Source organism: Streptacidiphilus melanogenes (genome assembly GCF_000787835.1).
Classification (GTDB): Bacteria; Actinomycetota; Actinomycetes; order Streptomycetales; family Streptomycetaceae; genus Streptacidiphilus; species Streptacidiphilus melanogenes.
The window spans coordinates 1-40,820 of the sequence record NZ_BBPP01000001.1 but is presented as its reverse complement, the minus strand read 5'-3'; the positions used below and the strand labels follow the sequence as shown (position 1 = coordinate 40,820).

32 protein-coding genes and 1 pseudogene are annotated in these 40,820 nt (G+C 72.6%); 13 read left to right on the top strand and 20 right to left on the bottom strand.

Annotated elements, in window-relative coordinates; translation table 11 throughout:
- A partial coding sequence (locus TR49_RS00165; protein WP_052433805.1) for a GNAT family N-acetyltransferase occupies positions 1–1,929 on the bottom strand: 1,929 nt, incomplete at its 3' end.
- A 219-nt stretch (positions 1,930–2,148) separates the two neighbouring features.
- Here TR49_RS00165 and TR49_RS00160 point away from each other — a divergent pair.
- Entirely contained in the window at positions 2,149–2,427 is a 279-nt protein-coding gene (locus TR49_RS00160) for an HPr family phosphocarrier protein (protein ID WP_042375841.1), read from the top strand.
- A 181-nt stretch (positions 2,428–2,608) separates the two neighbouring features.
- Complete coding sequence (locus TR49_RS00155) at positions 2,609–4,372, top strand: AMP-binding protein (RefSeq protein WP_042375840.1); 1,764 nt, start codon at positions 2,609–2,611, stop codon at positions 4,370–4,372.
- A 38-nt stretch (positions 4,373–4,410) separates the two neighbouring features.
- Here the strand turns inward: TR49_RS00155 and TR49_RS00150 are convergent, their stop codons facing one another.
- Positions 4,411–4,776: a YrdB family protein gene (locus TR49_RS00150; protein ID WP_042375839.1), complete on the bottom strand. Its 366-nt coding sequence runs from the start codon at positions 4,774–4,776 to the stop codon at positions 4,411–4,413.
- 157 nt (positions 4,777–4,933) lie between these two features.
- Between TR49_RS00150 and TR49_RS00145 the strand changes: the two genes are divergently transcribed.
- Positions 4,934–5,401: a MarR family winged helix-turn-helix transcriptional regulator gene (locus TR49_RS00145; RefSeq protein ID WP_042375838.1), complete on the top strand. Its 468-nt coding sequence runs from the start codon at positions 4,934–4,936 to the stop codon at positions 5,399–5,401.
- 283 nt (positions 5,402–5,684) lie between these two features.
- On the opposite strand, the gene TR49_RS00140 is transcribed toward TR49_RS00145, so the two are convergent.
- Positions 5,685–6,545, bottom strand: coding sequence for an aquaporin (locus TR49_RS00140; RefSeq protein ID WP_084724416.1), 861 nt, complete (start codon positions 6,543–6,545; stop codon positions 5,685–5,687).
- A 255-nt stretch (positions 6,546–6,800) separates the two neighbouring features.
- Between TR49_RS00140 and asnB the strand changes: the two genes are divergently transcribed.
- The 5 genes from asnB to TR49_RS00115 are packed head-to-tail and all read left to right on the top strand — an operon-like array spanning position 6,801 to position 14,271.
- Positions 6,801–8,630 (top strand): asparagine synthase (glutamine-hydrolyzing), encoded by a 1,830-nt coding sequence (asnB, locus tag TR49_RS00135; protein WP_042375836.1) that lies wholly within the window; start codon positions 6,801–6,803, stop codon positions 8,628–8,630.
- The gene (locus TR49_RS00130; RefSeq protein WP_042375835.1) at positions 8,627–9,661 is read left to right on the top strand and encodes a PrpF domain-containing protein; all 1,035 of its coding nucleotides are present in this window, start codon (positions 8,627–8,629) and stop codon (positions 9,659–9,661) included. Before asnB ends, TR49_RS00130 begins: the two co-directional genes overlap by 4 nt.
- Positions 9,654–11,087, top strand: a complete 1,434-nt coding sequence (locus TR49_RS00125; RefSeq protein WP_042375833.1) for a dihydroorotase — start codon at positions 9,654–9,656, stop codon at positions 11,085–11,087. The genes TR49_RS00130 and TR49_RS00125 overlap by 8 nt, the downstream gene beginning before the upstream one ends.
- A complete protein-coding gene (locus TR49_RS00120) occupies positions 11,084–12,457 on the top strand; it encodes an MFS transporter (RefSeq protein WP_052433804.1) in 1,374 nt (457 codons plus the stop codon). Before TR49_RS00125 ends, TR49_RS00120 begins: the two co-directional genes overlap by 4 nt.
- The gene (locus TR49_RS00115) at positions 12,454–14,271 is read left to right on the top strand and encodes a multicopper oxidase family protein (protein WP_042375830.1); all 1,818 of its coding nucleotides are present in this window, start codon (positions 12,454–12,456) and stop codon (positions 14,269–14,271) included. The genes TR49_RS00120 and TR49_RS00115 overlap by 4 nt, the downstream gene beginning before the upstream one ends.
- Before the next feature lie 93 nt (positions 14,272–14,364).
- On the opposite strand, the gene TR49_RS00110 is transcribed toward TR49_RS00115, so the two are convergent.
- The 4 genes from TR49_RS00110 to TR49_RS00095 all read right to left on the bottom strand — a co-directional run bounded on the left by TR49_RS00110 (position 14,365) and on the right by TR49_RS00095 (position 19,243).
- Positions 14,365–14,592, bottom strand: coding sequence for a hypothetical protein (locus TR49_RS00110; protein ID WP_042375828.1), 228 nt, complete (start codon positions 14,590–14,592; stop codon positions 14,365–14,367).
- Between the two features lie 179 nt (positions 14,593–14,771).
- Positions 14,772–16,970 carry a sensor histidine kinase gene (locus TR49_RS00105; RefSeq protein WP_042376232.1) on the bottom strand — a complete coding sequence of 733 codons (2,199 nt, stop codon included), beginning with the start codon at positions 16,968–16,970 and terminating at the stop codon, positions 14,772–14,774.
- A gap of 103 nt (positions 16,971–17,073) precedes the next feature.
- Positions 17,074–17,793, bottom strand: coding sequence for a response regulator transcription factor (locus TR49_RS00100; protein ID WP_236653147.1), 720 nt, complete (start codon positions 17,791–17,793; stop codon positions 17,074–17,076).
- Between the two features lie 103 nt (positions 17,794–17,896).
- Positions 17,897–19,243, bottom strand: a complete 1,347-nt coding sequence (locus TR49_RS00095) for a cytochrome P450 (protein ID WP_042375826.1) — start codon at positions 19,241–19,243, stop codon at positions 17,897–17,899.
- Between the two features lie 604 nt (positions 19,244–19,847).
- On the opposite strand from TR49_RS00095, the gene TR49_RS00090 reads away from it, so the two are divergent.
- The 3 genes from TR49_RS00090 to TR49_RS00080 are packed head-to-tail and all read left to right on the top strand — an operon-like array spanning position 19,848 to position 22,476.
- Positions 19,848–21,011 carry a tryptophan dimethylallyltransferase family protein gene (locus TR49_RS00090; protein WP_052433803.1) on the top strand — a complete coding sequence of 388 codons (1,164 nt, stop codon included), beginning with the start codon at positions 19,848–19,850 and terminating at the stop codon, positions 21,009–21,011.
- Positions 21,008–21,649 (top strand): hypothetical protein, encoded by a 642-nt coding sequence (locus tag TR49_RS00085; protein WP_042375825.1) that lies wholly within the window; start codon positions 21,008–21,010, stop codon positions 21,647–21,649. The genes TR49_RS00090 and TR49_RS00085 overlap by 4 nt, the downstream gene beginning before the upstream one ends.
- Positions 21,646–22,476, top strand: coding sequence for a hypothetical protein (locus TR49_RS00080; RefSeq protein ID WP_042375823.1), 831 nt, complete (start codon positions 21,646–21,648; stop codon positions 22,474–22,476). The genes TR49_RS00085 and TR49_RS00080 overlap by 4 nt, the downstream gene beginning before the upstream one ends.
- Before the next feature lie 65 nt (positions 22,477–22,541).
- Here the strand turns inward: TR49_RS00080 and TR49_RS00075 are convergent, their stop codons facing one another.
- The 9 genes from TR49_RS00075 to TR49_RS00035 form a co-directional block, all read right to left on the bottom strand.
- Positions 22,542–23,135: a GTP-binding protein gene (locus TR49_RS00075; protein WP_042375820.1), complete on the bottom strand. Its 594-nt coding sequence runs from the start codon at positions 23,133–23,135 to the stop codon at positions 22,542–22,544.
- Positions 23,128–23,505 carry a DUF742 domain-containing protein gene (locus TR49_RS00070; protein ID WP_152626991.1) on the bottom strand — a complete coding sequence of 126 codons (378 nt, stop codon included), beginning with the start codon at positions 23,503–23,505 and terminating at the stop codon, positions 23,128–23,130. The genes TR49_RS00075 and TR49_RS00070 overlap by 8 nt, the downstream gene beginning before the upstream one ends.
- Positions 23,502–23,903 (bottom strand): roadblock/LC7 domain-containing protein, encoded by a 402-nt coding sequence (locus TR49_RS00065; RefSeq protein WP_042375819.1) that lies wholly within the window; start codon positions 23,901–23,903, stop codon positions 23,502–23,504. The genes TR49_RS00070 and TR49_RS00065 overlap by 4 nt, the downstream gene beginning before the upstream one ends.
- Entirely contained in the window at positions 23,900–25,075 is a 1,176-nt protein-coding gene (locus TR49_RS00060) for a sensor histidine kinase (RefSeq protein WP_042375817.1), read from the bottom strand. The genes TR49_RS00065 and TR49_RS00060 overlap by 4 nt, the downstream gene beginning before the upstream one ends.
- Positions 25,076–25,376: 301 nt before the next feature.
- A complete protein-coding gene (locus tag TR49_RS00055) occupies positions 25,377–26,570 on the bottom strand; it encodes an RtcB family protein (protein WP_042375816.1) in 1,194 nt (397 codons plus the stop codon).
- Between the two features lie 354 nt (positions 26,571–26,924).
- Positions 26,925–28,436, bottom strand: a complete 1,512-nt coding sequence (locus TR49_RS00050) for an MFS transporter (protein WP_042375814.1) — start codon at positions 28,434–28,436, stop codon at positions 26,925–26,927.
- Positions 28,437–28,637: 201 nt separating this feature from the next.
- A complete protein-coding gene (locus TR49_RS00045) occupies positions 28,638–29,321 on the bottom strand; it encodes a TetR/AcrR family transcriptional regulator (RefSeq protein ID WP_084724415.1) in 684 nt (227 codons plus the stop codon).
- Positions 29,322–29,539: 218 nt separating this feature from the next.
- Positions 29,540–30,925 (bottom strand): M16 family metallopeptidase, encoded by a 1,386-nt coding sequence (locus TR49_RS00040; protein WP_042375812.1) that lies wholly within the window; start codon positions 30,923–30,925, stop codon positions 29,540–29,542.
- Positions 30,922–32,262 carry a M16 family metallopeptidase gene (locus TR49_RS00035; protein WP_042375811.1) on the bottom strand — a complete coding sequence of 447 codons (1,341 nt, stop codon included), beginning with the start codon at positions 32,260–32,262 and terminating at the stop codon, positions 30,922–30,924. Before TR49_RS00035 ends, TR49_RS00040 begins: the two co-directional genes overlap by 4 nt.
- 210 nt (positions 32,263–32,472) lie before the next feature.
- On the opposite strand from TR49_RS00035, the gene TR49_RS00030 reads away from it, so the two are divergent.
- Positions 32,473–34,947 (top strand): DNA gyrase/topoisomerase IV subunit A, encoded by a 2,475-nt coding sequence (locus tag TR49_RS00030; RefSeq protein WP_042375809.1) that lies wholly within the window; start codon positions 32,473–32,475, stop codon positions 34,945–34,947.
- Between the two features lie 78 nt (positions 34,948–35,025).
- Here TR49_RS00030 and TR49_RS00025 read toward each other — a convergent pair whose 3' ends face one another.
- From TR49_RS00025 to TR49_RS00010, 4 genes are all read right to left on the bottom strand, one after another.
- The gene (locus TR49_RS00025; protein WP_042375807.1) at positions 35,026–35,700 is read right to left on the bottom strand and encodes a response regulator transcription factor; all 675 of its coding nucleotides are present in this window, start codon (positions 35,698–35,700) and stop codon (positions 35,026–35,028) included.
- On the bottom strand, positions 35,691–37,325 hold the full coding sequence (locus TR49_RS45120; RefSeq protein ID WP_236653169.1) for a sensor histidine kinase: 1,635 nt from the start codon (positions 37,323–37,325) through the stop codon (positions 35,691–35,693). Before TR49_RS45120 ends, TR49_RS00025 begins: the two co-directional genes overlap by 10 nt.
- A 125-nt stretch (positions 37,326–37,450) precedes the next feature.
- Positions 37,451–38,242: a GNAT family N-acetyltransferase gene (locus TR49_RS00015; protein ID WP_042375805.1), complete on the bottom strand. Its 792-nt coding sequence runs from the start codon at positions 38,240–38,242 to the stop codon at positions 37,451–37,453.
- Between the two features lie 229 nt (positions 38,243–38,471).
- Entirely contained in the window at positions 38,472–40,019 is a 1,548-nt protein-coding gene (locus TR49_RS00010; protein ID WP_042375803.1) for an IucA/IucC family protein, read from the bottom strand.
- A gap of 351 nt (positions 40,020–40,370) precedes the next feature.
- On the opposite strand from TR49_RS00010, the pseudogene TR49_RS00005 reads away from it, so the two are divergent.
- A pseudogene (locus TR49_RS00005) lies at positions 40,371–40,820 on the top strand (hypothetical protein); the annotation flags it as partial.

Sequence of the window (40,820 nt, the reverse complement as noted above, 5' to 3'; positions counted from 1 at the left end):
GTCCGCCACTGCTGCGGGGGCGGGGACGATGACCTGGTCCACCAGGTCGGGCATGGCCAGGTGGACGATGATCAGCGGCTTGCCCGCTCGGCGGGCGCGGTGGGCGCTGTCGCGGAGGGCGGCCGCGAGCGGGGCCAGGTCGAGGGGTGGGGTTGCCGTCGGCGGGGGTGGGGTGGTGCGGCTGATGAGGCCGGAGCCGGGAAAGATGGGGAAGCCGCCCGCGCCGATCGGCGGGATGACGACGGCGACCACCGCGTCGCTGTCCGGGCGGTCGATCGCGGCCCGCAGCCCGTTGCGGAAGTCGTCCGGGGTCGCGCTGGTGGTGAGGTCGTGCGGCAGCAAGGGCTGGAGGCCGGAGCCCAGCGCAACGTCGTGGGTGAGCAGGCCGAGGGAGTCGGAGTTGCCGACGATCGCGATGCGCGGGCCCGACGGGAGCGGCTGGTGGGCGAGCAGGTCGGCGGCGTCGTACAGCTCGGTGATGGTGTCGACGCGGATCACGCCGGCCTGCTCGAAGAGCGTGTCGACCGTCGAGTCGGCGATCCGCGTGATCGCCGCCGCGTGTCCGGCGGGGATGCTGCGGGTGTCGCGGCCGCCCTTCACCACCACCAGCGGCTTGCGCGCGGCCACCCGCCGCGCCAGGCGGCTGAACTTGCGCGGGTTGCCGAAGGACTCCAGGTAGAGCAGCGCGACGCCGGTGGCCTCGTCCTCCTCGAAGAACTGCAGCAGGTCGTTGCCGGAGACGTCCGCGCGGTTGCCCACCGAGGCGAAGGCCGAGATGCCGAGGCCGCGCCGGTACGCGGCCTCGAGCAGCGCCGCGCCGATCGCGCCCGACTGCGTGAAGATCCCGAGCGGTCCGCGCCGGGGCAGCTGTGGCGAGAGGGAGGCGTCGAGCCGGACCGCCGGATCGGTGTTGATCAGGCCGAAGGCGTTGGGCCCGAGCACGCGCATGCCCGCCGCACGCGCCTGCCGGACCAGTTCGCGCTGGCGGGCACGACCGTCGAGACCGGTTTCCGCGTAGCCGGCGGTGATCACGACGAGCCCGTGCACGCCCGCCGCGCCGCAGTCGGCCACCACGTCGGGCACCTGCTCGGCGGGGACGGCGATCACGGCGAGGTCGACCGGGTCCACCACGTCGGCGATGGAGGCGTGGACCGGCACGCCGTCCAGTTCGGTGAGGCCCGCCGCGGGATCCGCGGCCGCCGGGTTGATCGCGTAGAGGGGGCCGGTGAACCCGCCGGAGAGGAGGTTGCGCAGCACGGTGCGGCCGACGCCGACGGGGTTGCGTCCCGCGCCGATCACCGCGACGGAGCGCGGCGCGAGCAGCCGCTGCATCGAACGCGCCTCGGCGCGGTGCTCGCGGGCACGCATGACCGCGAGGGACTCCTCGGTCGGCGCGAGGTCGAACTCGAAGTGCAGCACCCCGTCGGCGAAGCTGCGCTGCTGGGTGTAGCCGGCCTCGGTGAAGACCTTGGCCATCTTGCGGTTCTCGGGCAGCACCTCGGCCACGAAGCGGCGGATGCCGCGCTCGCGCGCGGTCGCGGCGATGTGCTCCAGCAGCGCGGAGGCCACACCCCGCCCCTGGTGGGCGTCCTGCACGAGGAAGGCGACCTCGGCCTCGGTGCCGGAGCCGGAGGGGCGGCCGGTGGCGTCGATCCGGTCGTAGCGGACGGTCGCGATGAACTGGTCGTTGACCAGCGCGGCCAGGCCCACCCGGTCGACGAAGTCGTGGTGGGTGAAGTGCCGGATGTCCTTGGCGGACAGCCGCGGGTACGGAGCGAAGAAGCGGTAGTACTTCGACTGGTCGGAGACGCGCTGGTAGAAGGCGACGAGACGGTCCGCGTCGTCGGGGACGATCGGGCGGATCCGGGCCGTGCCGCCGTCTCGCAGCACGATGTCGGCCTCCCAGTGGGCCGGGTAGGTCTCGCTCACTCGCTCAGGTTAACCGCGGAACCGGCGTGGGTAGCGTGCGACGCAGAAGGCGTCGTGGAGGGGGCCGCGCCCGGTGTGCGCGGAGCCGTGGCAGAATGGTCTAGACAACATGGGAGCTGCAGGGTCCGGAGCGGAGCCGAATGCTACGAATATCCTGAGTTGTCCGCATCATCGAGTCACCCGCACCATGCACCACGCACCACGCGAAAGGCACGCACCATGGCTGAGCGCCGCGTCACCATCGGCTGGCCCGAGGGCCTGCACGCCCGTCCCGCCTCCATCTTCGTCCGCGCCGCCGGCGCGGTGGGCGTGCCCGTGACGATCTCCAAGAACGGCGGCGCCCCCGTCAACGCCGCGTCCATGCTCGCCCTGCTGGGCCTCGGCGCCCAGGGCGGCGAGGAGGTCGTCCTCGCCTCCGACGCGGACGGCGCGGACGCCGCGCTCGACCGCCTGGCAAAGCTGGTCGGCGAGGGCCTGGACGAGCTGCCCGCCGCCTGAACCGTCACGGGCGCCCGACGCACCGCCTCAGCGGCGCGAGTCGGCCTGGAGCCGCGCCGACTCGCGCCCCTCGGACCGGGCCCGCCCGACCGCTGGGCCTCCTTGACCCGCTCCTGGGTGGCTGAAACGGTGTGATCCGTTCGGCGCACGCCGCTGTGCGCCCCCGCGGGAGGAGATCGCGATGGCACCGGACAGCACGCCGCCGAGGGAGGCGACAGCCGAATTCCGCGCCGCACGCGACCATCTGCTGCGGCACCGCGGCGACATCGAGGCCGCCCGGCGGCTCCCGCGCCCGCAGGGCGACCACTTCAACTGGGCCCTGGACTGGTTCGACCCCGAGGCGCACGGCAACGACGACATCGCCCTTCGCGTCGTCGACCTCACCGCCGACGGCCAGGTCCGGACCGAGACCGCACTGAGCTTCGCCGCGCTGAGCGCCCGCTCGGGCCAGGTCGCGAACTGGCTGCGCGGCCTCGGCGTGACCCGCGGCGACCGGGTGCTCCTGCTGCTCGGCAACCAGGTCGCGCTGTGGGAGGTGATGCTGGCCGCGATCAAGCTCGGCGCAGTCGTCATCCCCGCCAGCACCCTGCTCTCCCCCGAGGACCTCGCCGACCGGGTGACCCGCGGCGCCGTGCGCCACGTGATCGCCGAGTCCGGCCTGACCGGCGGATTCGCCGACATCGGCGGGGAGTGGACGAGGATCGCCGTGGGCGAGCCGGTTCCCGGGTGGCTCCCCTACGCGCAGTCCGCCTCCGCCCCCGAGGGGTTCGTCCCCGACGGGCCGACCCGCGCCGACGACCCGATGCTGCTCTACTTCACCTCCGGCACCACCAGCCGCCCCAAGCTCGTGGAGCACACCCACCGCTCCTACCCCGTAGGCCACCTGTCGACGATGTACTGGATCGGCCTGCGGCCGGGCGACGTGCACCTGAACGTCTCCTCTCCCGGGTGGGCCAAGCACGCGTGGAGCAACTTCTTCGCGCCGTGGAACGCCGGGGCGGAGATCCTGATCGTCAATCAGCCGCGCTTCGCCGCACGTCCGCTGCTGGACGCCATGGTGCGGCACCGGGTCACCTCCTTCTGCGCGCCGCCGACGGTGTGGCGGATGCTGGTGCTGGAGGACCTGACCCAGTGGCGTCCCCCGCTGCGTGAACTCGTGGGCGCGGGAGAGCCGTTGAACCCGGAGATCATCCAGCGGGTGCAGACCGCCTGGGGCGTGACGCTGCGCGACGGCTTCGGGCAGACCGAGACCACCGCCCAGGTCGGCAACCCGCCTGGCCTCGTGGTCAAGCCGGGCTCGATGGGCGTGCCGCTGCCGGGCTACGAGGTCGCGCTGGTCGACGCCGTGAGCGGCGAGGTGGTCACCGAGCCCGGCGCGGAGGGGGAGCTCTGCCTGCCGCTGGGCACCGCCCCCCTGGGCCTGATGACGGGCTACCAGCAGGACCCGGAGCGCCAGGCCGAGGCGACGGCGGGCGGTTTCTACCACACCGGGGACGTGGCGTTCCGCGACGCCGACGGCTACCTGACCTACGTCGGGCGCACCGACGACGTCTTCAAGTCCTCGGACTACCGGATCTCGCCGTTCGAGCTGGAGAGCGTCCTGATCGAGCACCCGCAGGTGGCGGAGGCGGCCGTGGTCCCCTCGCCGGACCCGGTCCGCCTGTCGGTACCGAAGGCCTATGTGGTGCTGGTGCCCGGTGCCTCGCCCGACGCGGAGACGGCGCGGTCGGTCCTGGAGTTCGCGCGGGGCCGGCTGGCGCCGTACAAGCGGGTGCGGCGGCTGGAGTTCGCGGAGCTTCCGAAGACCGTCTCCGGCAAGATCCGGCGCGTGGAACTGCGGGGCCGGGAACAGGAGTTGCACGGCGGCAGCGGGCTGACGGGCGGTGGCGAGACGCCCGTACGCGGGAAGCTGGAGTTCTGGGAGGAGGACTTCCCGCGCGACTGAGGCGGCCGGCCCGAGGACGGCCGGGGCCCCGACGGTCCTCAGTGGGTTCGGCGGGCGAGCGACTCGCGGTCGGCGGTGGCCAGCACGGTGTTGGCCACCGCGACGACGGCGAAGACGACGCCGAAGGTGTGGGCGCCGGCCGCGTACAGCGCGGCGGCGGCCAGGCCGAAGACCACCAGCTTGAAGACGAGCAGCGCCGGGACCGGCAGCGGGTGGCGGGCGCGGGGCGCGGCGAACAGGCCCCAGAGGACGGCCATGGCCAGCGGCGCACCGACACCCAGGAGCACGTGGACGGCGACGTTGTGGCCGGTGCGGAATCCCCACCAGGCGAGGCCGCCGAGGGCGACGAGTTCGAGGAGGAACGCGAGCAGCTCGTTGGCATGGTGCAGCGGCTTGGGGATCATGACGCGCTCCTCATTGAGGGGAACCCTTTCGAGAGCACCGCTCTCGCTTGAGAACAGTGTGCGCGAGAGCGACAGTCACAGTCAAGAGCAGTGCTCTCATTTATGAGCAGCGCTTCGTTTGAACCTTGAACGATATTGCCGGAGTATCGTTCCCTGCATGAGCGATGGCATCGACACGACGCCCCGACGGCTCCCCGGCCTCAGCACGACCCTGGTCTTCAAGCTCGGCACCCTGGGGACCGTGGCCACCGACCGGTTCACCCGAGCACTGGAGACGTTCGACCTCGGCCTCAAGCCCAAGCACGTCGGGTTGCTGGTCGCACTCGGCGCGGGCGCGGCGGCGTCCCAGCAGGAACTGGCCGCGCGGATGGGCGTCGCCCCGAGCCTGGTCGTCTCGCTCGCCGACCACCTGGAGCAGTTGAACGCCGTGCAGCGGGTCCGGGACCCGCAGGACCGCCGCCGTCAGGTGCTGACACTGACCGACGACGGACGCCGCCTCCTCGACCGTTGCGAGGTCGCGAGCCGCGAGCTTGACGCCGATCTCGCCGCCGAGCTGACCGACGCCCAGCGGGCGGCGCTGGCCGAGGCCCTGCAGCTGCTGGCCGACCGAGTGGGCCTGCCGTAGGCGGCGTGGTCGCCCACCCGCTTTCCGGCCACACCGACGAGCGCGAAAGCCGGTGTGGACGGCCGTCGGCAGCAGCAACCGGATCGTCCGCTGCCGGATCCACGGCCGCGCGCGTCCCTGCGCCCGCGTCCAGGACCCGGCCGCGGCGCAGCAGCCGCGAGGAAGAACAGCGGCATGGTCGGGAAGAGCAGCGTCAGCCACTGTGTCCGCGGGAGGGCGGCCAGCAGCTCGGGCGCAGCCAACGCGCCGTCACGGTGCGTCAGGGCCGTGATGAGCCAACGGCTCACGACCATGCAGCAGATGGCGAGGGCGCGGAGGGGGCCCGGGTGACGGTCGCGGTTCGCACCGCCTGACTGTCCGCAGCCGGACGCGGCCCCGGACAGCACGGCCCGGCATCGATGCCGACGCGGCTTCGTCCTCTCCCGCCCTCGACTCCGAGGTCGGCTGCGCCGCCGCCCCCGCCGTCGCCCGCGCCGTCGAACAGCACAGCCGTCAGCGCCAGGCCGACCACCGCGCCGAGGAGTTGCGCGAGAACGAAGGCCGGCACGGAGCGTGGCGCGATGCCGGTGAAGCTGTCGGTGAAGGCACGTCCGACCGTCGCGGCCGGATTGGCGAAGCTGCCCGAGGAGGTGAACCAGATCGCCGCGCCGATGTAGGCGGCGACGATCACGGGCGCGTACGCCTCCCGCCCGATCCGACCCAACCCGACGACCAGCAGCACCAGCCCGGCGGTGGCGACGACCTCACCGAGCCAGAGGTGGACGCCGTCGTGGCCCTGCCGCGACAACCGAAGCACCGGTCCGCCGAACATCCCGTCCGCGAGCAGCGCGCCGCCGATCGCCCCGGCGACCTGGGCGACCACGTACCCGGCGACCTCCCCGAACCGGGGCCGAGCGCCGTCGTGACGCCTCGTCCACCACGCCGTCAGCGTGACGACGGGGTTCAGGTGCGCCCCGGACACCGGCCCGAGCAGCGCGATCAGCACTCCCAGCCCAAGCGCGCTGACCAGCGCGTTCGCCAGCAGTTGCTCTCCGACGTCCGGCGTGAGCCGCTGCGCCTGGATGCCGGAGCCCACCACCACGGCCACGAGCGCGAGCGTCCCGACGAACTCCGCACCCAGCCGCCGCGCCAACGGTCGGCTCATCCCGTGCCCCCCGGACGAGCCTGCTTCAACAAAATGTCAACCTCGACCACGCGGCACATGGTGGCACAGCCCAGGCCGCCCGCGCACCACCCGCCCGCACTCCGGTCCGGCCGGGACGGGGCGGGGTCGGGTCGAGTCGGGGTCGGGGCGTGGGACCGGGGAGGGCCTGGGGCGGGACAGCGGGCTCAGGCGGGCGGGACAGCGGGCCGCCGAACGTGGAGGCATCGAGACCCCGAGCAGAAGGCACGAGCGATCATGTGCAGAATCCACGGCCACTTCGACGCCGATCTCTCACCGCACGACATGCGCGCGGCCGGGGCGCTCCAACGGCACGGCGGGCCCGACGAGGCCCGGCTCGCCCACGGGGCCGGGTGGGCGCTGGGCAGCAACCGGCTCGCGATCACCGACCCGGCCGGCGGGCGGCAGCCCTACGAGGGCGACGCCGGACGCGTCAGGGTCGTCTTCAACGGCGAGATCTACAACCACGGCGAGCTGCGCACGCAGCTCCGGTCGCGCGGCCACCGGTTCGCGGACCGCTGCGACGGCGCGGTGCTGCCCGCGCTCTACCAGGAGCACGGGACGGCGTTCGCCCAGCGGCTCGACGGCATGTTCGCCGTCGCGCTGGTCGACCTGCGCGCCGAGCCGATGCTCGTCCTGGCAACCGACGACGCCGGGATGAAGCCGATCTACTACCGCTGGGACGGTCGCAGGCTGCACTTCGCCTCCGAGCTGCCCGCGCTGCTCGCCATGGGGCGGGAGCGGCCGACGCTGTGGGAGCCGGGGCTGGACAGCTACCTGGCGACCAAGACGCCGTTCGGCGAGCACACCCTGGTCGAGGGCGTGCAGGTGCTGCCGCCCGGCACCACCGCCGTCTGCTCGCGCTCGCGCGGACTGCGGCTGTACCGCCGCCCCGCGCCGGAGCCCCCGGCCGTCACCGGAGGGGAGCCGGGCGAGCAGGTGCGGGAGGCGCTGGCCGAGGAGGTGCGGCGGCTGACGGTCGCGGACGCGAGGGTGTGCGCGATCACCAGCGGCGGCCTGGACTCCAGCCTGGTCACCGCGCTGATGGCGGACGGCGCGCCGGTGCAGGACGTGCACTCGTTCAACATCGCCTACCGCGGTGATTGGCCGCACGACGAGCGGCACTTCGCCCGCGAGGTGGCGCAGCGGGCCGGAACCGTGCACCACCAGGTCGAGCTGGACGCGGCCCGCTTCCCGGAGCTGCTGCCGGCCGTGGCCTGGCACCTGGGCCAGCCCAACGCGGACCCGATCACGCTCAGCACCTACGGCCTGTTCGAGGCCGTGCACCAGGCCGGGTTCAAGGTGGCGCTGACCGGCGACGCGGCGGACGAGGTGTTCGCCGGGTACGCCCGGATCCACGCCGCCGTCACCACGCACGGCACCTGGCTGCCCGAGTACGTGGACGCGCTCGCGGCGATCCCGGCCGAGGCCCGGACGCGCCTCTACAGCGCCGACTACCGGGCGTTCGTCGCCGACCGGGGCAGCGCCTCGGACGCGATCACGGAGCGGCTGCGGCAGGAGGCCGCGCACCGGTCACGGCTCGACGTCCTCACCGACTTCGAGACCGAGGTCCGGCTGCCCGCCTACCACCTGCGGCGCGTGGACCACCTGAGCATGGCGCACGCCGTCGAGGTCCGACTGCCGTTCTGCCAGCGGTCGGTGCGCGAGCTCGCCCGCGCCCTGCCGCAGCACCACCGGCTGTCGCCGGAGGGCGGACGCGGCAAGGTCGCCCTGTACGCGGCCGCGCGCGGGCTGCTGCCGCGCAGCGTGCTGGAGCGGCCCAAGCAGCCCTTCACCCTGCCGATCACGGCGATGCTCGCGCCGGGGACGCCGCTGTGGGCGTACACGCGCGAGGTGCTCTCCCCCGCCCGGCTGCACACCGGTGGACAGCTGGACCCGACGGCCGTCGAGCGGCTGCTGCGCGCTCAGCAGACCCGGCCGGCCGACTGCCTGGCCCTGGCGACCTGGTCGCTGCTGATGTTCGAGCTGTGGCGCGAGGAGTTCGCGGTGCGCCGCGCCGCCTCCCGCCCGGCCGAGGAACGAGAACTGCTGGAGGTGGCGTCATGACCGCCACGACCCTGACCGCTCCCACCGCTGACCTGGGCTTCGCCGCCCTCGCCCGGGCGATCGGCGCCCCGGGTCCGACCCTGGTCCTGGACGCCGACGCCCTCCCCCGCGACCGCGAGGGCCTGGTGACCGCGCTGACCCGCATCCGCCGCCGTCTGCCGGACCTGCCGGACCTGCCGGGCACCGGCGGCAAGGGCGGCAAGGGCGAGGTGCTCAAGTGGGCGCTGATCGCGCCCTCCACGCACCCCCTGTTCGACGTGGACTACCGCTTCGTCCAGGCGATGCCGGACGCGCCGGACCACTTCGATCTGAACGGCAACTGCGGCCACTCCCTGCTCGCCGCCGTCACCGCCGCGGCCCAGGCCGGTCGGCTGCCCGCGCTGCGCGCCGGGGACCGGATCCGCGCCCGGGTGCTCAACAACGGCGACCAGGTGGTCTGCCAGGTCGACCACGCCTCGCCCCGGCACACCGTCTTCACCGCGCACTTCATCGTCCCGCCCGGCACCCGGCTCGGCACGCTGCTGCGCGACGGCGGCCGGGTGGTGCGGATGGCCAACCCCTACCTGTTCGTCGACGGCGCGCGGCTGGGCGTGCGCGACCGGGAGACCCTGTTCCGGGGCGAGCAGCCCGAGTTGTACGCGACGCTGGAGCGGATGCGCCGACGGCAGGCCGCCCGGCTGGGCTGGCCGTTGGACGGAGCGTTCCCGAAGGTCGCGGCCGTGGTCCCGGTCGCCCCCGGTCACCTGGCCGTCCGCGCGCTGACCGTCGGCGGCTGGCATCCCGAGCTGGCGCTGACGGGCGCGGTCTGCCTCGCGGCGGCCTCGGCCCTGCGCGGCACGATCCCGAACCGTCTGCTGGCCGGGGAGTCGGCCGCCCCCGGAAGGCTCGTCATCGACACCCCCGCACGCCAGGTCGTGGCCTCCTACGCCGTGACCGGCGACACGCAGGACGACGAGCTGCTGTGGGTGAGCGTCGGCGGCAAGGAGACGCGGGCGCTGGGCGCGGTCGCGATGGGGGTCGGCGATGAGTGAGACGACGAACGAACCGACGGGCGAGAAGCCCTACGACCTGGTCGTCACCGGCGTGCGACTGGTGAGCGGGGAGGGGGTGGTGACGGGCGGGCTGGCCGTGTCGGGCGGCCGGATCGCCGCACTGCTGGGGCCGGACGAGCGTCCGCCCGCGCGGCGGACCCTCGACGGCGGCGGCCGCCATCTGCTCCCCGGCCTGATCGACTCCCATGTGCACTTCCGCACCCCGGGGTTGACGCACAAGGAGGACTGGGCGCACGCAAGCCGGGCCGCCGTCGCGGGCGGGATCACCACGGTGATCGACATGCCCAACACGGTCCCGCCTCTGCGCACCGGCGAGGAGGCCCATCGCAAGGCCGAACTGATCGACGGCACCTCGCTGGTGGACTACCGCCTCCACCTCGGCGTCGCGGGCGAGGACCCCTCCCCGCTGCGCGAGGTGGGCCCGCGCGAGGCGACCAGCGTCAAGGTCTTCCTCGCCGGACACCACACGGCCCCCCACGTCGTGCGGGACCCGGTGCAGCTGGAGAAGATCTTCCGCACCGCCGCCGAGTCCGGGCTGCGCCTGCTGCTGCACGCCGAGGACGAGGGCGTGTTCGGACTGCTGGACGAGTGGCGCGGTGAGCCGTCCGGCTACGCCGAGTACGAGCGGCACCGTCCGCGCAGCGGCGCGATCGTCGCGGTGGCACGGGTGGTGGAGCTGGTTCGCCGCCACGGCACCTCCGTGCACGTGCTGCACGCCTCCACCGCCGAGGAGGCCGACCTGCTGACGGCCGCCGCCCACGCGGGCCTTCCGGTGACCTTCGAGGTGACGCCGCATCATCTGTCCTTCACGGCAACGGAAACGTGCCGGGTCGGCGCGCGGGCGCGGCTCAGCCCCGCGCTGCGGCAGGCAGCGGACCAGGACCGACTCTGGCAGGCCGTCCTGGGCGGTCACGCCGCGACGCTCGGCAGCGACCACGCCCCGCACACGCGGGCCGAGAAGCTCCGCGTCCCTGCGGAGGCCCCGCCCGGCCTGCCGGGCGTGCAGGAGATGCTCCCGGCCGTGCACACCGGCCTGCGCCGGCGCGCGCCGCACGATGCGCCGGACGCCCAACTCTCCAGCCTGGTACGCATGCTCGCCGAACGCCCGGCCGAACTGTTCGGGCTCGACGAGCGCAAGGGCCGCCTGCGGGTCGGACTCGACGCGGACTTCGTGCTGTTCGACGCGGACGAGCGGTGGATGCTCGACCCGGGCGCGATCCGCTCCAAATGCGGCTGGTCCGCGTACGAGGGCTGGACGATGACCGGCCGCGTGCGGCACACCGTCCGACGCGGCGAGACCGTCTACCGGCTGCCGGACGACAGCGCCGACGCGGACGCCGCGTTCGGTGCAGCGGACGGCCGGTGGCTGGCCGCACGCCGCCCTCCGGACGTGGAACCCCGGTGAACACGCCCCTGCGGCGCGGGGAGCTGGTGGTGACGGCGTTCGCCTGCGGCGTCGCCGTGGCCGGGATCTACTACGCCCAGCCGCTGCTGCCGGCGCTCGCCGCGAGCTTTCGGGCTCACCGCACGAGCGCGGCGATCGTGGTGTCTGCGGGTCAGCTCGGCTACGCGGCAGGCCTGTTGCTCATCGTCCCGTTGGGCGACCGAGTTCCACGCGAACGTCTGGCCACGGCGCTGCTCTGGCTGGCCGTCCCTGTGGCGGCCCTGGCTGCGACGGCGTCGGCCCTGCCGGTTCTGGCCGTCGCGGTCGTCCTGCTGGGCCTCACCGGCAGCGCGGCCCAGGTCCTCGTCGCCCGCACGGCCTCGGCGGCGGGCCCCGAACGGCGCGGGCGCGCCGTGGGCACGGTGATGGGCGGCCTGACGGCCGGCATCCTGCTCGCCCGCGTGGTCTCCGGCCAGCTCGCCGCGCTCTGGGGCTGGCGCGCGGTGTACGCAGCGGCGGCAGTCCTGTTGGCGGCTGCCGCCACGCTGGTGCGAGCGCTCTTGCATCGCGAGCCGGTTGCACCTCCTCGGGGGCGCGGGGCTCTGCCGACTTGGGGCTCCGCTGCGGGACGCGAGAACCCCCTGGGGAGGATGGCCCTGCTCGTTCGGCGTTCCGCGTCGCAGGGACGGGGTCACCCCCAACCGAAGGCTGGCGGTTTGTCGCCCAGTTCCCCGCGCCCCTGGAGGGTGCGACCACCTGCGGGAGCGAGCCGGCCGGCTGCGCAACAGCACGCGCCGCGCCCGCGGATGGTGCGACTGGCCGTCTGCTGCATGAGCGGCTTCGCCGTGTTCGCGTCGTTCTCCGCGTTCTGGACGCCCACGGCGTTCCTGCTCGCGGGGCCGCCGTTCCGGCTCGGCGAGGCCGCCATCGGGCTGTTCGGGCTGACCGGCATCGCCGGCGTGCTGCTCGCGCAGCCCGCCGGGCGGTGGTGCGACCACGGACATGTGCGCCCCGCGCGCTTCGGTTTCAACGCCCTGATGGTCGTGGCGTTCCTGCCGCTCGCGCTCGGCCGCGGGAACCTGGTGCTGCTGGGTGTCGGAGCCGTCCTGCTGGATCTGGGGCTGCGCGGGGTGCAGACCGCCAACCAGCAGCAGATCTACGCCCTGCTGCCCGCAGGCGCGCACAGCCGGGTGACCACCGTCTACATGACCTGCTACTTCGCCGGCGGCGCGACGGGCTCCGCGCTGTCCGCCGCCGTCTGGGCCCGCGCCGGATGGTCCGGCGTGTGCCTGCTCGGCGCGGCGTTCGCCGCGCTGCCCCTGCTCCCCCAGGCCGCCACTGTGCTGCGGCCGCGGACGACCACCGTCGCCGGTTCCGAGGAGGCGTCATGACCACCGTCGAGACACCCACCAGCACCACCGTTCTCACCAAGTTCGCCGACCCGCTGCGGATCCCACCGCGGCTGCGCGCGGACCGCGCCGAGCCACACGCGCGGTTCACCCTCCGCACCGAAGGCGTGAGCCTGCAGCTGCACTCGCAGCTGCCGCCGACCCCGCTGTGGACCTACGGCGGGCACTTCCCCGGCCCGGTCCTGGACCTGCACCGCAGCCAGCGTGTCCGGGTGACCTGGGAGAACGGCACAACCACGCCCTACCCTGCCGTGTCCGCCTTCCTCGCGGACGCGCCCGGCAACCCCTCCCTCGCCATGAACGCTCCCGGCATCGGGCTCGCCCAGCCCGTCAAGGGCGTGGCCGCATTGCCCGCCTGGCAGGTGACGCACCTGCACGGCGCGGTGACCGGGGGCAACAACGACGGGTGGATGGAGAACGCCGTCCTGCACGGCGACGCGCAGCTGTCCGAGTACCCGAACGACCAGCCCGCGATGACGCTCTGGTACCACGACCACGCGATGAACGTCACCCGGCTGAACGTCTTCGCCGGGCTGGTCGGGATGTACCTGCTGCGCGACGACGAGGAGGAGGCCCTCGGGCTGCCGGGCGGCGACCGCGAGGTCCCGCTGATCGTCTGCGACCGCAACCTGGAGACCGACGCTTCGGGGCGGTTCACCGGGCGGCTGCTGCACAAGACCACCGGGACGCTGCCGTTCGTCGGCCCCTACACGCTGGTCAACGGCACGATCTGGCCGCATCTGGAGGTGCGGCCGGGGTGGTACCGGTTCCGGGTGCTGAACGCGTCCAACTCGCGCACCTACCGGTTGCACCTGCTGGACGAGGGCGGGACGGTGGTCACCGGCTCCGCCTGGCTGATCGGCACCGACAGCGGGCTGCTCGGCGCGCCGCTGCCGGTGCCCGCCGCCGGGCTGACCCTGGCCCCGGCCGAACGGGCGGACGTGCTCGTGGACTTCGGCGCTTTCGGGGGCCGGTCGCTGCGGCTGGTCAACTCCGCACAGGCGCCCTTCCGCGGCGATCCGCTGCCGGCCGGGGTGAAGCCCGGCGATCCCCTGCCCGCCGCCCGGCTGCCGGAACCGGACGTGATGCAGTTCCGCGTCGCGGACGTCCCGCCGACGGACGCGTTCCGGCTGCCGCAGACGCTCTCCCCCTCGTACTACCGCCTCACCCACGACCGGCTCCCGCCCGACCACATGCACCGGATGCTGGCGCTCGCCGCCGACGCCGACGGCACGCTCGGGCTGTGGGAGCTGGGCGAGGTCCCGGCCTCGGAGGCGCCGACCGGCGGGGTCAGGGACGGCATCATCCAGGTCACCGACCAGGACGGGGTGACCACCACCTACCAGCGCCTCGCGCGCCACTTCGACGACCAGCTCAACTGGCGGGCCCGGCAGGACGGGTGGGAGGTATGGAAGATCCTCAACCTGAGCGGGATCCTGCACCCGATCCACATCCACCTGACCCGGTTCCAGCCGCTGTCCTTCGACGGCTACGACACCGCCAGGTTCGTCCAGGCTCAAGGCGGCACCGCGCCCGGCGCCCCGGTCGCCCACCTGGACTCGCTGCCGATCGACCCGTCCCTGACGGGCTGGAAGGACGTGATGCGGGTGCCGCCGGGCACGATGGTCACGGTGGCGGGCCAGTTCCGCGGCGCGTCCGGGCGGTACATGTACCACTGCCACATCCTGGAGCACGAGGACGCCGGGATGATGCGGGAGTTCGCGGTGATGCCCGGCGCCGTCATGGACGTCGGCGGGATGGGCGGCATGGGCGGTGGCGGCATGGGCGGCATGTGACGCAGGCCGCCCGGGTGCTCGCGCAGGAAGAGCCTCGCCGGTGGATCCCTGCGGATCCACCGGCGAGGCTCCTTGACGAGGCGTCCTGCCGGTTCAGTCGTCCGGCTCCTGCGGCGGGTGCGGCATCGGCGGGCACTGCCCGGGGTGCAGGCAGGTGTCCGGGTCGTGCGCGGCAGGCGACTCCTGCGGCGCGGACTGCTCCTCCAGTGCGGTCGGCGTCGCGGCCGCCGGTGGCTGCTCCGCCTCCGGCTGGCACCAACCCGGGTGCTTGCACTCGGTCGCGAGACCGCCGCGAGGGGTGGGTGTGGGGTTCGCGGTCATCGTGTGCTCCTGTCGTTCGTGCCCCTGCTCGGGAGGCAGGCGCGGCTTCCGCTATCGAATGTGCGTCGCCGGGGGTCCCGGGCACATGAGTCCAGAGTCCCGGGCCGGTCCCGGTCGGGCACCCGGACGTGAAGCCGTCACACCTTCAACAACCAGTGAGAGCGGCCTGGCCGCGGCTGCTACCCACCCGGGCGGACCGGGATCTCGGCGCGGACGGCCACACCCGCCCACCCCTCGACGCCGTCCGAACCGCCCTGCACCCGCAGCGTGCCGCCCAGCTCCTGCGCCCGCTCGCACATCGACCGCAGCCCGACCCCGCGGGCGTGGACCCCGCCCGCCTGAGCACCCCCGGCCGGAACACCGCCCGCCTGGACGCCGCCGACCCCGGCCTGGCGCGGCGGAGCATCCATGCCGCGGCCGTCGTCGCTGACCTCCAGCAGCACCACGCCGTCGGCGACGCCCAGGCAGAGCCGCGCCCGGCGGGCACCCGAGTGCCGGACCACGTTGTGCAGGGCCTCGGAGGCGATGCGGTACAGCGCCACCTCGACGGCGGCCGGGAGCGCGGGCAGCGGGTCCGGGCGCAGCTCGACGTCGATCAGCAGGTTCCGGCCCCCGAGGCCGGTCGCGAGCCCGTGCAGACTCGGCCCCAGTCCGTCCCGGTCCAGCACCGCCGGGGTCAGTCCGGCGGTGATCCGGCGCAGCTCGGTGATCGCGTCCGCGATCCCCTCGGAGACGCCGCCGAGCCGCCCGCCGGCCGGGTCGTCCCCGGCGAGGCCCGCGCGGGCCGTGTCGACCTGGAGCCGCAGGCCGGACAGCGCCGGTGCGAGGCCGTCGTGCAGGTCGTGCCGGAGCCGCCGCCGCGCCTCCTCGCGGGCGAGCACGATCCGCTCCCGGCTCGCCTGGAGCTCCTGGTACAGGCCCAGCGAGGCGATCGCGGGCGCGGCCTGGTCGGCGAGCAGCCGCAGCACGTCGTGGTCCTGCTGGTCCAGCTCCGGCTCGCCCGTGCGCGCCGCGACGTCCAGCGCGCCCACGTCCTCGCCTTCGAAGACGAGCTCGAAGCGGTGCCAGGAGCGGTCAGGCGTCGTCTCGCCCAGCGCCGCCGTCTCCCGACTCCCTCCGCTGGTGTGCACCAGGACCCGCGCGGCGGGGAACCGCAGCGTGGTGACGACGCTCTCGCACAGCAGCCGGGGCGCCTCCCCCGGCGTGACCGTCCGGCTGAGCCGTCCCGCCAGCTCCCGCACCACGTGGTAGGGCCGCGCCCGGTCGCCGTAGTACGAGCGGTCGACGACGCGCACCGCCCAGCCGCCGGTGGCCCGCAGCAGCAGGCCGATCGCCAGCGATCCCACGGCCAGCACCAGGGCGCCGGGAGTGCGGGTGCCCGGCAGCACGTCGGACAGTCCGATCGCGAGCGCGAAGTACCCCACCACCAGGACCGCGAGGGTGACGAGCACGGCCAGCACCCGGCGGGTGGCCCGGTCGAGGTGCGCGGAGCGGTCCCGGGTGAAGAAGAAGACCAGGCCCAACGGCAGCAGCACCAGCGGGCTGTAGAACAGCACCAGGGTCGCGGCGCTCGGCAGGGGGAAGAAGTAGTCCACGTAACTCCCCACGGTCAGCAGCAGGAACGGGACCACCACCAGCAGCAGGGCGCCGGGCAGCAGCGACGGTCGGCCCGGTCGGCGCCTCGACCCGCGACGCCGCCGCCCCCGCCAGCGCCACGCCCGGACGGCGATCACCAGGAAGCCCAGGGCGGAGAGGCTGACCGGCATGTAGACCAGCACCGCGCCGACGACGGACGACAGCGCGCTCTTGACGGTGACCCAGGGTTCCCCGGTGGCCAGCGGGTTGGCCATCCCGTACCAGTCGTCCTGCGTCCCGGTGTCGAGGTAGACCTCGCAGACCGTCCACGCGGCGAGCCCGGCGACGAGCGCCCGGCCCCAGCGTCGTCCGGGCAGCCTTCCGTCGGGGAGCCAGAACGGAAGGCTGTAGAGGAGGAAGATGGAGAGGCAGTCACCGGCGTAGCCCACCAGCACGACGCCGGTGCGCACCGCGACGCCGCACCCCAGCGCCGCCGCCGTGATGCCGATGGCCTGGCCGACCAGCTCTCCCGTACTGGTCAGCAGGAGCAGTCGGCCGACCGCTCCGCCCGAGGGGTGGGCGAGGCTGAACGTGCCCGCGAGGGCGCAGGCCAGCATGAAGAGGATGTGCGAACCGAAGATGCCGAAGTCCACCGAGGCCAACCGCGAGCCGCCCAGGCCCGTGTAGGCCAGGGCCAGCCAGACGAAGCACGCGCCGAGCGCGACGCCGCAGGCCGCGTAGGCGGCCCCCATCCGTCGGCTGCCGCTCCACGCGGTGCGCGGCGTCGTGCTCAGCTCCGCCATCACACTCCCTGGCCCCTCTTGCGACCTCCCCCGTCCACCGTGGCGAGCGTCCATCGTGGCGCGCCGTCCGTCCCGGGCGCATGGGGCAGCAGTCCTGCATCCGTCACCCCGCGGTACCGGGCGCGCCCGAGGCTCCCGCCGGACGCGGCGGCTCGCCGAGCCCGGCGTCGCGGGCGCGCGCGGCGGCCTCGGTGCGGGTGGCGACGTGCAACTTGTCGAAGATGTGCGAGATGTGATTGCGCACCGTCTTCTCCGCGAGGAAGAGCTCGCGGGCGATGCGGCGGTTGTCCAGGCCCCGGGCCACCAGGTCCAGCACCTCCACCTCGCGCGAGGTCAGCGCCGGGAAGAGCTGTTCCGCCTCGCGGCGGACGCCGCCGGTGAGCAGGGCTGAGATCCGCGTGGCGACGTCCGCGCTGAACACCGCGCCGCCGTGTGCCACCGTCCGGACCGCGTGCAGCACCTCGTCGCGGCCCGCGCCCTTGACCAGGTAGCCGCGCGCCCCTGCCTGGAGCGAGCCGAGCAGGCTGCCGTCGTCGTCCGAGGTGGTCAGCATCAGCACCGGGACAGAGGGGTGCAGTTGGCCCAGGCGTTTGGTGGCCTCGATCCCCGAGGCGTCCGGCAGCGACAGGTCCATCACGACCACGTCGGGCTGCTGCGCCGCCACCGCCTCCAGTGCGGCCGCCACCGTCTCGGCCTCGGCGACCACCCGCACGTCGTCCGTGCTCTCCAAGGCGGCGCGCAGCCCTTCCCGGAACAGCGGGTGGTCGTCGACGACCACCACCCGCACGCCCGAGGTCCCGCTCAGGTCCCCGTCGGTCTCCACCCGGGACATGCTACTAAAAGTCAGTACACGGTCACGTTCGGCCACGGGGCGGTGCTGCCACCAGCCGGACGGCAGGGCCGGTGGAGCGCGGCCGATCGCCCTGCTACCCCTTGAGCCAGTTGAGGAACTGGCTCCAGCGCCCTCCGCGGTCGGCCTTGCCGTCGGGCTGGGGAGCAACCGGCCCGGTCGGCTGCGGAGCATGCGCCGAGGCGGTGCGGTGCTGGGCGATCTCGACGGGCGTGAACCGGGCCGGCAGGGAGGCCAGCCCTCGGCTGAACGGCCCCGGACGCCACGTCAGGCTCTGCTCGGGGACGGCGAGTACGACGTCGGGGAGCTGGTTCAACAGGTTCTCGATCGCGGTGACCGCGATCTGGCGGGCCGGCTCCTTGGACGGGCAGGCGTGGGGTCCGGCACTCCAGGACAGGTGTGCCCGGCTGCCCGACTGCCGCGCCATGGCGAGGGCCGGGTTCGTGTTGGCGGCGCCGATGCTGACCAGGAACAGGTCGCCGGCCGGGAAGTGCTGCCCGGCGAACTCCAGGTCGGTCGCGGAGTAGTGGGCCGCGAAGTTCGCCATGGGCGGGTTCTCCCACAGCGTGTCGTCGATCGCCTCGTCGATCAGCCCGCCCTTGTTGGCGTACCCGTCGTCGGTGAGCACCCGGTGCAGGGTGTTCCCGATGAGGTTGCGCAGCGGCTCGGACCCGGAGGCCAGCAGCAGCGCGAGCTGGTAGACCATCTCCTCGTCCGTCAGCTTGGCGTGGTGCTGCAGCAGCCAGGAGGTGACGTCGTCGCCGGGCCGGCTGCGCTTCAGCGCCACCAGTTCACCGCAGGCGCCGAAGAGCACACCGACGGCCTGTTCGGCGTTGACGCCTTCGAACATGCCCAAGGTGCCGAACATGACCCGGTCCCCGATTTCGGCGGGGCACCCGAACAGCTCATTGAAGACCATCAGCGAGGCCTGCTTGGCGTAGTCGCCGAGCAGGTCCGCCGAACCGCGCGGGCCGAACTGGGAGATGAGGAAGTTCGAGACCTGCTCCGTGCTCCGGGCGAGCCGGTGCATGTCGATGCGGGCCATGGCGTCCGTGATCGCCTGACGCAGCCGAAGGTGCTCGGCACCGTCGCTGAACAGGGCGTTGGGCCGGTAGGTCAGCGTCGGGACGACGGGGCTGTCCGCAGGCAGTCGGCCCTCCGCGAGGGCACGCCAACGGCGCGAGTCCTTACGGAAGTTCGCCGGGTCCTGGAGCAGACGCAGGGCGGTCTGGTAGTCGGTCACCAGGGTGGCCTCGACACCGGGGGCGAGCTCGACCGGCGCGGTGGGCCCGTACTGGCGGAGGTAGGCGTAGTAGGTCTCGGGGTCGGCCGTGAACTCCGGTCCGTAGATCGGAACACGGCTGCCGAAGGAGTGGGCCGGGCAGCCGGGCGGGGGCACCGGGGCGGAAGAGCGAACGTCCATGTCTGCCTGGGGCTCCTAAGCCGGCGGGCCAGCAAAAAGCTGACGGGACTAGTCAGAAGGGCCAGGTGCCGCACCCCCGCAACTGCGGGGTGGACCCACCTGCTCCGCAAAATCGGTGCGATCGTATCACCGGTTCACGAGTCGTCCGTTCCCGTTCCACAGCCGGGCGTTGGGGATGCAGCCGACCTCCGGGAAGCGCTGTTCCCGCCCTCGGCCGACGGCCGCGCCGAGCCGTCGGCACTAGCCCGTGAAGATCCACCCATAGTAGTTTTGCGGCGCCCGTGGCATGCACACTTCGACGAGAACAGGGCGCTGGGTTTGCGCCTGCGGGGCGTGGGGCAGTGATGGGGCCGATGGGGAGGGAGTGGTTCCGGCATGCCGCAGGACAGTTCACTTGTGTGCGCAATGATGCACTCCGGGCGCCTGTCGTGATCCGTTTGCGCAATCTTCCGTTGGGAAGGCCAGCGAGGTTGACTGAAGGTGATCGCGTCGACCTCCCGTGAAGTCTTGGCATCCCCCAGCGCCGGAGACCTGGTCCCGCGTGTGACGGTGCGTCAATCGTCGGCAGTGGAGGGGGCGGCGCGCTTGGAGAACGGATAAGTGAGTGGACAGCATCTTCTCGGGTGCAGGGCGTTCCATCGGGCAGTTCCTCCGCGAACGCTGGACGGAGATGGGCGACGGGCTCGGCCTGCCGCCCACCATGACCGGGCCCGTGACGGAAGAGGTCCGGGAGCTCCTGCGGCCCTGGGCCGACATACCCGTCGGGCAGGCCTGCCCGTTCCCCTCGTACGTCTCCGGCGACGGCTTCCCCGCAGAGATGTCGGTGAAGTGGTCCCAGGGCAGACCGGAGCTGCGCATCCTCTTCGAGTCACTGGGTGCCTCCAGGCCCATCACCGCGGCCTCCAGCCGCTCCACCGCAGCGGAGCTGACGGACCGGCTGTCCGCGCGACCCCAGGTCAGCCTGGACCGGTACCGGAAGGTCGCCGACGTGTTCGCGCCAGGCGCGGGGCACGAGGCAGCGCCCGTTCCCGTGTGGCACTCCCTGGCCTGGAAACCGGGGCACCCCCCGGCCTTCAAGATCTACTTCGGGCTGTACACCCTGCCCCTGCAGAAACGTTACGCCCTGGTGACCGAGGCGATGGACCGCCTCGCGATGGGCACCGCCTGGGCCGACACCACCGCGCAGGTGGCCCGGGCGACGATGGAGGACGGAGCCGTACGCGAGCTGGAGTTCTTCGCCCTCGACCTGGACTCCGGAGCAGGGGCGCGGGCCAAGGTCTACTACCGCAACCACACCAGCAGCGTCGCGGCCCTGGAGCGGATGGCCGCGCTCGCCCGGGCCCATGAACCGGACAGAGCCCGCTCGGCTTTCCGGACCCTGCTCGGCACGGCGCCCGAAGCCGCCGGAGACGCCCCACTGACCTGCCTCGCCTTCCGGTCGGACGCCACCCGCGCCGACGAGTCGACCACCTACTTCCGGGTGTCGAGCTTCACCGCCTCCGACGCGGAGGCCGCCGCCAGGATCGGTGCGCTGATGGCGCACGAGGACCTGGACCCACGACGACACCACACGCTCCTCCAGGCCATGGCGCCACAGCCCTTGAACCAGATCCGCGGTCTGCAGGAGCTGGTCAGCTACCGCTCGCGCGGCGACGAGGGCGACGTGTCCGTCTACTTCAGGTTTCCGCTCTACCCCCCGCTGTCGGCCCAGCCCAGTGCGCCGTCGCGGCAGTCCCGAGGAATCCTCCAGGAGGTCGAACCCGTATGACCGTCACCGTGCCCGTTCCCCTGCAGGACGTCGCCGACAGGAACCAGCAGCACATCCGCGCCTACCGTGCCAGCAACCTGATCGTGCTGCTGGAGGACCCCGCCACACCGGCGGCCACCAGGAACGCCGTCATGGCTCATGTGGCCCCGTGGTCGGACGCGTTCCAGCGGATGATCAGCGTCCGGGCGACCTTCGAGACCGACCCTCAGCTCAAGGAACTCGCCGTCGAGCACGAGCAGGAGGAGCTCGGCCACAACAAGATCCTGGCGGACAGTCACGACACCGGCCGGAAAGCCGGTTGGGACCCCGTCGTCGAAGCCGGGGCCGCCTGGTTCGTCGACCAGTTCCGCACCCTGCCCGGACTGCACAAGGTCGTCCTGGCCCACCTCGTGCTGGAGGCCGGCAGCCTCACCTTCAGCAACGCCGGCTCCCTGGCCTTCCCCGGCAACGCCTACTTCGCCCTGCACGACGAGGCGGACGAGGAGCACATCGAGATGGGCTACCGCCTGCTCGCCGAACGCCGCGAGTGGGACCTCGGCGAGGTCATCGAACTCCTGGACCACGCCTGGCAGATCATCACCATGGTCTCCGACCGGATCGCCGAACTGGCTTTCCGCGACAGCGCGGTGCCGGCATGAGCAGAGCCACCGAGGAAACCCTCGGCCCCGACTCCGCGACGAGGATCGCCGAGCACTGCGCGACGGTGTTCCAGCAGACCCTGGGCGACCGCCTGATCGCGGCCTACGCCCTGGGAAGCCTGGCCCACGGCGGGTTCGCGCCGGCCGTCAGCGACATCGACCTCGGACTCGTCCTGACGGACCGTCGCCACGACGACGACGCGACCATCCGGGGTGTCACCCGGGAGCTCCAGCAGAGGGACCCCTCCTACGAACGCCTGTCGGTGTTCTGGAGCTCCCTGCCCGCCCTGTGCGCGGACGGGGAGGACGGCAGGTTCCCCGCGGTGGACCGCCTCGACCTCAAGACCAGCGGCGTCCTGCTCCTGGGCGAGGACGTCCGCCCGGACGTGGAGCAGCCGGGCGTGGACACGCTGTCGGCCGACAGCATCCGCTTCGCGCTCCAGGTGCTCGCGCCCGACTCCGTCGTGGCCGACTTCCACAACCCCACGCGGTTGGCGAGGGACACGCGGCGGTTCACCAAGGCCGTCCTGCTCCCCCTCAGGTTCCTCTACACCGCCGCCACGGCGGACTGCGGATCCACCGACGACGCCGTCCGCCACCACCTCGCCGGGCCCACGCCGGTGGCCGGGGACCTCGTCCGTGCCGCGACGCGCGCGCGCCACGGGCGGCCGGACTCGCCGGAGCACCTCACCGAATTGCTCCGGACCGAGCTCGTCCCGCTCTACGTCTCCTACATCGACAGCTGCCTTCCCCGGCTGACCCCCGCGGACGGCGACCTCGCCCAGGGTCTGACCGACTGGCGGGCACGTCTCCTGGAGAACGTCTAGCAAGCCCGAAGGGGCCGTCCCTCCCCGGGACGGCCCCTTCCGACGGCAGAGCCCTCGGTGATCCTCTAGCCGGCGCGGGCCAGCAGGTAACTGACGAGCGTGGTCAGTGCGGCGGCCGACGACTTCTCGTCGCGCGCGTCGCAGGTGACGACGGGCGTGTCGTCGAGGAGGTCGAGGGCCTCGCGCAGCGAGGCCTCGGCGCGCTGCGGGTTGCCGTCGAAGTTGTTGACCGCGATCGCGTAGTCCAGTCCGTACTGCTCGATCAGGTCGATCACGGCGAAGGAGTCGGCGAGCCGCTCCGGGTCGACGAGGACCAGCGCGCCGAGGGCGCCCCGGGCCATGTCCTCCCACATCTGCACGAAGCGCACCTGTCCGGGCGTGCCGAACAGGTAGAGCACGACGCGGTCGCTGATGGTGAGCCGGCCGAAGTCCATGGCCACGGTGGTGGTGGTCTTCCCCCTGACCCCCTTCAGGTCGTCCAGGTCCTGTGCCGCCCGCGTCATCGTCTCCTCGGTCGACAACGGCTCGATCTCGGAGATCGAGCCGATGAACGTGGTCTTGCCGACCGCGAAGTGGCCCACGACGAGGATCTTGACGGCGGTCTGCGTGGCGCCGCCGGCGACGTAGTCCCGCGACTGCAGGCTCGGTCGTTCACCCAAACTTGGCCCGGAGACCACTGAGCACCTCCTCCAGGAGCTCCTTGTCGGCGAGCCGGGCGCGGGCCACCGGCGGACGGGTGATCAGGTAGCCGGCCTCGGTGAGACCGGCCAGCATGATCCGCACCACGCCCAGCGGCAGCCGGGTGTGCCCCGCGATCTCGGCGACCGAGAGGTAGCCGGCGGAGCAGAGGTCCAGCAGCCGCTGTTCCTCCGGCGACAGCCGCAGCGGGCGCTGCACCTGCTCCGGTGCCGCCGTCACCAGCGTGATCAGGGAGAGCTGGTCGTCGTCGGGCAGCCCGCGTCCCTTGGTGATGACGTACGGGCGCACTAACTCCGCGGCCTCGAGCTCGAAGTCCTCAGGTCCGTTCACGAGCGCACTCCGAGGTTCTCGCGCGGCGGCGCGACCAGCACCTTGCCCAGCTGGCCGACCAACTGCTGCATCCGGAAGGTGATGTCCTGCATGTCGACCTCCGGCGTGGCGGAGACGCCCAGGTAGGCGCCCTCACCTGCGGAGATCAGGAAGACCCAGCCGCCGTCGAACTCGACCAGCGTCTGGCGCCAGGTTCCCCTGGTGTCCTCGCAGAAGAAGCCGAGGGAACGGCTGAGCGACTGCACGCCGCTCATCGCGGCGGCGACGCGGTCGGCGTCGTCCTTGTCGAAGTCCTTGGTACGGGCCATGAGGAGCCCGTCGGCCGAGATCAGGACCGCGTGCAGGGCACCTGGAATCTCCAGGGCACTGTCGAGCATCCATGCCAGATCGTCGTTCACGAGAACTCATGCCCTTCACTGCTTGACCCACGTGTACTGCTCGTCTGGTCCGCGTCGTCCCCGCGGGCGGCCCGGCCGGACCGGGTGCCCCGCTGGAACGCTCCCATGATCGCTGCGGTCTCCGCGCCGGACCGGGCTGAGGCGATCGGGGTCGGCGCGGAGCCCGGCACGATCGCCATCGGACGCTTGCGCCTTCGCAGCGGCAGTCCGTCGGTGGTCGTCGGGCTGGCCGGCACGGGCTCGGGCCCGTTCGGCTGGGGCGGTGGCACGGAGGAGCGCGTCATGGGAGGAGCCGGTGCCTTCTTCTCGGGCATGGACGTCAGCAACTCGTGCGGCAGCAGGACCACCGCCCGCACGCCGCCATACGGTGAACTGGAGTCCACCGACACCTCGAAGCCGAAACGCTCACTCAGCACGCCGATGACGGCGAGGCCGAACTGCGGCGGATTGCCCAGCCCCGCAACGCTCTTGACGCGGTCGCTGCTCAGCAGCCGCTCCGCGCGGGCCCGCTCCTCGTCGTTCATGCCGACACCGGCGTCGTCCACGACGATCGCCACGCCCTTGGGCACGGTGCGGATGTTGATCTCGACGACCGTGTCCGGGCTGGAGTAGCTGGTGGCGTTGTCGAGGAGCTCGGCCAGCGCCAGCGCCACCGGCTCGACGGCGCGGCTGGAGATGCCGAAGTCCACCTGGGAGAGGATCTCCACGCGCCGGAAGTGCCGGACGCGCCCCTGCGCGCTGCGGACCACGTCGTAGACCGAGGCGTTGTCACGGTGGCGGCCGAGCCAGCCGTCGCAGAGCACCGCGATGGACTGGGCGCGGCGGCCGAACTGGGAGTTGGTGTGGTCGATCTCCAGCAGGTCCTGGAGGATGACCGACTCACCGTGCTTGGTCTGCAGCCGGGAGAGGATCAGCTGCTGCTCGGCGGCCAGACCCTGCAGGGTGCGCATGGCCGACTTCAGCACGGTCTTCGTCGCTTCCTCGGCCTGCTCCTGGGCCGCAGCGACGGACTGCATGTAGTGGTGCTCCAGATCGGAGTAGTACTCCCTGAGCCCCGCTATCTCCTGCCGCAACGCCATGGCCGCCTTGCGCTGGCGGACGACGACGGCGATCACGATGAGCAGGAGCACGACAAGAGCCCACAGCGCTGGGTTCTCGATGTATTCCGTCATAAGACTCTCTTCAGGCGTCTGACAGCCGGCCTCCGATCCCCCGCCAGTGCAGGGTGGACCCGCCCGCTCCGCAAAGCGAGGTGATCGTATCATCGGCCGCAACCGCCGCGGCCCGATGATCCGCCCCCCGGGCCTATATGAGGCAGCGTCTCTTTCCGTCACAACTGCCGCAGTTGGCGAGGCGTCGCGCATCCCCGCCAGCGCCGCGGCAGCGCACCGAGGCCCCACCCCGACCAGCCAGGCCCAACGAACAGGGCGAGGTCCGCGTCAGCGGACCTCGCCCCGGTTCAGCTGAATGTCATCAACCCTTCACGCAGACAACCTGCTTGAGCTGCGCGACGACCTCGACGAGGTCGGTCTGCTGAGCCATCACCTTCTCGATCGGCTTGTACGCGCCCGGGATCTCGTCCACGACGCCGGAGTCCTTGCGGCACTCCACGCCGCGGGTCTGCTCCACCAGGTCGCGGACGCCGAACGTGCGCTTGGCCGCCGAGCGGGACATCTTGCGACCCGCGCCGTGGGAGGCCGAGTTGAAGGCCGCGGTGTTGCCCAGGCCGCGGACGATGTAGGAGCCGGTGCCCATGGAGCCCGGGATGATGCCGTAGTCGCCGGCGCCGGCGCGGATCGCGCCCTTGCGGGTGACCAGCAGCTCCTCCCCCTCGTAGGTCTCCTCCGCCACGTAGTTGTGGTGGCAGGAGATGACCTGGTCGAAGGTGACCTTCGCCTTGCGGAACTCCGCCCGGACGGCGTCCTGGAACAGCGCCATCATCACCGCGCGGTTGCGCTTCGCATACTCCTGCGCCCAGAACAGGTCCGAGCGGTAGGCCTGCATCTGCGGGGTCGCCGCGATGAAGACCGCCAGGTCCCGGTCGACCAGGTTCTGGTTGTGCGGGAGCGAGCGGGCGACGCCGATGTGGTGCTCGGCGAGCTCCTTGCCGATGTTGCGCGAGCCCGAGTGCAGCATCAGCCACACCGCGCCCGACTTGTCCAGGCAGACCTCGATGAAGTGGTTGCCCGAGCCGAGCGAGCCCATCTGCTGCAGCGCACGCTCGCGGCGCGCCTTCACCGCCGGGGTGAGACCGTCGAAGCGGGACCAGAAGTCGTCCCAGCCGGTCGCGGAAAAGCCGTGGATGCGGCGGGGGTCGACCGGGTCGCCGTGCAGGCCGCGGCCGACCGGGATGGCCTGCTCGATCTTCGAGCGGAGCCGGCTCAGGTCGTCGGGCAGGTCGCGGGCGGTGAGCGAGGTCTTGACCGCGCTCATCCCGCAGCCGATGTCCACGCCGACCGCGGCCGGGCAGACCGCGCCCTTCATGGCGATCACGGAGCCGACCGTCGCGCCCTTGCCCAGGTGGACGTCGGGCATGACGGCGAGGCCGTGGATCCAGGGGAGCGAGGAGATGTTGCGCAGCTGCTGGAGGGCCTGGCCCTCGACCGTCGCGGGGTCGGTCCACATGCGGATGGGCACGTTGATGCCCGGGATCTCGGTGTACGACATGGGAATTGTTCTCCTGGGAACAAGGCTACAAGTCTGAGCGCGGACCGTCGCGGACGTGCGCGCGGTCTCGCGGGATCAGCGGCGGAAGCCGCAGACGGTGGAGGGGCGTCGCCTGGGGGAGGCGAGGGCGCCGATGTAACGCCCTGGTCGCTGCTCGACCCGCATGGGACTGCCTCCTCTCCACCGTCTGGTCCCATTTCTGGGAAGGGGACCGGCCTGTCACGTCCGGTCGCTGTGCCTATGAAACCCGGGTGGCGACGATCACCGCAACGGATTTTCGATCGCCGGGCATGGCGAAGCCCCCGACCCTGGAGGGGCCGGGGGCTTCGCCGGTGACTGTGCGTCAGGCGAGGGTCAGTGCATGACGACCGGGACGCCCGCGTCCGACTCGGCGTTCGAGCCGGCGACGGTGTGGTGCTCCGGGCGGCCGGCGTTGACCAGGACGAAGACCAGCGCCGAGGCGACGAGCATGATGCCCACGGCCCACCAGATGGCGACGTCGTAGCCGTGCACCGCCGCGAGCGGGTTGCGCGGGTCGGTGGAGTGGTGCGAAACCAGCCAGCTGGTCGTCGCGCTCGCCGCGATGGTGTTGAGCAGGGCGGTGCCGATCGAGCCGCCGACCTGCTGCGAGGTGTTGATCATCGCGGAGGCCACGCCCGCGTCCTGCGGCTGGACGCCGATGGTCGACAGGCTCATGGCCGGCATGAACGAGGTGCCCATGCCCAGGCCGAGCAGGACCTCGGCCGGCAGGATCAGCGTCCAGTAGTTGCTGTCCACGTGCATCTGCGTGAGCATCAGCATGCCCATCGAGGCGGCCAGCAGGCCGGGGCCCATCAGCCAGCGCGCCGGGACGCGGTTCATCAGGCGGGCGCCGATCTGGGTGGAGCCGGTGATCATGCCGGCGACCATGGGCAGGAAGGCGACGCCGGTCATGACCGGGCTGTACTGCTTGATGCCCTGCAGGTAGTAGGTCATGAACAGGAACAGGCCGAACATGCCGATGATGGCGAGGCCGAGGCCGAGGTACGCGCCGCCGCGGTTGCGGTTGAGGACGACGCGCAGCGGCAGCAGCGGGGCCTTGGTGCGGGACTCGACCAGGACGAACAGGGCGAGCAGCACCGCGGAGGCCACGAAGAGGCCGATGGTGATGCCGGCGCCCCAGCCGGACTCCTCGGCCTTGGTGAAGCCGTAGACCAGGGCGACCAGGCCGGAGGTGGCCAGCAGCACGCCGGGGATGTCGAGACGGTTGCGGTTGCGCTCGCCCTCGCGCTCGTGCACGAAGACCAGGGAACCGATCACGGCGACGATCGCGAAGATGATGTTGACGTACAGCGCCCAGCGCCAGCTGGTGTACTGGGTCAGCGCGCCGCCGAGCAGCAGACCGACCGCGCCGCCCGCGCCGGCGATGGCGCCGAAGATGCCGAACGCGGTGGCGCGCTCCTTGGCCTCGGTGAAGGTGACGGCCAGCAGCGACAGGGCCGCCGGAGCCAGCAGCGCGCCGAAGACGCCCTGCAGCGCACGCGCGCCGAGCAGCATGCTCGAGTTGACGGCCGCACCGCCGACGGCGGAGGCCAGCGCGAAGCCGATCAGACCGACGATGAAGGCCCGCTTGCGCCCCCACAGGTCGGCCACGCGGCCGCCGAAGAGCAGCAGACCGCCGAAGGCCAGGCTGTAGGCGGTGATCACCCACTGGCGGTTCGCGTCGGAGATGTGCAGGTCCGCCTGGGCGTGCGGAAGTGCGATGTTCACGACGGTGGCGTCGAGGACGACCATCAGCTGGGCGATGGCGATGAAGATGAGCGCCTTCCAGCGCCTTGGATCGGGCTGTGCCTTGTCGAGTGACGCGGCGGGTGCGGAAGCAGACATGAGGATATCCCCGTATGTGCGCGGCAGCAGGCTGCCGTCATCAGTGGGCGAACTTGTGTATGTGGAACGTGAAACGATGACGTACGAACGTGACCTGGTAATCGGCGCGTTGGCGTCGACCCGGTGAAGTCGCGGTTTCGGGGCGGAAGTCGGCGCGTCTCAGCAACGCTGCGCCGTCACGGCGTCACGAGACCGCGGGGGTCACGACCGACACTCGCGTCGGCCGGCCGCGAGAATGCACTCGCGACGGACGTCCTCCAGGGACTGCGGGCTGCCGGGCAACGGCGTCCGGGCGGGGGCCCGGAGACCGTCGAGCAGCAGCTGCAGGTGACGGTGGACGAAAGGCTTGAGGCTGTCGTAGGGGGCGCCGGGGAACGGCCGTACCAGCTGGGCGACCGCCATGAAGACGTCGTCACTGCCGACGTCGTCGCGCATGCTGCCGGCCGCCTGGGCGGCGCCGATGATGGTCCGGGCGACGGCGTCGAGGCGCTCCTTGGTCTCGAAGACCTCGGGCTCGTCCAGGTCCGTCCACTCGGAGAGCATCGGGCACAGGGCGCCGATCTTCCAGTTGACGGAGTCGTGCACCAGGCGGCTCAGCGCCTCGAAGGGATCGCTCTCCTCCGCGTAGGCCTGCTGGGCCACGCTGATGGCTCGTTCCATGACCTCCAGGACGACACCGCGCACCAGCGCGCGACGGTCCGGGAAGTGGCGGTAGACGGTGGCGTTGCCGATCCCGGCGCGCTTGGCGATCTCGTCGAGCGGCACGTCCGCGCCGTACTCGATGAAGGCGTCCTGCGCGGCGTCGAGGATGCGGGCCCGGTTACGGGCCGCGTCGGCACGTCGGCGGAGCCCCGCGGGCTTCTCGGTCTCGATTGCCTGGACCACGGTGACTCCTTCCTCCGGTGTGACTGGTGTGGCTCGTGAATCTCGCGTGAAGTGGGGAGCCTGTCCCCGCTTTCCATTCAAACACCTAAACGGGGAATCTCTCCCCGGAAATCCCCGCTGCGAGTGTGACCTACGTCACATTCGTGGGGCGGGGCGTGGACATGACTCAGGGGCGCGGGAAAACCCGCGCCCCTGAGAGGCCTGAGAACGAGGCGGGATCAGGCCGAGACGACCGTGACCTCGCCGATCCCGAGATCCTTCAGCGGTGCCGCGATCACCGAGGCGTCACCGACCAGGACCGCCACCAGCCGGTCCGGCGGGAACGCGGCCACGACCGCGTCCGTCGCCGCCGCCGTGGTGGTCTCGGCCAACTGCCGGTACACCTCGGCCTGGTAGTTGTCCGGGAGCTCCTGCTCCACCTGGTCGGCCAGCGTGGCGCAGACCGCGGACGCGGTCTCGTAGCGCAGCGGCGCCACCCCGACCAGGTTCTGCACGGCGATGTCGCGCTCCTCGTCGGTCAGCCCCTCCGCCGCGAGCGTGCGCAGGATCTGCCAGGTGTCGGCAAGCGCCGGAGCCGTCGACTCCGTGTCCACCGAACCCGAGATGGCCAGCAGCGCCCGGCCCTGGCCGTCCGCGCCGGAGCGCAGCGGCTGGGCGAACGCGCGGACACCGTAGGTGTAGCCCTTCTCCTCGCGCAGGACCCTGTCCAGACGCGAGGTGAGGGTGCCGCCCAGGCAGTACGTGCCGAGGATCTGCGCCGCCCAGGTGTCGTCGTGCCGGTCCGGGCCGATCCGGCCGATCAGCAGCTGCGTCTGCACCGAGCCGGGACGGTCCACGATGACGACCCGGCCGGTGTCGTTCCCGCGCACCGGCGCGGCGGGCACGTGCGCCCCCGGGGTGCCGGTCCACCGGCCGATCGTCGCGGCCAGCACGGCGTCGAAGTCGACCCCCGAGAAGTCGCCCACGACGACCAGCGTGCCCGTCGCCGGACGGACGTGCGCGGCGTAGAACGTCGTCACGGCGGCCCGGTCGATCGCCTCGACCGTCTCCGCGCTGCCCGAGCGCGGCCGCGACAGGCGGTCGGACTGGTCGAACAGCTCCGAGTAGAAGGCGAGCGCGGCACGACGGGCCGGGTTGGCCTGCTCGTGGACGATCTCGTCGAGGCGGTTGGCGACCAGCCGCTCGATCTCGTGCTCGGGGAAGGCCGGTGCGCGCACCGCGTCCGCCATCAACGCGAGCCCGCGCTCCAGGCGGGAGGCCGGGACCTCCAGCGACAGCCGCAGCACGGTGTGGTCGGCGTGCGCGTCCAGGTTCGCGCCCGCCCGCTCCAGCTCACCGGCGAACTCCTCGGCCGTCAGCGACTCGGTGCCCTCCGAGAAGGCACGCGCCAGGATCGTGGACACGCCCTCCTGCTCGCGCGGCTCCGCCGCCAGCGGCACGTCCAGCACCAGCTCGGCCGCGACCAGCGCCTGGCCCGGACGGTCACAGCGCAGCACCGTCAGGCCGTTCGGCAGCGCGCTGCGCGTCGGCGCAGGGAAGTTCCACGGCGTGGGCTGCCCCGGCTCGGGGCGCGGGTGGAAGGTCATGGTGGAGGCGATGGTCATGCCTGCACCTCCTCGTCCTCGTCGGCGGTCCGGTCGTCGGCGGTCTGCTCGTCAGCGGCAGCACCGGCACCGGGCTCGTAGGTCAGCACGGCGCGGTTGTCCGGCGTCAGGTACTTCTGCGCGACGGCCTGGATCTCCTCGGCCGTGACGTCCAGCACCCGCGACAGCGCCGTGTCGGCGAGCTTCGGGTCGCCGAACAGGACGGCGTAGCGGCACAGTTCGTCCGCGCGGCCGCTGACGGTGTCGAGCCGGTCCAGCCACTCGCGCTCGATCTGCGCCTGCGCCCGCTCCAGCTCCTTCGCCGTCGGGCCCTCGGCCGCGAACCGGGTCAGCTCCTGGTCGATCGCGGCCTCGACGGCCTCGACCGTCGCCTCGCCGGAGGTCTTCGCGTCGAGCCAGCCCAGCGACGGCGCGCCCGACAGGCGCAGCAGGCCGAAGCCGGCCGTGACGGCCAGACGGTCGTGGCGGACCAGGCGGTTGTACAGGCGGGAGGACTCGCCCGAGCCGAGGATCGTCAGCGCCAGGTCGGCCGCGTCCGACTCGCGGGTGCCGTCCAGCGGCAGCAGGTAGGCCTGCATCACCGCGCGCGAGGGCACCTCGGCGACGACGTGCTCGCGCAGCGGCGCCTCCGAGGAGCGGACCACCGTGGAGCCGTCGCGCGGCGGACGCTTGCCGTCGTGCCCCGGGATGGAGCCGAAGTACTTCTGCACCCAGGCCAGCGTCTGCTCCGGGTCGATGTCGCCCACGACCGCCAGCACCGCGTTGTTGGGCGCGTAGTAGGTGCGGAAGAAGTCCTGCGCGTCACCGAGGGTGGCGGCGTCCAGGTCCGCCATCGAACCGATGGGCGTGTGGTGGTAGGGGTGGCCGTCCGGGAAGGCCATCGCGGTCAGCCGCTCGAACGCGGTGCCGTAGGGCACGTTGTCGTAGCGCTGGCGGCGCTCGTTCTTCACCACCGCGCGCTGGTTGTCGAGGCTCTCCTGGTCGAGCGCCTCGAGCAGGCTGCCCATCCGGTCCGCCTCCAGCCACAGCGCCAGCTCCAACTGGTGCGCGGGCATGGTCTCGAAGTAGTTGGTGCGCTCGAAGCTGGTGGTGCCGTTCAGCGAGCCGCCGGCCCCCTGCACCAGCTCGAAGTGGCCGTTCCCCTTGACCTGCCCGGAGCCCTGGAACATCAGGTGCTCGAAGAGGTGGGCGAGGCCGGTGCGTCCGGACACCTCGTGCCGGGAACCGACGTCGTACCAGAGACAGACCGCGGCGACGGGCGTGAGGTGGTCCTCGGAGAGCACCACCCGCAGCCCGTTGGCCAGAGTGTGCTCACTGATGGTGAATCCTTGGGCCATCCGCGTCGTTCCTTCCGGTCTGCCGCACGATCGAGATTCGTATCGGCCGGGGCGTGAACCCCGGAAAACCCCATTGTGCTGCACCCACAGGGGACGCGGTGGCCGGGTTTGTCAGCGCGCTGGTCCAGAATGGTCCCCGACCATGCCCACCCATGCCCACCGACCGGTCCGACCGGAGGCGTGCATACCGTCCTAGGGAGCGCCGCCGCGATGGCCCGCCGCAGTTCGCAGACCCCTCCGCCCGAGGATTTCGAGGAGCGCATCCTCGACATCGACGTGGTGGACGAGATGCAGAGCTCCTACCTGGAGTACGCCTACTCGGTGATCTACTCCCGGGCGCTCCCCGACGCCAGGGACGGCCTCAAGCCCGTGCACCGGCGTGTCCTCTACCAGGCCAACGAGATGGGCCTGCGGCCCGACCGCGGCCACGTCAAGAGCGCCCGCGTCGTCGGCGAGGTGATGGGCCGCCTGCACCCGCACGGCGACACCGCCATCTACGACACGCTGGTGCGCATGGCCCAGCCGTTCTCGATGCGGCTGCCGCTGATCGACGGCCACGGCAACTTCGGCTCGCTCGGCAACGACGACCCGCCGGCCGCCATGCGTTACACCGAGGCCCGGCTCACCGAGGCCGCGATGGCCATGGTCGAGACGATCGACGAGGAGACCGTCGACTTCCGGCCCAACTACGACGGCAGCGAGCAGGAGCCGGAGGTTCTCCCCTCCGCCTTCCCGAACCTGCTGGTCAACGGCGTCTCCGGGATCGCCGTCGGCATGGCCACCAACATGCCGCCGCACAACCTGACCGAGGTCGTCGCCGCCGCCCGCCACCTGATCAAGCACCCGGGCGCCGACCTCGACACCCTGATGCGCTTCATCCCGGGCCCCGACCTGCCGACCGGCGGTCTGGTCGTCGGCCTGGACGGCATCCGCGACGCCTACGAGAGCGGCCGCGGCACCTTCAAGATCCGCGCCAAGGTGTCCGTCGAGGACGTCACCCCGCGCCGCAAGGGCCTGGTCGTCACCGAGCTGCCGTTCACGGTCGGCCCGGAGAAGGTGATCGCCAAGATCAAGGATCTGGTGGGCGCCAAGAAGATCCAGGGCATCGCCGACGTCAAGGACCTGACGGACCGTGCCCACGGCCTGCGCCTGGTCATCGAGGTCAAGAACGGCTTCGTGCCCGAGGCGCTGCTGGAGCAGCTCTACAAGTTGACGCCGATGGAGGAGACCTTCGGCATCAACAACGTGGCCCTGGTCGACGGCCAGCCGCTGACGCTGGGCCTGCGGGAGCTGCTCGAGGTCTACGTCGACCACCGCTTCGAGGTGGTCCGCCGGCGCAGCGACTTCCGCCGTCGCAAGCGCCAGGACCGGCTGCACCTGGTCGAGGGCCTGCTCGTCGCGCTGCTCGACATCGACGAGGTCATCTCCATCATCCGATCGAGCGACAACGCGGCGCAGGCCAAGGAGCGCCTGATCGAGCGGTTCGGCCTGTCCGAGACGCAGACCGCGTACATCCTCGACACCCCGCTGCGCCGCCTCACCCGCTTCGACCGGATCGAGCTGGAGGCGGAGCAGGAGAAGCTCAACGCCGAGATCGCGGCCCTGACCGAGATCCTCGAGTCGGACACCGTGCTGCGCAAGGTCGTCTCCGACGAACTCGCGGCCGTGGCCAAGAAGTTCGGCACCGAGCGGCGCACCGTGCTGCTGGAGGCCGGCTCGGTCGCCGCCATCGCGGTCCCGCTCGAGGTCGCCGACGACCCGTGCCGCGTGCTGCTCTCCTCCACGGGCCTGCTGGCCCGCACCGCCGACGCCGGGACCCCGGTCCCGGACGGCGACGGCGACGGCGACGGCGACGCCGGCAAGCGCGCCCGGCACGACGTGATCGTCTCCGCGGTCCCCGCCACCGCCCGCGGCCACATCGGCGTCGTCACCGACGCCGGACGCGTGCTGCGGCTGCCGGTGATCGACCTGCCCCAGCTGCCGCCGAGCGCGCACACCCCGGCCCTGGCCGGCGGCGCGAAGGTCGCCGAGTTCCTCAAGCTGGAGGCGGGCGAGTCCGTCCTCGCGCTGACGACGCTCGACGAGTCCTCCCCCGGCCTGGCACTCGGCACCGAGCAGGGCGTCGTCAAACGCGTCGTGCCGGACTGGCCGGACAACAAGGACGAGTTCGAGATCATCGCCCTCAAGGACGGCGACCGGATCGTCGGCGCGGTCGAACTGCGCACGGGCGAGGAGGACCTCGTCTTCATCACCTCCGACGCCCAGCTGCTGCGCTACCCGGCCGGCCAGGTCCGCCCGCAGGGCCGTCCCGCCGGCGGCATGGCGGGCGTCAAGCTCGCCGACGGCGCGAAGGTGCTCTCCTTCACGGCGGTGGACCCGGCGCAGGACGCCCTCGTCGTCACCGTCGCGGGCTCCTCGGACGCGCTCGACGGCATGGGCCAGGCCACGGCCAAGGCCACCCCGTTCGAGCAGTACCCGCGCAAGGGCCGCGCCACCGGCGGCGTCCGCTGCCAGCGCTTCCTCAAGGGCGAGGACAAGCTGGTCTTCGCCTGGGCCGGCGGCGCCCCCGCCCGCGCGGCCACGGCCAACGGCACCCCCGCCGAGCTCCCGGCTCGCGACCCGCGCCGCGACGGCTCCGGCGTCCCGCTGGCCAAGGACATCGCGGCGGTCTCCGGCATGGCGTAGGTCCCGTGCAGGAACGCGGGAGGGCGGGACCGGCTTGATGCCGGTCCCGCCCTCCCGCGTCCCGCCCTCCCGCGTTCATCAGGACGGCTTGGGCGCCGCCATCAGGTAGGCGAGCACCGCCAGCACGCGCCGGTTGTCGTCGTCGGAGGGCGCCAGCTCCAGCTTGGTGAAGATGCTGGTGCTGTGCTTGGAGACGGCCTTCTCGCTGACGAACAGCCGGTTCGCGATCGCGCTGTTGGAACGTCCCTCGGCCATCAGCTCCAGCACCTGGCGCTCGCGCTCGGAGAGGCGCAAGAGCGGCTCGCTGCGGCTGCGCCGCACCAGCAGCTTCGTCACCACCTGCGGGTCCATCACCGTCCCGCCCGCCGCGACCGCCCGGATCGCGTCGACGAACTGGTCGTCGCTGAAGACCCGGTCCTTGAGCAGGTAGCCGACCCCGCCCGCCTGGTCGGCGAGCAACTCCTGCGCGTACACCGGCTCGACGTACTGCGACAGCAGCAGGATCGGCAGCCCGGGGATCTGCTCCCGCGCGGCGAGCGCCGCCCGGAGCCCGTCGTCGGTGTTGGTCGGCGGCAGCCGGATGTCCACGATCGCCAGCTCCGGCCGGTGCTCCAGCAGCGCGGCGAGCAGGTCCGGCGCGCTGTCGGTGGCCGCCGCGATCTCGAACCCCCGTGCCTTGAGCAGCCGGACCAGGCCTTCCCGCAGCAGGTAGAGATCCTCCGCGACGACCAACCGGACGGGGCCTACGGGCACGGCACCTCCATGACCACGATCGTCGGCCCCCCGGGCGGACTGCTGACCGCCAGGATGCCATCGAAGGCGGCCAACCGCCGCTCCACTCCGGCCAGTCCGCTTCCCGCCGCGGGATCCGCGCCGCCGACCCCGTCGTCGGTCACCTCGATGCGCAGCATCCCGTCCGCCAAGGCGGCCCGGATCCGCAGGCTGCGTGCGTCGGCGTGCCGCACGGCGTTGGTCACCACCTCGGCGACGGCGAAGTAGCAGGCCGACTCCAGTGGCACGGCGAGCCGTTGACCGGGCAGGTCGATCTCGGTCCCGCAGGGGAGCGGCAGATCCAGGGCCAGCGCCCGGATCGCCTCCCCCAGGCCGCGGTCGGCCAGCATCGGCGGGCAGATGCCCTGGACCAGGCAGCGAAGCTCCTCCAGGGCGACCGCCGAGGCGGCGCGGGCCTCCGCGACGAGCGCGGTGGCCTCGTGCGGGCTGCTCGCGATCATGTCCTCGGCGGCGCGCAGGTTCATCCCGATGGCGACCAGCCGCCCCTGCGCCCCGTCGTGCAGGTCGCGCTCGATCCGCCGCAGCTCGGCCGCGGCGGAGCTGACCGCCTCCGCGCGGGTCTCGGTCAGCTCCCGCACACGCTCGGTCAGCGCCGGGTCCGCCGCGTGCCCCCACAGGCGCCGGGCGTCCGGCAGCACCGTGCGGGGCAGCAGCCACAGCCCGAGGGCGAGCAGCAACGCGCCCTGGATCCCGCCCAGCACGGCCGCGTTGTGGCCGAAACCGGCCGGGACCGTGGGCATCGGCCCGCGCGGCGACCCGAACGTCCCCACCACCACCAGCGTCCGCCCGAACGCCCCCTGGGCGATGCCGTACGCCCCGACGCCGACCAGTGCGAGCACCGCCACGTCCGCTGCGGCCCCCGGCCACCGCGCCACGACGGCGCCCGCCCCGACCAGTGCGACGACTCCCGTCACCAGGGCGGCCACGGCGAGCAGGGTCCCCGTCCCCGGCGGCGCGGGCACCCAGAGGTCCAGACCCAGCACGTCTCCGAGCGTCGCTACGACGCCCGGCAGCAGCAGTGACCAAGGCACGAGCCGTGTGGCCCCGGCCCCGCCCGGCCGCAGCAGGGCGGCCCACGCCCCGAGGGCGAGCAGCAGGCCGAGCACGCCGCCGACCAGGTAGTCCGCCAGCGGCCTGCTGTGCGGCGTCTGGAACGGATCGAGGCCGATGAGCAGTTCGGCACTCGCCACCGCGACCGTCGGCAGGGTCCAGCGGTGACGGCCCCCCGTGAACGTGCCCGCGAGCGGGGGCAGTGCGGTGAGCAGCAAGCCGGTCAGCAGCACCAGCGACGCCAGCAGCCCCGACGGGGCCAACCCCGCCACGGTCACCACCATGCCGGAGCCGCCCGTGCTGTGCAGGTCCACCAGCAGCGCCTGCACGGCCGCGTACACCGCAGCCCCCACCAGCACGGGCGCCACCGGCCACCCGATCCGCCCGACGGCCCGTCGGAACGCCTCAGCGCGCACCGAGCCCTCACCGCGGTCCCTGAACCCCTCCGCCCGGACGGCCACCCCACCACACACCGCGGTCAACGCCACGACCACGAACAGCAACCAGGGCTCCCGGTCCACCAGCACCGGCGGCATCACCACCACCCCCTCTCGACTCCCGGACCGCCCGCTGCGACCACAACCCCATGCTGCTGCGGTCGCCCTCCGGGACGCGATGGGCCGGAACCTACAGCTCAGGTAGGCAAACCCCTACCCCGCGCTCATCCCGGCAGCGAGACGTAGAGCCGGGTGCCCCGCGGCCGGAAGCCGACGCGCTCGTACACGCGGCGCGAACCCTCTCCGTCGTACTCGAGCCAGACGCCACGTGCGCCGTGGGCGAACGACGCCATGGCCAACTCGGCGGTGACCGCCTGCGCGATGCCGCGTCCCCGGAAGGCCGGGCGGGTCCCCACACCCGCGAGTTCCGCCATCCCCACCGCCGGCGCCGAGCACAGCGCCCCGCCCGCGACCTCTTTGTCGACCCGGACGAAGCGCACGGCTCCCCCGCCGTCCTGGGTGCGTCGCAGTCGCGCCGCGCCCTCGGGCGAAGGCGGGAACGCGCCGCCGAACGCCTCCGCCAGCGCGGCGTCGAGAGCGGCGTAGTCCTCGTCCGACCCCGGAGTCTCGACGCGCGGCACGGCCCCGGCGTGTGGCGCGGCGTCCGCGCCTGGCACGGCCCCCGCGTGTGTGAGCGGCACGAAGGTGTCCGGCGTGCAGACCAGGTACGCGTGCTCCGCCTCCGTGCCGAACCCGGCGGCCCGCAGCACCGCCTCGACGGCGGGCGCGGCATCGGGAGCGAACTCCAGTCGCGGCAGCAGGCCGCGCGTGCGGAACTCCCGCACCAGCGCCCTCACGTCCGAGGGCGTCGGCTCGGCGCCGGGCAGCGGCGTCGCGTAGTTCAGGTGGGGGCTGGTGGTGGCGGGGTCGATCCCGATCACGAAACCGCCCGTCTCGACGACCTCGGGACGGCGACGGAGATGGGCGACGGCAAAGCTCTGGACATCCAGGTCCACGATGATGACCTCACGGTTGATGGCATGGCGAAGCGCCGCGAGCGCTCGCTGGACACGTCGTGGGGCCGCTCAGGCAGGTCCGGGCCGAGCCGACAGGCTCAGCCCCGCCACCGGCGGCCGCTGCGGGTCGCCGAGGTCATGGGCGTCAGTCCTTGATGATCACTGGTTCGTGGACGCCCGCACGCGGTCGCGCGGGCCGACGGCAGCCTACCGCCCCACCACTACCCCGCTACCCTGCAAACGGGTTGTGCAGCGGGGTGTAGGTCGAGTCGCCGCCGTCCGCGTCGAGCCACCGCAGCAGGAGGTTGGTCTTGCCGGGGATGTGGGAGACGGACAGCAGGTCGGCGTGGTCCGCCAGCAGGCGGCGGGCCTCGGGCCACAGCTCCGCCGCGAGCGAGGGGTGGCGTTCGGCGATCGCACCGGCGATCTCCCACAGGTTGTTGACGACCAGGCAGTACAGCAGCCGGTCCCGGCCCTTGGCCGGGCTGACCCCCGGCGTGGGGGTGTCCGGGCCGAAGCGGGCGAGCAGGGCCTCGTGGTGGTCGGTGGTGAGCTTGACGCCCTCGTGGTCGCGGAAGAGGACCTGGCCCGGCATGCCGTCGCCGTCCACGGCGACCAGCACGTTCTGCAGGTGGCACTCCAGCACGACGCCATGGTCCCGCAACGCCTCCAGCGCGGGCGGAGCGAGCAGTTCGACGTAGCGGCGCCACCAGACCAACGCCTGATCAGCCGTCAGACCGTCCAGCGGATTGCCCGCGAAGCCCTCGCTCACGCCTGCCGCCAGCAACGGTGTGAGCCCCGGCCGCACGCGGTGGGCCAACCCCTCGCGTTGCAGCACGGCGTACGCCTCCCAGCCCTCCTCACCGTGCCCGGCGAGCGTGCGGTAGCCCTGGTCGGCCAGCAGGTGAGCTCCGATCGGCAGCTCCGCCAGCACCTCGCCGAGCGGCTGCAGCCAGCGCAGATCGCGCAGCCAGAGGCGGCGGACATCATTGGTGATCCGCACCTCCAGGCTGAACTTGAGGGAGAGGTCCGCATCCGGCAGATGGACGGTGCGCAGCGAGGATGTTGCGAACGCGAGCTCCTCGGTGCGGCCGAGGACCCGCATCCTGCCGTCGGCGAGGGCCGTCAGCGTGTCCGGCGCGAGCGTCGGATGCGCACGCAGCAACGCCAACTGCCACGGGTGCGCAGGCAGCACGCGGTAGCCGGACGGAGCGGCGTCACCCCACAACGCGTCGATCGCGCCGGTCGCGCCCTCCCCGCCCAGCAGATCCTCACGCACCCCCAGCAGCGTGAGCGGGTATCGGGCTCCCGCCTCCGCCGCGTACGGCAGCCAGCTCTCCCGCACGCCGCCGCCGCGCGTCTTGGGCGCCGGGTGGTAGCGGTGCCCGGCGAGCAGCGCCTGCTCGGAGCGCAGGTACAGGTCGTCGACGGGCTTCTCGTCCCGCGCCGATGCGGCCGCGCGCGCGGACAGCAACGCGGCCACGACGTCCCGGCTGTCGCGGATCTCCGCCCCGAGCGTCGCGTTCTCCACCCCGGTACGGGCCCGCAGCTCCTCCTCGACGAGGCCCACCAGCGCGTCGAACCCGGTCAGCGCGAGCCCGTCGACGGCCAACGGCGGCTGCGGCCAGCGGCCCGCACCGACGGTCAGTGTCCGTCCGGTCCCGCTCAGGCGGTGGCCCGACCCGCCACCGGGACGCGGCTCGGCGAGCTCCCTGGTCAGGCAGTTGAGCAGCGCCGTCGCCGCCTCCGCCTCCCCCGGTCCCCAGCCGCTCCACACTCCGCCCGGGTCGGCGTTCGGGCCGCTCGGGCGGGCGTTCGGGCCTGCGCTCGAGCCTGGGTTCGGGCCTGAGTTCGGACCGCTCGAGCCTGCGCCCAGGCCTGAGCTCGCACCGCTCGAGCCTGCGCCCGGCGTTCCGCCGCTCCCGGTGCGATCGGTCCCCGCCTGACGGTTGCCCGTCCGATCGCGCGCCGCCCCGCCGTTCATAGCCGCCTCCGCACCCCGTCACCCCGTCGGCCCCGCTGTGGCGGGCCGACCCCATGGCCGCCGCGGACGGTTCGTCCACCGCGAAACCGGCAGACGATCATCTGCCCAGACGGATCCTTTCCCAATTCGGGGTACCTCACCTTCATGCGCGCCACGGACTATCTGCTGCCCACCGCACTCCGCCACGCGGAGGCGGCCTTCGCCGCCGAGCTCCACGCCGTGCGGCCGGACCTCGACGCCGCGTTCGCCGCCGCCCTGCCCGGCGCCCGCGCGGCGGTACTGGCACGGCTGTGGCGAGCGCTGCAGATCGAGCCGCTGCCACTCGCGCCGGGCGTGCGCGAACGCCTCAGCGGTCCCGAGCGGCGGGCCTATGACGTCGACACCCCCGCTGCGGGGTACACGGTCAACCTCGACGGCGTCGCCTTCACTCACCCGAGCGAGTTGCTGGAGGCCCTGTCGCTGCCGGGCGCCGGAACACTGCTCGCCGAGATCGAGCACAGCGTGGCCTCCCTCGCTCTCTCCCGCTCCGGCGCGTGCGCACTCGCGCCCAGCGCGGCGCGAGCGGCGGGCGCGGCGGGCGCGGCGGGCGCGGCG

What these genes read in the sequence shown, in the direction of transcription:
- TR49_RS00155 (WP_042375840.1), top strand. Translation starts at nt 2,609, where the DNA reads ATGGCACCGGACAGCACGCCGCCGAGGGAGGCGACAGCCGAATTCCGC.
- TR49_RS00060 (WP_042375817.1), bottom strand. Translation starts at nt 25,075, where the DNA reads ATGACGGAATACATCGAGAACCCAGCGCTGTGGGCTCTTGTCGTGCTC.
- TR49_RS00035 (WP_042375811.1), bottom strand. Translation starts at nt 32,262, where the DNA reads ATGGCCCAAGGATTCACCATCAGTGAGCACACTCTGGCCAACGGGCTG.
- TR49_RS00055 (WP_042375816.1), bottom strand. Translation starts at nt 26,570, where the DNA reads ATGTCGTACACCGAGATCCCGGGCATCAACGTGCCCATCCGCATGTGG.
- TR49_RS00030 (WP_042375809.1), top strand. Translation starts at nt 32,473, where the DNA reads ATGGCCCGCCGCAGTTCGCAGACCCCTCCGCCCGAGGATTTCGAGGAG.
- TR49_RS00040 (WP_042375812.1), bottom strand. Translation starts at nt 30,925, where the DNA reads ATGACCATCGCCTCCACCATGACCTTCCACCCGCGCCCCGAGCCGGGG.
- TR49_RS00115 (WP_042375830.1), top strand. Translation starts at nt 12,454, where the DNA reads ATGACCACCGTCGAGACACCCACCAGCACCACCGTTCTCACCAAGTTC.
- TR49_RS00050 (WP_042375814.1), bottom strand. Translation starts at nt 28,436, where the DNA reads ATGTCTGCTTCCGCACCCGCCGCGTCACTCGACAAGGCACAGCCCGAT.
- TR49_RS00105 (WP_042376232.1), bottom strand. Translation starts at nt 16,970, where the DNA reads ATGGCGGAGCTGAGCACGACGCCGCGCACCGCGTGGAGCGGCAGCCGA.
- TR49_RS00130 (WP_042375835.1), top strand. Translation starts at nt 8,627, where the DNA reads ATGACCGCCACGACCCTGACCGCTCCCACCGCTGACCTGGGCTTCGCC.
- TR49_RS00095 (WP_042375826.1), bottom strand. Translation starts at nt 19,243, where the DNA reads ATGGACGTTCGCTCTTCCGCCCCGGTGCCCCCGCCCGGCTGCCCGGCC.
- TR49_RS00080 (WP_042375823.1), top strand. Translation starts at nt 21,646, where the DNA reads ATGAGCAGAGCCACCGAGGAAACCCTCGGCCCCGACTCCGCGACGAGG.
- TR49_RS00150 (WP_042375839.1), bottom strand. Translation starts at nt 4,776, where the DNA reads ATGATCCCCAAGCCGCTGCACCATGCCAACGAGCTGCTCGCGTTCCTC.
- TR49_RS00160 (WP_042375841.1), top strand. Translation starts at nt 2,149, where the DNA reads ATGGCTGAGCGCCGCGTCACCATCGGCTGGCCCGAGGGCCTGCACGCC.
- TR49_RS45120 (WP_236653169.1), bottom strand. Translation starts at nt 37,325, where the DNA reads ATGCCGCCGGTGCTGGTGGACCGGGAGCCCTGGTTGCTGTTCGTGGTC.
- TR49_RS00085 (WP_042375825.1), top strand. Translation starts at nt 21,008, where the DNA reads ATGACCGTCACCGTGCCCGTTCCCCTGCAGGACGTCGCCGACAGGAAC.
- TR49_RS00110 (WP_042375828.1), bottom strand. Translation starts at nt 14,592, where the DNA reads ATGACCGCGAACCCCACACCCACCCCTCGCGGCGGTCTCGCGACCGAG.
- TR49_RS00140 (WP_084724416.1), bottom strand. Translation starts at nt 6,545, where the DNA reads ATGAGCCGACCGTTGGCGCGGCGGCTGGGTGCGGAGTTCGTCGGGACG.
- TR49_RS00125 (WP_042375833.1), top strand. Translation starts at nt 9,654, where the DNA reads ATGAGTGAGACGACGAACGAACCGACGGGCGAGAAGCCCTACGACCTG.
- asnB (WP_042375836.1), top strand. Translation starts at nt 6,801, where the DNA reads ATGTGCAGAATCCACGGCCACTTCGACGCCGATCTCTCACCGCACGAC.
- TR49_RS00145 (WP_042375838.1), top strand. Translation starts at nt 4,934, where the DNA reads ATGAGCGATGGCATCGACACGACGCCCCGACGGCTCCCCGGCCTCAGC.